53 protein-coding genes and 1 other RNA gene (2 of these 54 only partly in view) are annotated in these 57,671 nt (G+C 34.9%); 22 read left to right on the forward strand and 32 right to left on the reverse strand.

The window, feature by feature from the left end; translation table 11 throughout:
* Nucleotides 1–4,859, reverse strand: a 4,859-nt coding sequence (locus tag J4050_RS13395; RefSeq protein ID WP_208155105.1) for an Ig-like domain-containing protein, incomplete at its 3' end; no start/stop codon positions are given.
* 321 nt (nucleotides 4,860–5,180) lie between these two features.
* Between J4050_RS13395 and J4050_RS13400 the strand changes: the two genes are divergently transcribed.
* The 4 genes from J4050_RS13400 to J4050_RS13415 all read left to right on the forward strand — a co-directional run bounded on the left by J4050_RS13400 (nucleotide 5,181) and on the right by J4050_RS13415 (nucleotide 9,246).
* Entirely contained in the window at nucleotides 5,181–5,666 is a 486-nt protein-coding gene (locus J4050_RS13400) for a SixA phosphatase family protein (RefSeq protein WP_208155106.1), read from the forward strand.
* Entirely contained in the window at nucleotides 5,666–7,714 is a 2,049-nt protein-coding gene (ppk1, locus tag J4050_RS13405) for a polyphosphate kinase 1 (RefSeq protein WP_208155107.1), read from the forward strand. Before J4050_RS13400 ends, ppk1 begins: the two co-directional genes overlap by 1 nt.
* 1 nt (nucleotide 7,715) lies before the next feature.
* Nucleotides 7,716–8,621 (forward strand): Ppx/GppA phosphatase family protein, encoded by a 906-nt coding sequence (locus J4050_RS13410; protein WP_208155108.1) that lies wholly within the window; start codon nucleotides 7,716–7,718, stop codon nucleotides 8,619–8,621.
* Between the two features lie 94 nt (nucleotides 8,622–8,715).
* On the forward strand, nucleotides 8,716–9,246 hold the full coding sequence (locus tag J4050_RS13415; protein WP_208155109.1) for a porin family protein: 531 nt from the start codon (nucleotides 8,716–8,718) through the stop codon (nucleotides 9,244–9,246).
* Nucleotides 9,247–9,308: 62 nt separating this feature from the next.
* Here the strand turns inward: J4050_RS13415 and J4050_RS13420 are convergent, their stop codons facing one another.
* From J4050_RS13420 to dnaX, 3 genes are read right to left on the reverse strand one after another with little or no spacing between them, the layout of a single operon-like run.
* Nucleotides 9,309–9,890, reverse strand: a complete 582-nt coding sequence (locus J4050_RS13420) for a MiaE family protein (protein WP_208155110.1) — start codon at nucleotides 9,888–9,890, stop codon at nucleotides 9,309–9,311.
* A 2-nt stretch (nucleotides 9,891–9,892) separates the two neighbouring features.
* On the reverse strand, nucleotides 9,893–10,471 hold the full coding sequence (locus J4050_RS13425; RefSeq protein WP_208155111.1) for a hypothetical protein: 579 nt from the start codon (nucleotides 10,469–10,471) through the stop codon (nucleotides 9,893–9,895).
* A complete protein-coding gene (gene dnaX / locus J4050_RS13430) occupies nucleotides 10,464–12,191 on the reverse strand; it encodes a DNA polymerase III subunit gamma/tau (protein ID WP_208155112.1) in 1,728 nt (575 codons plus the stop codon). The genes J4050_RS13425 and dnaX overlap by 8 nt, the downstream gene beginning before the upstream one ends.
* Before the next feature lie 139 nt (nucleotides 12,192–12,330).
* On the opposite strand from dnaX, the gene rnpB reads away from it, so the two are divergent.
* Nucleotides 12,331–12,665, forward strand: an RNA gene (rnpB, locus tag J4050_RS13435) — RNase P RNA component class A.
* A gap of 43 nt (nucleotides 12,666–12,708) precedes the next feature.
* Here the strand turns inward: rnpB and J4050_RS13440 are convergent.
* The 4 genes from J4050_RS13440 to J4050_RS13455 all read right to left on the reverse strand — a co-directional run bounded on the left by J4050_RS13440 (nucleotide 12,709) and on the right by J4050_RS13455 (nucleotide 15,450).
* Nucleotides 12,709–13,233 (reverse strand): nuclear transport factor 2-like protein, encoded by a 525-nt coding sequence (locus J4050_RS13440; RefSeq protein WP_208155113.1) that lies wholly within the window; start codon nucleotides 13,231–13,233, stop codon nucleotides 12,709–12,711.
* 136 nt (nucleotides 13,234–13,369) lie between these two features.
* Entirely contained in the window at nucleotides 13,370–13,909 is a 540-nt protein-coding gene (gene rsmD, locus J4050_RS13445; RefSeq protein ID WP_208155114.1) for a 16S rRNA (guanine(966)-N(2))-methyltransferase RsmD, read from the reverse strand.
* On the reverse strand, nucleotides 13,909–14,718 hold the full coding sequence (locus J4050_RS13450) for a DUF3822 family protein (RefSeq protein WP_208155115.1): 810 nt from the start codon (nucleotides 14,716–14,718) through the stop codon (nucleotides 13,909–13,911). Before J4050_RS13450 ends, rsmD begins: the two co-directional genes overlap by 1 nt.
* A gap of 3 nt (nucleotides 14,719–14,721) precedes the next feature.
* Complete coding sequence (locus J4050_RS13455; RefSeq protein ID WP_208155116.1) at nucleotides 14,722–15,450, reverse strand: hypothetical protein; 729 nt, start codon at nucleotides 15,448–15,450, stop codon at nucleotides 14,722–14,724.
* Nucleotides 15,451–15,604: 154 nt separating this feature from the next.
* Between J4050_RS13455 and J4050_RS13460 the strand changes: the two genes are divergently transcribed.
* From J4050_RS13460 to J4050_RS13480, 5 genes are all read left to right on the forward strand, one after another.
* A complete protein-coding gene (locus J4050_RS13460) occupies nucleotides 15,605–17,041 on the forward strand; it encodes an ATP-dependent DNA helicase (protein ID WP_208155117.1) in 1,437 nt (478 codons plus the stop codon).
* 124 nt (nucleotides 17,042–17,165) lie between these two features.
* Complete coding sequence (kdsB, locus tag J4050_RS13465; RefSeq protein ID WP_243878640.1) at nucleotides 17,166–17,894, forward strand: 3-deoxy-manno-octulosonate cytidylyltransferase; 729 nt, start codon at nucleotides 17,166–17,168, stop codon at nucleotides 17,892–17,894.
* Between the two features lie 21 nt (nucleotides 17,895–17,915).
* Complete coding sequence (locus J4050_RS13470; RefSeq protein ID WP_208155118.1) at nucleotides 17,916–18,620, forward strand: HAD family hydrolase; 705 nt, start codon at nucleotides 17,916–17,918, stop codon at nucleotides 18,618–18,620.
* Nucleotides 18,621–18,664: 44 nt separating this feature from the next.
* Complete coding sequence (locus tag J4050_RS13475; RefSeq protein WP_243878641.1) at nucleotides 18,665–19,747, forward strand: iron-containing alcohol dehydrogenase family protein; 1,083 nt, start codon at nucleotides 18,665–18,667, stop codon at nucleotides 19,745–19,747.
* 1 nt (nucleotide 19,748) lies between these two features.
* On the forward strand, nucleotides 19,749–20,297 hold the full coding sequence (locus J4050_RS13480) for a 1-acyl-sn-glycerol-3-phosphate acyltransferase (RefSeq protein ID WP_208155119.1): 549 nt from the start codon (nucleotides 19,749–19,751) through the stop codon (nucleotides 20,295–20,297).
* Nucleotides 20,298–20,402: 105 nt separating this feature from the next.
* Here the strand turns inward: J4050_RS13480 and J4050_RS13485 are convergent, their stop codons facing one another.
* Nucleotides 20,403–20,873 carry a nuclear transport factor 2 family protein gene (locus J4050_RS13485; protein ID WP_243878642.1) on the reverse strand — a complete coding sequence of 157 codons (471 nt, stop codon included), beginning with the start codon at nucleotides 20,871–20,873 and terminating at the stop codon, nucleotides 20,403–20,405.
* 64 nt (nucleotides 20,874–20,937) lie between these two features.
* On the reverse strand, nucleotides 20,938–21,900 hold the full coding sequence (locus J4050_RS13490; protein WP_208155120.1) for a sodium-dependent bicarbonate transport family permease: 963 nt from the start codon (nucleotides 21,898–21,900) through the stop codon (nucleotides 20,938–20,940).
* 83 nt (nucleotides 21,901–21,983) lie between these two features.
* Here J4050_RS13490 and J4050_RS13495 point away from each other — a divergent pair, with 83 nt between their 5' ends.
* A complete protein-coding gene (locus tag J4050_RS13495) occupies nucleotides 21,984–22,907 on the forward strand; it encodes a LysR family transcriptional regulator (protein ID WP_208155162.1) in 924 nt (307 codons plus the stop codon).
* Here J4050_RS13495 and J4050_RS13500 read toward each other — a convergent pair.
* From J4050_RS13500 to J4050_RS13545, 10 genes are all read right to left on the reverse strand, one after another.
* Nucleotides 22,904–23,992 carry a heparan-alpha-glucosaminide N-acetyltransferase domain-containing protein gene (locus J4050_RS13500; protein ID WP_208155121.1) on the reverse strand — a complete coding sequence of 363 codons (1,089 nt, stop codon included), beginning with the start codon at nucleotides 23,990–23,992 and terminating at the stop codon, nucleotides 22,904–22,906. The two genes, J4050_RS13495 and J4050_RS13500, sit on opposite strands and share 4 nt — an antisense overlap.
* An 89-nt stretch (nucleotides 23,993–24,081) precedes the next feature.
* Nucleotides 24,082–24,444 carry a DUF2200 domain-containing protein gene (locus J4050_RS13505; protein WP_208155122.1) on the reverse strand — a complete coding sequence of 121 codons (363 nt, stop codon included), beginning with the start codon at nucleotides 24,442–24,444 and terminating at the stop codon, nucleotides 24,082–24,084.
* 14 nt (nucleotides 24,445–24,458) lie between these two features.
* Complete coding sequence (locus J4050_RS13510) at nucleotides 24,459–24,821, reverse strand: VOC family protein (protein ID WP_208155123.1); 363 nt, start codon at nucleotides 24,819–24,821, stop codon at nucleotides 24,459–24,461.
* A gap of 85 nt (nucleotides 24,822–24,906) precedes the next feature.
* Nucleotides 24,907–25,590 (reverse strand): hypothetical protein, encoded by a 684-nt coding sequence (locus J4050_RS13515; protein ID WP_208155124.1) that lies wholly within the window; start codon nucleotides 25,588–25,590, stop codon nucleotides 24,907–24,909.
* Nucleotides 25,591–25,771: 181 nt separating this feature from the next.
* Nucleotides 25,772–26,347: a hypothetical protein gene (locus J4050_RS13520; protein ID WP_208155125.1), complete on the reverse strand. Its 576-nt coding sequence runs from the start codon at nucleotides 26,345–26,347 to the stop codon at nucleotides 25,772–25,774.
* A gap of 101 nt (nucleotides 26,348–26,448) precedes the next feature.
* A complete protein-coding gene (locus J4050_RS13525) occupies nucleotides 26,449–27,195 on the reverse strand; it encodes a YebC/PmpR family DNA-binding transcriptional regulator (protein ID WP_208155126.1) in 747 nt (248 codons plus the stop codon).
* 98 nt (nucleotides 27,196–27,293) lie between these two features.
* Entirely contained in the window at nucleotides 27,294–27,581 is a 288-nt protein-coding gene (locus J4050_RS13530) for a 4a-hydroxytetrahydrobiopterin dehydratase (protein ID WP_208155127.1), read from the reverse strand.
* Between the two features lie 54 nt (nucleotides 27,582–27,635).
* Complete coding sequence (locus J4050_RS13535; RefSeq protein WP_208155128.1) at nucleotides 27,636–28,466, reverse strand: sugar nucleotide-binding protein; 831 nt, start codon at nucleotides 28,464–28,466, stop codon at nucleotides 27,636–27,638.
* Nucleotides 28,467–28,493: 27 nt separating this feature from the next.
* The gene (gene gcvT / locus J4050_RS13540) at nucleotides 28,494–29,579 is read right to left on the reverse strand and encodes a glycine cleavage system aminomethyltransferase GcvT (protein WP_208155129.1); all 1,086 of its coding nucleotides are present in this window, start codon (nucleotides 29,577–29,579) and stop codon (nucleotides 28,494–28,496) included.
* 125 nt (nucleotides 29,580–29,704) lie between these two features.
* Entirely contained in the window at nucleotides 29,705–30,181 is a 477-nt protein-coding gene (locus tag J4050_RS13545; RefSeq protein WP_208155130.1) for a hypothetical protein, read from the reverse strand.
* A gap of 104 nt (nucleotides 30,182–30,285) precedes the next feature.
* Here J4050_RS13545 and J4050_RS13550 point away from each other — a divergent pair, with 104 nt between their 5' ends.
* A complete protein-coding gene (locus tag J4050_RS13550; RefSeq protein ID WP_208155131.1) occupies nucleotides 30,286–33,213 on the forward strand; it encodes an FAD-binding and (Fe-S)-binding domain-containing protein in 2,928 nt (975 codons plus the stop codon).
* On the opposite strand, the gene J4050_RS13555 is transcribed toward J4050_RS13550, so the two are convergent.
* Nucleotides 33,214–34,065 carry a metallophosphoesterase family protein gene (locus J4050_RS13555; RefSeq protein ID WP_208155132.1) on the reverse strand — a complete coding sequence of 284 codons (852 nt, stop codon included), beginning with the start codon at nucleotides 34,063–34,065 and terminating at the stop codon, nucleotides 33,214–33,216. It lies immediately after the preceding gene.
* Nucleotides 34,066–34,271: 206 nt separating this feature from the next.
* Here J4050_RS13555 and aroC point away from each other — a divergent pair, with 206 nt between their 5' ends.
* The 6 genes from aroC to J4050_RS13585 all read left to right on the forward strand — a co-directional run bounded on the left by aroC (nucleotide 34,272) and on the right by J4050_RS13585 (nucleotide 40,178).
* Entirely contained in the window at nucleotides 34,272–35,342 is a 1,071-nt protein-coding gene (gene aroC, locus J4050_RS13560) for a chorismate synthase (RefSeq protein WP_208155133.1), read from the forward strand.
* A 48-nt stretch (nucleotides 35,343–35,390) separates the two neighbouring features.
* Nucleotides 35,391–36,713 (forward strand): dicarboxylate/amino acid:cation symporter, encoded by a 1,323-nt coding sequence (locus J4050_RS13565; RefSeq protein WP_208155134.1) that lies wholly within the window; start codon nucleotides 35,391–35,393, stop codon nucleotides 36,711–36,713.
* A gap of 62 nt (nucleotides 36,714–36,775) precedes the next feature.
* Complete coding sequence (gshB, locus tag J4050_RS13570; RefSeq protein ID WP_208155135.1) at nucleotides 36,776–37,813, forward strand: glutathione synthase; 1,038 nt, start codon at nucleotides 36,776–36,778, stop codon at nucleotides 37,811–37,813.
* Between the two features lie 39 nt (nucleotides 37,814–37,852).
* Entirely contained in the window at nucleotides 37,853–38,188 is a 336-nt protein-coding gene (locus tag J4050_RS13575; protein WP_208155136.1) for a hypothetical protein, read from the forward strand.
* The gene (locus J4050_RS13580; protein WP_208155137.1) at nucleotides 38,188–39,018 is read left to right on the forward strand and encodes an N-formylglutamate amidohydrolase; all 831 of its coding nucleotides are present in this window, start codon (nucleotides 38,188–38,190) and stop codon (nucleotides 39,016–39,018) included. Before J4050_RS13575 ends, J4050_RS13580 begins: the two co-directional genes overlap by 1 nt.
* Complete coding sequence (locus J4050_RS13585; protein WP_208155138.1) at nucleotides 39,018–40,178, forward strand: peptidase MATCAP family protein; 1,161 nt, start codon at nucleotides 39,018–39,020, stop codon at nucleotides 40,176–40,178. The genes J4050_RS13580 and J4050_RS13585 overlap by 1 nt, the downstream gene beginning before the upstream one ends.
* A gap of 509 nt (nucleotides 40,179–40,687) precedes the next feature.
* Here J4050_RS13585 and J4050_RS13590 read toward each other — a convergent pair.
* The 3 genes from J4050_RS13590 to J4050_RS13600 form a co-directional block, all read right to left on the reverse strand.
* The gene (locus J4050_RS13590) at nucleotides 40,688–41,110 is read right to left on the reverse strand and encodes a DCC1-like thiol-disulfide oxidoreductase family protein (protein ID WP_208155139.1); all 423 of its coding nucleotides are present in this window, start codon (nucleotides 41,108–41,110) and stop codon (nucleotides 40,688–40,690) included.
* Nucleotides 41,111–41,132: 22 nt separating this feature from the next.
* Entirely contained in the window at nucleotides 41,133–43,025 is a 1,893-nt protein-coding gene (locus J4050_RS13595; protein WP_208155140.1) for a tetratricopeptide repeat protein, read from the reverse strand.
* A gap of 346 nt (nucleotides 43,026–43,371) precedes the next feature.
* A complete protein-coding gene (locus J4050_RS13600; protein WP_208155141.1) occupies nucleotides 43,372–45,543 on the reverse strand; it encodes an endonuclease MutS2 in 2,172 nt (723 codons plus the stop codon).
* Between the two features lie 126 nt (nucleotides 45,544–45,669).
* On the opposite strand from J4050_RS13600, the gene ung reads away from it, so the two are divergent.
* Nucleotides 45,670–46,344 (forward strand): uracil-DNA glycosylase, encoded by a 675-nt coding sequence (ung, locus tag J4050_RS13605; RefSeq protein WP_208155142.1) that lies wholly within the window; start codon nucleotides 45,670–45,672, stop codon nucleotides 46,342–46,344.
* Nucleotides 46,345–46,676: 332 nt separating this feature from the next.
* On the opposite strand, the gene J4050_RS13610 is transcribed toward ung, so the two are convergent.
* The 5 genes from J4050_RS13610 to J4050_RS13630 are packed head-to-tail and all read right to left on the reverse strand — an operon-like array spanning nucleotide 46,677 to nucleotide 50,660.
* On the reverse strand, nucleotides 46,677–47,531 hold the full coding sequence (locus J4050_RS13610; protein WP_208155143.1) for a substrate-binding domain-containing protein: 855 nt from the start codon (nucleotides 47,529–47,531) through the stop codon (nucleotides 46,677–46,679).
* Between the two features lie 24 nt (nucleotides 47,532–47,555).
* A complete protein-coding gene (locus J4050_RS13615; RefSeq protein ID WP_208155144.1) occupies nucleotides 47,556–48,428 on the reverse strand; it encodes a nucleoside phosphorylase in 873 nt (290 codons plus the stop codon).
* Nucleotides 48,418–49,359, reverse strand: a complete 942-nt coding sequence (locus tag J4050_RS13620) for a DUF1835 domain-containing protein (protein ID WP_208155145.1) — start codon at nucleotides 49,357–49,359, stop codon at nucleotides 48,418–48,420. The genes J4050_RS13615 and J4050_RS13620 overlap by 11 nt, the downstream gene beginning before the upstream one ends.
* 3 nt (nucleotides 49,360–49,362) lie before the next feature.
* On the reverse strand, nucleotides 49,363–49,692 hold the full coding sequence (locus J4050_RS13625; RefSeq protein WP_208155146.1) for a translation initiation factor: 330 nt from the start codon (nucleotides 49,690–49,692) through the stop codon (nucleotides 49,363–49,365).
* Nucleotides 49,693–49,709: 17 nt separating this feature from the next.
* A complete protein-coding gene (locus J4050_RS13630) occupies nucleotides 49,710–50,660 on the reverse strand; it encodes an isopenicillin N synthase family dioxygenase (protein ID WP_208155147.1) in 951 nt (316 codons plus the stop codon).
* A 143-nt stretch (nucleotides 50,661–50,803) separates the two neighbouring features.
* On the opposite strand from J4050_RS13630, the gene J4050_RS13635 reads away from it, so the two are divergent.
* Nucleotides 50,804–52,804, forward strand: coding sequence for an alpha-ketoacid dehydrogenase subunit alpha/beta (locus J4050_RS13635; RefSeq protein WP_208155148.1), 2,001 nt, complete (start codon nucleotides 50,804–50,806; stop codon nucleotides 52,802–52,804).
* Here J4050_RS13635 and J4050_RS13640 read toward each other — a convergent pair.
* Nucleotides 52,794–54,110, reverse strand: coding sequence for a dipeptidase (locus J4050_RS13640; protein ID WP_208155149.1), 1,317 nt, complete (start codon nucleotides 54,108–54,110; stop codon nucleotides 52,794–52,796). The two genes, J4050_RS13635 and J4050_RS13640, sit on opposite strands and share 11 nt — an antisense overlap.
* A 522-nt stretch (nucleotides 54,111–54,632) precedes the next feature.
* Nucleotides 54,633–55,202, reverse strand: a complete 570-nt coding sequence (locus tag J4050_RS13645) for an ExbD/TolR family protein (protein ID WP_208155150.1) — start codon at nucleotides 55,200–55,202, stop codon at nucleotides 54,633–54,635.
* Between the two features lie 133 nt (nucleotides 55,203–55,335).
* On the opposite strand from J4050_RS13645, the gene J4050_RS13650 reads away from it, so the two are divergent.
* Together J4050_RS13650 and J4050_RS13655 are read left to right on the forward strand one after the other, a co-directional pair.
* Nucleotides 55,336–56,844: a DEAD/DEAH box helicase gene (locus tag J4050_RS13650; protein ID WP_438874717.1), complete on the forward strand. Its 1,509-nt coding sequence runs from the start codon at nucleotides 55,336–55,338 to the stop codon at nucleotides 56,842–56,844.
* 90 nt (nucleotides 56,845–56,934) lie between these two features.
* Nucleotides 56,935–57,671: the 5' portion of a hypothetical protein gene (locus tag J4050_RS13655; protein ID WP_208155152.1), read on the forward strand. It continues 1 nt past the right edge of the window; only the first 737 of its 738 coding nucleotides appear in the window; it begins with the start codon at nucleotides 56,935–56,937; its stop codon straddles the right edge of the window (only 2 of its three bases are visible, at nucleotides 57,670–57,671).
* Nucleotides 57,659–57,671: the final stretch of a pseudouridine synthase gene (locus tag J4050_RS13660; RefSeq protein ID WP_347879121.1), read on the reverse strand. It continues 527 nt past the right edge of the window; the window shows 13 of its 540 coding nt (coding positions 528–540); its start codon lies off the right edge, out of view; its stop codon occupies nucleotides 57,659–57,661. The two genes, J4050_RS13655 and J4050_RS13660, sit on opposite strands and share 14 nt — an antisense overlap.

A 57,671-nucleotide genomic window follows, 5' to 3' on the forward strand; every position in this document is an offset into this window, starting at 1 on the left:
CAGACAACACCGCTACAGGTATCGGAAGCGATAGCGCCACCGTTATTGGCCAACCAGGCGTTGAGCTCTGCAGTGTTCCCTGCACCGTCACATTCTACGGTGCTATCGCTAGCTGCCGTGTCTATGGTAGGTATTGTATTATCTTGAACTGTAATAGTCTGTGTCGCAGTAGCTGTATTAGAACAATTATCTGTAATTGTAAATGTTCTTTGCACTATTATAGGACAGTTATCAGTTGATGTTACAATATCTATATAAGTAATGCTTTGAATATTAAAATCGTCAGAAGCATTATAGTTTGGATTAGTTGCAAATTCAGATTGTACATCACTAGATGTCGTTGTGCTAAAAGCAAAAACAGCATCGGCACTGGTTATGTCTGATGTTGAGCAACCTTCAATAGTTATTGTTGAAGGAACTGATATTATAGGAGATTCAATATCATCAGTATCGATTGTATCTGAAACATTAACTGTACATCCATTTGCGTCCGTTATAAGAATTGTATAAGTACCAGACGAAAGATTTTCGAACAATCCGCTAGTTTGAGTTGTTGCACCATTGTCAATAGAGTAGGTGTATGGTGGTATACCACCAGTAGCTTCTGCTGTAATACTACCTATATTTTCACCTAAACATTCAACATTCGTAATTTGTGTAATTGAACCAGAAACTTCGGTTGCAGGTTCAAGTACGTCTGAGGAGTTTGTAGCTATACAACCGTTTGCATCTGTTACCGTAACAGAATAGGTTCCTGCAATTACATTGATTAAATCCTCAGTTGTTGCTCCTGTATTCCATGCATATGTATACGGAGGTGTTCCTCCATTAACAGTTAAGTCAACGGAACCTGTTGCATCGCCTTTACATAATATGTTTGTTACCGCAATACCAGTACTTAAGGCGGTTGGTTCATTAACCGTTATGGTAGTACTTTGCGTACATAATGTCGTTTGATCAGTTACAGTAACTGTATAATTTCCTGCAGGTAATCCAGAAACACTTGGTGTTGTATCCGGAAGTGTGTTCCAACTATATGTAAATGGACCTGTACCATTTGAGACTACAGCAGTCACACTACCATTACTTTCACCATTACAGACAACGGGTGTGGAAGTTCCTGATATCGATAAATTATTACACGTTCCTGGATTTACCATGACCGTAGAACTTTCAGTACAACCGTTTGCATCTGTTACAGTTACTGTGTAAGTTCCAGCGGATAAACCGTTTATATTTTGAGTAGTTTCTCCACCAGGACTCCAAGAATAGGTGTAAGGTGATACACCACCAGAAGCAGAGGCATTAGCAGTACCATCTCCAGTACTTGGACCTAATTCGTCTGTTGCAGAAGCTGATAGGTTTAATGCATTTGTTGGTTCAGTTATAGAAATAGTTTCTTCAACTGGCTGACATACAGTGCCATCAATTGTAACACTAACATCATATACGCCAGCAGTCACGTTATTGATTGTACTAGAGGTAACACCAGAATCAACTTGGCCGTTTGTCCAAGTAAAAGTGAAAGTTGCACTTGGGTTTGCATTTGAACTTGCAGTTACTGTTCCAGAACCTGTAGCATCACCAACACAAAGTACATTTGTAATTGTTCCTATGGTTATTTCGGTATCACATGTATTTACACAGACAATAATAACACTTTGAGTTAATTCACAACCATTAGCATCTGTTACGGTTACTGAATGATTCCCTACAGGTAAATTAGTTGCGGTTGCCGTTGTTTGGTTACTCGCTGAAGCGCTCCATTGATAGCTGTAAGGTGCAGTACCACCAGAAACATCAGCAGTTGCCTCACCATTAGTACATCCTTGAGCCGTATTGGCATCAGTTTTACTAATGTTAAGACTTAACGGACTAGATGGTTCTGATATTGTTGTACTTGTTGAAGCAGTACACCCATTTGCATCTGTTACTGTAACAGTATATGAACCTGCGGTAACGTCTGTTAAATTTTGTGTTGTTTCTCCATTACTCCATGAGAACGTGTAAGGCAATGTACCTCCAGCAATTGTTGTTGTAATATCTCCAGTTGCTTCACCTGTACAATCTACATCAGATACACTAGCAATTGAGATATCAAGTATATCTGGTTCAGAAATTGTTATTTCTAAAGAATCTGAACAATTGTTGGCATCTCTTATAAATACCGTGTAAACGCCAGCTGCTAAGTTTTCAAATAAACCGGTTGTATTACTAAAGTCAACGTTATCTAAACTATATGAATATGGCTCGACACCAGAGCTTCCTGTAACTGTTAATGAACCATCACTAAGTCCATTACAACTTGCATCTTCATGACTAGCGGTATCTTCAGAAATACCTGTATTAATTACTGTAACATCAAAACTACATGTAAGAGTTTCTGTATCACCATTAGGGCCAGTATATAATGCCGTATAAATAACAGTAGTATCTCCATCAGGAAAATCATCTCCTGGAATATAGTTAGAAGTAACAACAAAGTTAATTCCTCCAGTACAACCAATATCTACTAATGTGGCATTATAATAAATTCTATCTATTTCAATCTGGTCACCACCATTGGCATCTGAACTGTCAAAGTTGAATTTAACCTTATATGCACCACTTGGTACAGAGTTAGGGATTATAATAGTTTGCATTCCATCAGAAGTAATTCCTGATACAGAATCGGAATAAACCACGGCGTCGTTATCTGGATTTAATAACTGAAGTGTCCAATTTACTGTCGCCGTAACATTAATTAACTCTATATTTATATCAACACCTCCAGAGGTATCAATATATGCTGTAGGGGCAATCAGATAAGAATCATCATATCTTGAGCCTACACCCGTTGACTGAAATAATCTCAGATTATCAACTCCGACTCTTTGAGCATAATTAAAATCCCAACAATCAGACCCAAAGGCACTTTCTGGCAGGTCGAATTCCATATTAAATGAATAATCGTCTCCGGGCACTGAAGTACAACATTGATAAGCAAATGTTGGAGGAGTCCAGTTTACAGGTGTTCCACCATCTTCTTCGCTACAAACAGCATCGACACTTGTTGGACAATTAGCTACATTTATTTGACAAGAAACCTCTACTGGTTGGGTTAAAGTAATTGAATCTGTCGTTGTACAACCATTTGCATCGGTTATCGTTACATTATAAGTTCCTGCAGGTAGGTTCGAAATATCTTCATCCGTAGAACCATTACTCCATGAATATGTATAAGGTGCTGTGCCACCTGAAACTGATAAATCAATCGTTCCTGAATTATCACCAAAACATAACAAGTCTGTACCACTAATAGAGGATGCTAGTTCCTCAGTAGGTTCTGTAATAGTATAGGACCCAGAAACAGAACAACCATTAGAATCAGTAACAATAACAGTGTAAGTACCAGCTGCAATATCCGTTAAATCTTCTGTTGTGGCACCATTACTCCATACATAACTGAAGGGAGCTGAGCCACTACTAACATCTAAATCAATGGATCCTGTGCTTTCGCCAAAGCAGCCAACATTAGTGGTGTCTGCGTCAATATTTAAAGTTGTAAGTACGACTGGATTACTTGTGTAACTTGTAACACAGCCCACAAATTTATTTCTTACAAGTAGAGTATAACTACCAGCTAAAAGGTTATCAAACACTGGAGAATCTTGATAGGTCGTTCCACCATCTATGGAGTAGTCATATATATTACCTAATGGACTTGTTACCGTAACCGTAAACTCATTTACTGTGCCGTTACAGCTTATTGTAAATGTTGGGTCATCTGGTGGGGCAACAAAACTAATTGTGGTTTGTGCAGTATCGCAAACAGAAGTATTCGGTGCTGGTAGGCACACTTCATATTCAAACGTTACATCACCAATAAAACCAGTTGGTGGAACATAGGTATAAGTTCCATCTGTATTAAATGTAAAAGACTGTCCAGCAGGACTAGGTGGAGTAATTATTGAATATGTTGATCCTACAGGTACATTATTAGCAATATTAAGATTTCCATTAAATGTACCGTCAATACAATTATTTTCTTGCTGATCAACAGCATACTTTTGTAAAATAAAAAATTTACCATCCCCATGATCTCGGGTGGCAGCGTTAAATTCAATTCTCGATATTTGGGAACCTGTGGTAACAATATCGCTTAAATAGAATAAAGCGATACCAATGGTACCGTTATTTTCTACAACTCTATTTGTTTTCCAATAATCTGTGCCCGGATTTGGCGGCCCAAATTGTGGACCTGATAAAGCACTTGAATTTGGTCTGACAAAGGTTTGACCCAGAAATTGTTCAGGTCCGCCACCTGGTGGAATACCATATACCGCTACGTGATAACAGTTATTGATATTTCTTTCCGTAACAGCTAAAACACCGCCTTCATTAGAGGGAATTGCTGGATTATAAAAAATACTTTGTTTTTGAGCATCAGTTGTTTCAACAGCATTGAAGTCTAAACAAATATCTCTTCCATTAGGGTTGGCCGTAAAATAATGATTTAAGTTTTTACTTTGAAATGCGGTTAAAGCTATAGCGTCCCAATTTGGATCATTACTTCCATTAGCCAACGTAGCTCCATTTTGCAAAATTCTATTGGGTGCATGTCCATCAGGACCAAGTCTAGTCATTTCGTAGCTTGATGGTACAACAAAAGTGTTATACACCTGCCCATCTATAGTAATGGATTCTATGTTAGCAGGACTATTTCTGCTTGGTTGTGGTCCTGCCCACTGAAAAGTCACTCCCGTTTGAATGGAAGGGGATTGTTGAGCAACCACCAAGTTAAAGCTACATAAGATGACTGCAAGGCAAGACATCATTAGGCTTTTTACGATAGAAATACCAGCGTATTTTTTTCTCATATTGTACATAACATATACTATCTACGATGTTGTTGGGGCAAAGACAATTCTATAATAAGAAAATCTATTATATAGTTACCGTTATAAGCAACAACAGAGTTATTTATTATTTGTTAAAATAGAGGGAAGTATTCTTAACGTAAATGAAATATAGAATGGATTAATATATTTTTGATTTGGGGTCATTTACATTAATTTTACATAACAAATGAAATTATAACTAACATCATACACAAACATTAAAGTTAAAGCGGCAAAATACTCGTTAAAACGGAAATATGCAACATTTTGTCGAAAAAAATTGCATTTAATCGATAATTAATGAAGAAATTAACACTAATGAGACACGGAAAATCCTCATGGGAATTTAGCGTGTCAGACAAAGAAAGACCTTTAAAACCAAGAGGTAAGCGAGATGCGTTATTAGTGGCCAATGAGTTTGTTAAATTTTCAGAAATACCTCACAAATTTTATTCGAGTCCTGCGAAAAGAGCGCAAAATACTGCTAAAATATTTGCAAATACGATTGGTTTTTCCATTCAAAACTTACAAATTATTGACGAACTATATGATTTTGGTGGTAATAATGTCATTTCTTTCGTAAAAAAGTTACCGAACTCAATAAACTCTGTAATGATTTTTGGGCATAATCATGCCTTTACTAATATTACTAATATTTTTGGTGATCAGTCTATAGATAATCTTCCTACAAGTGGTCTTGTATCTATTGAGTTTGAGATAGAATGCTGGAGTGATTTAAAAAAAGGAAGAACTAAACGAATTATTATTCCAAAGAATTTACGTTAATGATTAAAAATACTTATATAAATAGAGAACTCAGTTGGTTGCAGTTTAATGCACGTGTTTTACAAGAAGCGGCCGATGAAAATGTTCCCTTAATTGAACGTTTACGATTTTTAGGAATTTTTTCTAATAATCTTGATGAGTTTTTTAAGGTACGTTATGCCACGGTTAAACGTATTTACGAAGCAGGTAAAGGTGGTAAAAGTGAATTGGGTGGTATAAAGGCAGGTGAATTATTAGAACAAATCACCCAGATAGTAATTGAACAGCAGGCAGAAAGCTTAGAGATTCTAGATGATATTGACCATAAATTAAGAGAAGAGAATATTTATAGGATTAATGAGTCTCAGATTAGTGAGAGTCAGCAAGATTTTATAAAGTCTTATTTCTATCAAGAACTCAGTCAAGCTTTGGTAGTAATCATGCTACATGATGAAATTAATGTCCCAGAGCTTAAAGATAGTGCAGCTTACTTGGTGGTGAGAATGGAGAAAGCAAGTTCGAAATCTCAATTTGCACTCATAGAAATTTCCAAGGCTATGGATCGCTTTATTGTATTACCAAGTAAAAATGGTTCTGAATATATTATAATGGTAGATGATGTTTTACGCTATTGTTTAGATGATATTTTTAACATTTTTACCTATGATGCTATTTCTGCACATATGATTAAGATTACCAGGGATGGCGAATTAGATTTTGATAGTGATTTGAGCAAAAGTTTTATCCATAAAATCTCTGAAAGTGTTAAGGATAGAGAGATTGGTGACCCTGTACGCTTTGTTTATGATAAGAAAATTGACGAAAGTACATTGAATTTTTTGTTAGAGCGGATGCATATAGATGACAAAGATAGTATTATACCAGGAGGCCGATATCATAATAGAAGAGATTACATGAATTTTCCAAGTCTTGGAAGAACCGATTTGCTTTACGAAAAGATAAAACCCCTTCCTGTAAAAGGGTTAAGTCTTAATGATAGCATATTTGCATCTATTGCCCAAAAAGACTATTTGGTTTATACGCCTTACCATACCTTTTCGTATGTTGTTAAATTTTTAAGGGAGGCGGCCCTCGATCCACAGGTAAAAACCATTAAAATCACTATTTACAGATTAGCTCAAATTTCTCATGTAGCGAGTTCTTTGATAAATGCAGCCAAAAATGGAAAGAATGTCACAGTATCAATTGAGTTGCGCGCTCGCTTTGATGAAGAAGCCAATATCAATTATGCAGAACAAATGCAAGATGTAGGTATTAATTTATTGTTTGGTGTTACGGGTTTAAAGGTACATTGTAAAATGTGCGTTATAGAACGACAAGAAAAAGATAAAATGGTGAGATATGGATTTATCAGTACCGGCAACTTTAATGAGTCTACTGCTAAAATTTACACTGATTTTACTTTACTTACAGCTAATAACAAGATTTTAAAAGACCTTAATAAGGTCTTTAACTTTTTTGAAGTGAATTACAGGATTCACAGATATAAGCATATCATTACATCTCCGCACTACACTATGTCAAAGCTATTTGCGCTAATAGACAGCGAAATTGAAAATGCTAAATCAGGTAAATCAGCTTATATTAAACTGAAGATGAATAGTATAAGCAGTTATAAAATGATAGATAAGCTTTATGAGGCAAGTAGGGCAGGTGTAAAAATAAGAATGATTATTCGAGGCTTATGCTGCTTAGTTCCGGGTGTTCCTGGAATGAGCGAGAATATTGAAATAATTAGTATAGTCGATAAGTTTTTAGAACACACGCGCTTGTTCATTTTTTGCAATAATGATTCACCTAGATTTTTTATTTCCTCAGCGGATTGGATGACAAGGAATATAGACAATAGAGTAGAGGTGACCTGTCCGATTTACGACAACGATATTAAAAATGAATTATCTGATTTATTTGATATTTGTTGGAACGATAATGTTAAAGCAAGGATTATTAATACAACTCAAGATAATACTTATAAAAATGGTAGCTTGCCATTATTGCGTGCTCAATTTGAAACCTATAATTATTATTTAAAGAAATTAGAAGGATAAAATGCTGAAGATTCAAAAATATGCGGCTATAGATATAGGGTCTAATGCCGTTAGACTATTGATATCAAATATCATTGAACAAGATAACGAAGTTCCTGTTTTTAAAAAGAACTCTTTGGTGAGAGTACCAATTAGATTGGGAGCTGATGTATTTTTGACTGGTGAGATTTCTGATTATAACCAACTACGCATGTTGGATACGATGAAAGCCTTTGGTCTACTAATGAAATCTCATGGTGTAGTAAGATATAAGGCCTGTGCGACTTCTGCAATGCGAGAGGCTAAAAATAGGGGCACACTTACACAAAAGATAAAAAAGAATTCGGGTATTTCTATTGATATTATTGATGGAGAAGAAGAGGCGGCCATAATTGCAGCCACTGATTTGCACACTTTTATTGATTCTAATAAAACCTATTTATATGTCGATGTTGGAGGCGGTAGTACCGAATTCTCAATACTTCATTGCGGTGAGAAAATTGATTCTAAATCCTTTAGAATAGGAACGGTAAGGCTTCTTAATGATATTGTTAAAAACGAAACCTGGATAGAATTAGAAAAATGGATTAAGGAAAAAACCAAAACTTATGATAAAATAGAGCTTATAGGTTCTGGTGGGAATATTAATAAAATCTTTAAAATATCAGGAAAGGAGTTAGGTAAACCGTTGACTTATTTTTATTTATCAAGTTATTACCAAATGCTTCAGAATTACTCCTATGAAGAGCGTATAACAAAGCTTAATTTAAACCAAGATAGAGCAGATGTTATAATCCCAGCAACGAGAATCTACTTATCTGCTATGAAGTGGAGTGGTGCTAAAGACATGTATGTGCCAAAAATCGGGTTGTCAGATGGTATTATAAAGAGCATTTATTATGAAACAGTATCTAGTATTTCTGTTTAAATGGTTCATTCATCTACATTTTTTGGCTTAAAATCTAATTATTGTTACCGATTCTATTTTTTACAGTTATATTGTCAATCTCAAATTTAATATTATGAAAAAATATTTCATTCTTTTAGTTTTAACCTGCTTTACATTAGTTGGTACGTCACAGGATATACGTTATGGTATTAGAGGCGCATTAAATGTCTCTAATTTAGATTTTACTCCAGACGCTGATTTTGAAAATAAACATCGTAATGGTTTTGCGTTTGCTGGCTTTGTAGATTTTGGCCTATCTGAAACAGTTTCTTTGAGAACTGAATTGCAATGGTCAGCCGAAGGTGGTAAAGAAGAAGATCTAAGGGCTGATTATATTCAGCTACCTATTCTCCTGAGATTATCCGTATCTGACCGTTTGTCTTTTGGAGTAGGACCTCAAGTCAATTTAAAGACATGGCAAAATCAAGATGCTTTTTCAACATTTACTTTTTCTGGTGTCGTAGGAGCAGAATATATGATTACTGATGAACTTTTTGTAGATGCAAGATACTCTTATGGCTTTACCAATATCCTTGATGAGGATTTAACTACAACAGAAGCGAAAAATCATGTGATGCAATTTGGTTTTGGAATTAAGATTTAACAACTGTTTTTAGTGTGAATTATACAAGCCCATTGAGATAAATCAATGGGTTTTTTTTAGTGCTAGCCATGCACTGTTTCTTTTTTCCCTAAATCTTTCATTATTTCGGCTTCATAAATCAATAAATCTTGCCACTTTTTATCTACTTCTTTTCTCTCTCCGTATTTACGGGCAAAATTTAAAAACATCGTATAATGCCCCGCTTCACTAATCATTAGTTTCTTGTAGAACTTTGCTAGTTTTTTATCCTCTAATTCTTCAGATAACAATTTAAATCGTTCACAACTTCTAGCTTCAATTAAAGCGGCGATTAATAATCTATGTACTAATTGTGTTGTTCGGCTTCCCCCTTTTGGAAAAAATTTTCTTAAAGCAAGGACATATTCATCCTTTCTATCTCCTCCTAGTGTCCAACCGCGTTCGGTAATTTTATCATGGACCATTCTAAAGTGGCTCATTTCTTCTTGCACCAAATCCGACATTTCTTGTACTAATTCCGTGTATTCTGGAAAACCTATTATAAGTGATATTGCTGTGCTTGCAGCTTTTTGCTCACAATAGGCATGGTCGGAGAGAATCTCCTCTATATTTTTCTCTACAATATTTACCCACCTTGGGTCCGTTGGTAATTTTAATCCGAGCATAATCAGTAGTTGTTTTCGCTTAATTCAGTAATATAGGGCTGGCCTGCTTTGTTGATTAGAAGATTGAACTTCTTGCATTCATCTGATTCTATGGAGCAAAATTCTATTTGGATGCTTAATAAATTTTTTTCTATTGACAAAGCCTGATCAATCCAGATATCTCTAAGGTTGAATTTTGACCAATTTTTATGTTCAATTTGTAAATTTTCCTCAATAAAGTCGCGTCCAATGATATCTCTGAAAATCACATTTTCTGCATATTTAACCTCTAATTTACTTTCTACAATTCTGTAAAAATGATTTTGGGTTATTTCATTAATTGTAGAGCTATTGAGAATTGAACTATTCATATCTGTAAAGGTTTTAAGTTTTATCTCATAACCGTTGCTTAATATAGTATCAGTAGCAATCTCATTATACTCTAAAGGATGATAGGCAATTTTAGTTATTACTTGATTACTCTTAAAATTAGCTATGCTTTTTTTTAGGGCTTCATTTTTAGAAATTCTACCCTCGCAACCCATGCTGCAAATACCTAAAAACAATAGCAACGGTAAAATGTTAAAAATCTTTCTATACATCTAATCCAAAGGTTTTCTTTAAGAGTTCTATGTTTCTGTTTTTCTCTTTAAGCTTTTCGTATTTTTCTTGAGGTGTAAAGGCATATTTTTTAGCAATTTCCTCATTTACACTTATCTGAAGATGAAGGTCGTAATTTTTAAGCGTTTTCTTTAAAAACATCATTAACGGATACTGGGAACGCTCTAATTCTATTTTATTTGTGTTGTTAGAATAGGTTAGGCATATTGCTGTGTCTCGCAATTCTGGTTTTTCCATCTCCAATATTGAAGCCATTATTTTTTCACCTTTTCTATGTAAAGATTTGGTGTATGTTTCCCAAGCTTCTAATAAATCTTCTTGTTTAACAGGTTCTTTGGGCAGTTGCTCCTCGTCAACAATAACATCTAACTGCCTAATTTGGTGCTCTTTTTTCTCTCTTATACTCTTAAGAGATAGTCCTGAGGTAACATTTTTACCCTTATTAATTGATATTTTTGGCAGTTCCTTAGGCTCAGCAATTTGAGCGGACTGGTCAATATCTTCCTTATGAGAAGGGGAGACCTTATCTTCTGCTTTGCTAGCCTCGATTGTGGCTTTCGCTTTACTGACTTTTACGGGTTCTATACCTTTAGCCTCAAAGTAAGACGGCGGAATTATGTAGTGTTTATTGTTTTTTTTTTCTCCGTCAAAAGTGATGGAGGCCATTTGCATTAAAGTCAATTCAACGAGAAGACGTTGATTGCTGCTCATTTTATATTTGAGATCACATGCATTAGAGAGCTCAATATATTTGAATAAAATAGTATCGGAGATTTTTTGAGCCTGTTTAATATACTTCTGTTTGGTGTCGTCTCCAATTTCTAATAAACCTAAGGTAGACTCATTTTTACAAACCAACAAGTCTCTAAAATGCGATGCTAGTCCGGCTATATATTGATGACCATCAAACCCTTTAGCCAAAATTTCATTGAACTGAATAAGTAATTCAGGAATTTTATTCTCTACGATTAAATCTGTACTCTTAAAAAAGGTTTCATAATCGAGTACATTTAAGTTTTCGGCAACGGCTTGTCGTGTTAAGTTTTTTCCAGAAAAACTCACTACACGGTCAAAAATAGACAATGCGTCCCTCATAGCACCATCAGCCTTTTGGGCTATAATATGTAAAGCGTCTTCTTCGGCAGATATACCTTGCTCTTCGGCAATATATTTTAAATAGTCTTTGGCGTCAGTTACGGTAATACGTTTAAAATCGAATATTTGACATCTCGATAGGATGGTTGGAATAATCTTGTGTTTTTCGGTTGTTGCCAGAATAAAAATACAATGTTTAGGAGGCTCTTCTAGAGTTTTTAGAAAGGCATTAAAGGCTGATGCCGATAGCATGTGAACCTCATCTATAATGTATACCTTATACTTTCCTACTTGAGGCGGAATACGTACTTGATCTGTAAGGTTCCTAATATCGTCAACGGAGTTATTGGAAGCCGCATCTAGTTCAAAGATATTAAAAGAGAAATCCTCGTCTTTACTAGTGTTATCATCACTATTTATCATTTTTGCCAATATTCTGGCACAGGTTGTTTTTCCTACACCTCTTGGGCCTGTAAAAAGTAGGGCCTGAGCTAAATGATTATTTTCTATGGCATTAGTTAGAGTATTGGTTATAGCCTGCTGCCCTACAACATCCTTAAAGGATTGTGGTCTATACTTTCTTGCAGAAACTACAAAATGTTCCAATCTAACTTATTTTTTTGCTTTTGGCAGAAAAAGATAATGCCAAAAATATTGCTATACAAATTTAATAATAAGCGTCTAATTGACTTTGATTACACTTTAAAAATAGTATGAGTTATTAACAATTTACTTACTTTTGACCCAAGTAAATCGCCTTATCGATTCTAAATTTTTTTAGGGTAGGAAAGTCCGAACACCATAGTGCGGTATAGTGGCTAACGGCCATCCATCGTGAGATGAGGAAAAGTGCAACAGAAAGGATGTACAGGTTATGCTGTAGTGAAATCAGGTAAACTCTATGCGGTGCAATGTCATGTAAACCAATGCTTGAGAGCGGCACGTTCAATGTTGGAGGGTAGACAGCTAAAGTTTAACGGTAACGTTAAACGTAGATAAATGATAAGGACTTTTCTTTTTTGGAATTCACTTTCTAAGGAAGAAAATGTACAGAATTCGGCTTATAGATTTGCTTAGACATAAAAAACCCTTTACCATTACGTAAAGGGTTTTTATTATTTAACTATTTTTTGGGAGGCGTAATAGTATAACCTTGCTTTTCCATGATATTCATCATATCATAGAAGTATCTGATCATTGCAATTTTACCGTCTTGCACTAAGGATACCGTATGGTATGGAACAACCATAGTTGAACCAGATTTTTTGTCCGTAATAGTGTTAGTTCCCCATGAGAGCAACCACTCACCAGCATTCCAATTATTTTCAACTTTGACAGGTAAATATAAATCATCGCTAATGGAATGCTTATACTGATTGGTACTGTTTGTAAAATAGTCTTTATGTTGCTTTACATTAAGGGAGTCTAAACCGCCACCAAGACCATATATCATGGCATTTTTATGGAGTTGAGCGTTCATTTTGACCACGTCGCCCTTTTGTAAGGCAGCTGTGTAATTTCGCACCAGATTTTGTGCCATTTCTGAATTTTTAAATTCTAACGTCACCATTGGTTCGTCTTGAGCGCGCACAGTGCTACTCACTAGCACAATCAGCGCTAATAGGATAGTTTTTTTAAAAGTTTTCATAATTAATTGTTTTGGTTAATAGTTTGTTTAACCATAACAAAAAAAGTTGTGCGCAAAGTAGAAATGTAGCAGAATCTTTCTGCTCAGGTTTTATAAAAATAGCTAAAAATAAATTACTAGACTATATGCTTGATAATTAGTTGCTTTCAAAAAAACTAAACGCATTACCACCATAATGCTTTGTCTGTGTGTACTTCTCTAATTGGCTTAGGTCTGTATGTTTTGAGTGCTCTATAATAAGTAAGCCATTATCTTCTAATAATTTATTTTCAAATACTAATTCAGGGATTCTTGAAAATTGGTCGACTTCAAAATTGTAAGGTGGATCTGCAAAAATGATTGTGTGTTTTTGCTTAGAATTCTCTAAATATTTATAAACGTCACTTTTAATAGTGCTTATAGGCATTTCAAATAAATCGGCGGTTTCGTTTATAAATTTAATGCAGCCATAATTATTATCTACTGCTACAATTTGCTGAGTTCCTCTAGAGGCGAATTCGTAACTGATATTGCCAGTGCCAGCGAAGAGGTCTAATACAGAAAGCTCATCAAAATAGTAGCGGTTGTTAAGAATATTAAATAAGGCCTCCTTAGCCATATCTGTTGTTGGTCTTACCGGTAATTTTTTGGGAGCTGTAATTCGTCGCCCTTTGAACTGTCCAGATATGATTCGCACTAAAAAGAGTTTAAAATTAAAAAATGTTCGAGACGCTGATTTGCATTAATAACTTCTGGAAAATTAAATCCATAGTCATCATCAACAAAGTCAACATGCCTAACATATTTGTAAATAATACTATATAACTCATCATTTTTAGCGATGGTACCGCTTAATTTAATTGGTATGGTTTCTGTGTCTAAATTGAGCTGCTCAAAAATGAAGAGGATGTAGTAAATAAAATCTTCTTTAGTTTGATATTCAAAATAATTATAGAGATGAAGCTGTGATTTATCAACAACTGCACATTCAATAGCATTGGGATTGACATTGATGTAAACGCTATTAGAGTTTAGATTAGAGACTTCTTTTTGTAAAACATAATCAATGAGCACGCTAGAAGCATGTTTATAAACAAATTCTCCAAAAGTGTCAAATATATAATTGTTGATATTTACATAAGGAACGTAAATATTAACCGATTTGTTAATAGCAATAGTATCGTGAGTAATAAAATCTGACCTTAAAATTTTTGAATTGAATTTTAAATAATCCGCCTTATACGCTTCATTATAAAGGTCTGCTGGCACCAAGGTTGCTAATTCGTTTTGATGGATAACAAGGATGTCATCAAAATCATCCGAAAATACGGTATTGCTGCTTAACTCTGTTTTAAGTCTATTTAATACATCCAAGGGACTGAGTTTTCGCTCAAAACTTAAACTGTTTAAATACTCAATACTATTTTGGCTTCTGTTTAATATGCAAAAAGAAAGTCCATTCAAATTTACTTGAATGGACAATTCTTTAATATTTGTTTTGGCCAAAATTTACTCTTTTGTGGACAAGTCTTTACCCCAATTACCACTTGTGCTAACTTCTTCCATAGAACCTATTTTTATCGTAGGCCCTTTAACACCGGCAATTGAGAAGGCTTGCTTTTCTTTTTCGATTAAGTACTTTTCTTCGCCATCTAAAACAATAGCTTTATCAACACTTGCTTCAAAAACAGGAATTTCATCTAATTTACCTGCTTTAAGATCGAAAATTGCACCAGGCTTTCCAACACCAACATTCATCATAGTCTTATATCTATCTGTTCCCTTGAATAAGGAATCTTTAACAGAGTAATAACTTAAAGTATCTATCAACGTAATAGTTTTCATAGTCTCTACACCACCAAAGGCACGTGTACGCTCTTCATCTAAAACAAGTGTATCTCTTCTTTGTGTAATAGGTACTTGGGCCGTATCTACGAATTTTATGAGGTTTTCAAATTTATCAGTGTATTCTCCATTTACTTCTTTATAAACTAATTGCGCATCTCTAATATCAATTAAACGCTCAATAACAGCCTGATAACGCTTTACTTTTAGTTGGTTGAATTGAATCTCTTTGTAAACAGACATAAACGTCATGTAAGCTAAGTATATAATTAATGCCCAAAGTAAAATATTGATAACGGGTTTAATTTTTTTTGGAACAAATTTGTCAATTAACCATACAATACCAATGGTTAATAGTATAATAACTACAATTGCTATAATAACGTTTAACATAGTCTAGTTTATTAATTAGGTCTACGGCAAATCTACAATTTTTTTTTGTTCGTAAAAACTATCTAAATAAAAATCATTGTTTTTGAAAGAGACGCTTTGGTAAGCCTTTATAAACCAAAGATTAATACTATCTTGCCATTTAAACAAATTGTTTATGATTGCCCATGCATCAGCCTTTTACACGCTGTTAAAATCAAAATTTCCGTTTAATCCTACTTCAAAACAAGATATGGTGTTGATGCAATTATCTGAATTTATTTTTGATAAATCCCCAAATTCAATTTACCTCCTCAAAGGTTATGCTGGTACAGGTAAAACCAGTATAGTAGGTACATTGGTCTCTAACCTTTGGCATGCTAAAAAAAGCGCAGTGCTCATGGCACCAACCGGAAGAGCAGCTAAAGTAATATCTAACTACTCTAAAAAGGAGGCATTTACCATCCACAAAAAGATTTATTTTCCAAAAAAGGAAAAATCAGGTGGTATAAAATTTGTAATGCAGCCCAACAAACACAGAAACACTGTTTTTATTGTAGATGAGGCGTCAATGATACCAGATGTGCCTTCAGATTCAAAACTTTTTGAGAATGGCTCTTTGTTAGACGATTTAATGCAATACGTTTATTCTGGGCATAATTGCAAATTGTTGCTCATCGGTGATATGGCTCAATTACCACCCGTTAAATCAGATTTAAGTCCTGCTCTCGATCAAAACCGTTTAGAATTAAATTACAATAAAAGTGTATTGGGTATTGAATTAGATGAAGTTGTAAGACAAGATCAAGACTCAGGGATTTTAGAAAATGCAACAGAATTACGCTCTGTGCTTGAAACAGGTATTTACGATAGCTTTAAATTTAATTTAAGTGGGTTTAAGGATATTGTACGCCTTGTAGATGGCTATGAGATTATGGATGCTATTAACGACGCTTACAGTGACCTCGGCTATGAAGAAACTGCGATTATCGTTCGCAGCAATAAGAGAGCTAATCTGTATAACAAGCAAATTAGGGAGCGAATACTCTTCAAGGAAAATGAGCTTTCAACAGGAGATTATTTAATGGTGGTGAAGAATAATTACTTTTGGATAAAGCCTACCACAGAGGCTGGTTTTATTGCCAACGGTGATATCATTGAGGTCCTAGAAATATACCATTTAAAAGAGCTCTATGGATTTCGTTTTGCAGAAGTAAAGGTAAGGATGGTAGACTATCCTAGAATGCGACCTTTTGAAACTGTATTAATGCTAGACACACTTAGCGTTGAATCTGCATCGTTAAGTTATGAGGAATCTAATCGCCTTTATAATGAAGTTGCTAAGGATTACGCTAATGAAAAATCAAATTACAAAAGATTTTTAGGTGTTAAGAACAATAAGTATTTTAATGCATTACAAGTAAAGTTCTCGTATGCTATAACCTGTCATAAATCTCAAGGTGGTCAGTGGAACACTATTTTTGTAGAACAGCCTTATTTGCCAAATGGTATGGATAGGGAATATGTGAGATGGTTATATACCGCTGTAACCAGGGCAAAAGACAAACTATACCTTATAGGATTTAAAGATGATTTATTCGTTGAGGTTTCTTAAACTAACAAACTATTCAATATGAAATGAGTTTTATAATTTACAAATATGGTACCAAAAAAAAACAGCATTAAGACGTCAAATACTGATTGAATATCTTAATTTTAGCACATATGAATTCTGATTTATGAAAGTTATTTCCATGATTCCTGCGCGGTATGCGGCATCCCGTTTTCCTGGCAAATTAATGCAAAACCTAGCTGGTAAGTCCGTGATATTACGCACTTATGAGGCAACAGTTGAAACAGGATTGTTCAGTGAAGTATATGTGGTCACGGATAGCAGTATTATTTTTGATGAAATAACCAATCATGGTGGAAAAGCTATAATGAGTAAACACGAGCATCAATCGGGCAGTGACCGAATTGCCGAAGCTGTAGCTGATATAGATTGTGATATAGTAATTAATGTTCAGGGTGATGAACCTTTTACTGAAAAAGAAAGCCTTTCTAAATTGCTACAAGTCTTTACTAATGACAGCAAACAAGAAATTGATTTGGCGTCTCTTATGGTAGAAATAGATGACTGGGAAGAAATAAATAATCCAAACACCGTAAAGGTTATTACTGACCAAAACAGTTTCGCATTGTACTTTTCCCGAAGTCCAATTCCGTTTCCTAGGGATAAGGAGACAGGGATTAGATATTTTAAGCATAAAGGTGTTTATGCCTTCAGAAAACAGGCTCTGTTAGATTTCACTGTGTTGCCTATGCGTACCATAGAAGCTACAGAAAAGATTGAATGTATTCGTTTTCTAGAATATGGAAAAAAAATAAAAATGGTAGAAACCGCTATTCAAGGTGTAGAAATTGATACTCCAGAGGATTTAGAAAAAGCTAAGCGTTTGTGGAGGTAATAGATAAAAAAAGATAACGCCATGGTTCGGGACTACGAGAACATAAAAGTAATTGGTTTTGATGCAGATGATACCCTATGGGTTAATGAAACATATTTCAGGGAAGCAGAGGAGAAGGTAGGACATTTACTGTCCCACTACGAAACTCCAAATAAAATAGATCAAGAGCTTTTTAGGATAGAAATTCAAAATTTACCAACATATGGCTATGGTGTAAAGGGATTTGTGCTTTCAATGATAGAATTAGCCTTAGATTTATCTAACGGAAAGGTATCTAACACTATTATTGGAGAAATTGTTAATATAGGTAAGGACATGATCAATAAACCTATTGAACTTCTTGAAGGTGTTGACGAAGTATTGAGAAAATTATCAACGAATTATAGATTAATTTTGGCGACTAAAGGAGATTTGTTAGACCAAGAGCGAAAGTTAGAGAAGTCTGGTCTAATTGATTATTTTCATCATATTGAGGTGTTAAGTGAAAAACAAGAGAGCAACTACAAGAAACTGTTAAAACATTTGGATATAAAGCCTCAGGAGTTTTTAATGGTTGGTAATAGTTTAAAGTCCGATATATTACCATTAGTCAATATTGGTGCAAAAGCAATTCATGTTCCATTTCATACAACCTGGCAACACGAAAAAGTTAGTGAAGAAGATACAAATGGGTTTAATTATAAAACGGTTGGAAGTTTAACTCAAATTTTAAACTTTTTCCCTTAACGGAACCATAACTAAATTTTATTTTTGACAAAGAAATTGAATACATGATATATAAGAACCATCCAATGGTGTCCAAAGTGGTTTTTGGGCGAGGTAGTTTTAATCAATTAGAAGATATACTTGCCCCAAACCGAAAGGGAAGAAATGCACCTTTTATTTATTATGTTGATGATGTTTTTAAAGGAAATCATTGGTTGACTTCCAGGATTCGTCTATCTTATAAAGACAAAATTATTTATGTTCCAACAAAGGAGGAGCCTAAAACCTCACAGATAGACAAATATGTGGAGGATATTATTCTTGAGTTTAGCGAACTACCATCTGGGATTATAGGAGTTGGCGGAGGCATAGTAATGGATATTGCAAAGGCTGTTTCGTTAATGCTTACAAATAAGGGAGAATCTAAAGACTATCAGGGATGGGATAAAATTAAACATCCTGGTATTTATCATGTTGGAATTCCGACTATTTCAGGGACCGGAGCAGAAGTTTCTAGAACTACTATACTTACAGGACCAGAACGAAAGCTAGGTATTAATAGTGATTATACACCATTTGATCAGGTTGTTCTAGACCCAGAATTAACAAAAGGTGTTCCAAAAAATCAATGGTTTTATACAGGAATGGATTGCTATGTGCATTGTATTGAGTCCCTTAACGGTACTTATCTAAATGCTTTTAGCCAAAGTTATGGTGAAAAAGCTTTATCTCTATGCAAAGAGATTTTCTTGGAGGATAACTTAACCAAAGAGGAGGCACAAGATAAATTAATGATGGCATCTTGGCATGGAGGTATGAGTATTGCCTATTCACAAGTAGGAGTGGCACATGCGATGAGCTATGGGTTAGGTTATCTCTTGGGTGTTAAACATGGCATAGGTAACTGTATTGTATTTGACCATTTAGAGGAGTATTATCCAAAAGGTGTAGCCCTATTTAAGGAGATGAAACAAAAGCACAATATAGAGCTGCCGCAAGGCATTTGCGCAAATCTGTCCCAGCAAGAGTTTGATAAGATGATTGATGTTGCCTTAAGTCTTGAGCCCTTATGGGAGAATGCAATTGGTAAACATTGGCAAACAGAAATTACTAGGGAAAAACTAACGGACCTATACAAAAAAATGTAATATGGGTTGGTTGGCCAGGTTCATTTATTTTAAAGTATTGGGTTGGAAAATTTCAGGTAATAAAAATTTCTCAAAAGACAGCATCAAAAAAGCTGTTATTATTGCTGCTCCGCATACCAGTTGGCATGATTTCTATATTGGTTTACTCTTACGAAAAATAACAGGAGTTAAAACTAACTTTATTGGTAAAAAAGAGTTGTTCAGATGGCCGTTTGGTTTATATTTCAGAGCTATTGGAGGGCGCCCTGTTAACCGAACAACAAAAGAAAATAAGGTAGAACAAATTGCTAAGCTTTTTGAAGGTGAGGAGGAGTTTAGGCTAACATTAGCTCCAGAAGGTACCAGAAAAAAGGTAGAACAATGGAGGACAGGCTTTTATTATATAGCTAAAGCTGCAAGTGTTCCTATTATAATGTTTACCCTTGATTTTGGTAATAAACAAAACAAAGTATCCGAACCTTTTTATCCAACGGACGATAGCGAAGCTGATTTTATTACTATTCGGGAATTTTTTAATGGAGTTGAGGGTAAAGTAAAAGCTTACAGTTAAACAAAATTTGGCATGAGATTTGCACTTTGCATAATGCAATGAAACATAAAGTAAACTCTTAAGTCCCTAAAAAGAAACATTGATAAATAAAAGCGCATTAATGAGTTAATGCGCTTTTTTATTGATATAATTTCTGAGAGCTTTATTGGTTTGCATTTGAAGCTGTTTTTTAAAAAACCCTGTAGAGCCTATAAGAAGTCCTTTAAATCCTAAGGCTTGCTTAGCCCAAGTATGTAGATTAAAATTGTCTTGATGATTAATAATTAAGCCATCTTTGAACTTAAATTGGGCGTTGATTTTATTATGCACCTTACGGTGGGTTTTACTAAATGTATAATGGGCTTCCCATTGAGCTTCTCCATCATTAAGATTAGCTTTTATATTAGAATATGTAATTCTAAAGTTTTTTCCTTTTTGCGAATCACAGAGCATTTGCCACATGGATTTAGCATTTTCTCCAATTAGTACGCCAAAAGCAGGGTCTTCAAAAGTAATATTGGGATGATAACAAGATATCATAGTATCAGCATCTAACCTAGCAAATCCACTATAGAATTTTTCAATTAATACTTCCAAAAATTTAAGTTTTGTATTACTCTTTAAATTTAGCAATAATTTACTCTTATTGAGGTGTTAAAAACTAAAATCCTTGGATTATACCTAGATATAAAGGCATACCTAAAGTAATATTAAAAGGGAAGGTTATGGCTAAAGCCATAGGTAAGTATAAACTAGGGTTGGCTTTTGGTGCTGCAAGGCGCATGGCAGCCGGCACAGCAATATATGAAGCACTTGCCGCTAAAATGGCAAACAACAATCTATTTCCAATACTTTCGGTAAAACTACCGCTGATAAATGCTACGGTAACTCCATTAATAATAGGTATTACAATGGCAAAAATTAATGCGAACCAGCCATGCTTTAAAAATGACGATAATTTTTTACCACTTGTTATACCCATATCTAACAAGAATACGGCTAAAAAGCCTTTAAAAATATCTGTGGTAAATGGTTTAATTCCTTCAGCTTGGGCGTCACTTGCCAAAAATCCAACAACAAGACTACCTAAAATAAGGAGCACACTTCCATTTGTAAGGGCATGCTGAATGATTTTACCAATATTAATTTTTTCGGGATTATCTTTGTCAAAAATGGAGATAAGTAAAACACCAATAATTATGGAAGGTGCTTCCATCAATGCCATGACAGCCACCATGTGACCACCAAAAGTGATATTTTCTATATCTAAAAATGATATTGCAGTAATAAATGTAACTGCACTCACCGATCCGTAAGAAGCAGCAATAGCTCCCGAATTGGCAACAGTAAATTTACGTCTTAGAATAAAATAAGTGTAAACAGGTACTAATAACGCTAATAGAATACCAAATAGTAGTGAGTACAAAATCTCCATGTTTAAATCACTGTGAGCCAATTCTTGGCCACCTTTAAAGCCAATAGAAAGTAAAAGATAGAGTGAAATGAACTTAGATGAATTTGAAGGGATCTCCAAATCACTTTTTAGTTGTACTGCAAGAATACCGAGAAAGAAAAATAATAAAGCCGGATTAGTAAGGTTGTCTACTAATAAATGTAAATCCATTTCTTTCGTTTAAATGTGCAAAAATGAAACATTTTTTTATTTATTTTTATAAATATTATAAATGCTTCCCATTACAATTTGTTATGAACTATACCTTGCATCAACTGCAAATATTTTTAAAGATAACAGAATTAAAAAGTATTACAAAAGCATCTAAGGCTTTATTCCTTAGTCAGCCAGCAGTATCCATTCAACTCAAAAAATTTCAGAATCAATTTTCTATACCTCTGACCGAAGTTATTGGCAGACAACTGTATGTTACCGAATTTGGTAAAGAAATAGCTGAAGCTGCCGAGAAAATCCTCAATGAAGTTGAAATGATTAACTATAAATCATTAGCCTTTAAAGGTGAGGTTGCCGGCCGATTAAAAATTTCTGTTGTGTCAACGGGCAAGTACGTGATGCCATATTTTTTGTCAGACTTTATGAAGGACAACAAAGGCGTAGATTTAGTCATGGATGTGACAAACAAGGAGAGCGTTATTAAAAGTTTGTCTGAAAACAAGGTGGATTTTTCTTTGGTCTCTGTAGTACCAGAACAGTTAAAATTAAACTGTTTAGAACTTATGGAAAACAAGTTGTTTTTAATAGGTAATGGCGATACTAACATATCTATATCGGCAAGTAATGACGAGATATTTGAACAATATCCGTTGCTCTATCGCGAAGAAGGATCTGCAACTCGAAACGCTATGGAGGATTTTATTGCAAGCAAGGACTTGCCAACGAGAAAAAAAATGGAACTCACCTCTAATGAAGCTTTAAAGCAAGCTGTTATTGCTGGTTTGGGAGTAACTATAATGCCACTTATCGGTTTAAAAAATGAACTAAAAAATGGCGATCTTAAAATTATTCCTTTCAAAGGGCTGCCATTGATTACAAATTGGAATTTAATTTGGTTAAAAAACAAAAAGCTTTCACCAACAGCTGAGGCGTATCTAGATTTTATTTCTTCGGAAAAAGATAGAATTACAGCAAAAAATTTTGAATGGCATGAGTCTTATTAGCTCCTGAGTTTCGCCACTAACTTCCTTATAATTGAATAAACAAAAGCATTATTTCTCACATAATAGAATGAGATAAAGCATACCGTGGTTAAAAAAACCAAAGCGCCAAAAATGGCCTGAGTAGGCTCTAATGATTTTCCAATAAGTTGATAAAGACCATAGCCTGTAAAACTCCCATAAATTATGATAAAGTGAATAACATATATAGAAAGTGTTTTTTGTCCTATCTTAAGAATTAGAGGTTGTTTTACTAAAGTTTCAAACCAATAAAAAACCGCAAACAATATAAGAACATTGCCAAGGCGTGTGTAGAGGTAATTGTAATAGGCAACATCATAAAAAAGTACCACATCTGTCTTGCCATATAACCACATAAAAATGTAGGAAGACCAATGTATCAATATAAGGCCAACTAAAATAAAGGATACTATTGTTATATGTTTAAAACGATGATGCTCTAAGTAACGATAAAATAAGGTTGCTATAAATGCCCCAAAACAAATATATCCAAACCAAGGAATTATGGTGAAGATTGATCCATTGCTCTTGCTGAGATAATTAGAAAAGAATAGTGGCGCATTAGTTAATTCTAACGACCTGTAAAGCGGTTCGGTTGTAAAAACAATTATCCCTAAGACTAGCATTAAAATTGAGAAAACAAGTGTTTTTCTCATAGTTATAAGGTAAATGAGAATTACAAGGATTAATGATAAGCCGATACATTGTAAGACATCCACAACCATAAAATAGGTTCTGAATTCCCCTAGAAACCATTCGAAAATTGGAATTCTGAGCGCATATCCGATCCCTATGAGCATCAGGCCTCTAATAAATCCTTTTCGTATTCTTAAGGCTGAGGTTCCTTTGTGTTTTGCTTTGATTAATAGATAAGAAAATATTAATCCAGATATAGTAAAAAAAGTAGGAGCTGTTATTCCTCTAAAATACTCCCAAGTACTATATACAATATTATTAGAATCTCTGTAAATAGGATTTAAAAGGGAATCTATGAAATGTCCTTGTAACATCATAAGGATGGCAAAGGCTCTTACGGCGTCAATAAAATAGAGACGTTGTGTCTTCACAGATTAGCTAGCTAGGCTACAAATGTAATATTTGTTACTTAATGGAAAAGACTGATGTGAAAAATTAAAATATATCTGCTTGATGCATATTACTGCCTAAGAATTTTTTCCATCTTTCTTCCTTTAGCCAATTCGTCAACCAATTTATCTAAGTACCTAGTCTTTTGGGTGAGTGGATTGTCGATGTCTTCAATGCGATAACCACAGATGACACCCTTTATAAGTTTAGCATTTTGGTTTATGGTTGCTTTTTCAAAAAAAGTTTTAAAGGTAACTCTGTCTTCAACTAATTTTAAAATGGTAGAATCGTCAAATCCCGTTAGCCATTCTATAACTGAATGTAATTCTTCTTTTGTGCGTCCTTTCTTTTCAATTTTTGCAATATAATGTGGATATACAGACGCGAAAATCATATTTGCGATACGCTGGTTATGTTCTTCAGTTACTTTCATAATAGTTAAATCTTTTAGATGTCCTCAACGAAAAAAATAGCATTATTATTTAAATCATGGAATCCAATTTCATTGGTATTCCATTGTGTATGCAGTCTGAGTCTATCTTCTTTTATGGTACCTCTTTCAATGAGTTCATTAAAAATTGGCATGAGGTTTTGTACAAAAATTTTAATAACCGACCCTCCTAATAATGGATCTTCTTTAGAACCAGCGTGCCATTGCAAATGAATACATAGATTATCTCTTCGCAACACGGCGTACATATCATCACTGTGTAATTTATCAAAGCCAACATATTTATTGTACCAGGATATATCTCTTTGAATATTTAAGCTTGGAAGTACAGGTGATATTTCTACGAATTTAGTGGTCATTAGTTAGGTGCTTCGTTTGACTAGTTGCTTGTAACACTAATTTCCATCTTCAAAGCTAGTTGAATACATGGGTTTGCTTATTTTTTTAGTTATTATCTTCAGGTAATGGTGAAATCATTATATGAGCTCTGTGTGTTCCGGGGTTCATAATCCAGGGATGATTTGCGCTTATTGGTTTTTCTGGAAGTCCAGTAGATTCAGCCGTAGCAAAAGGCAAGTAGACCACATAGCGGTATTTTGCTCCTTCTACCATAGAGGTTTTGGGATTATACGTTTCATTTTTACCATAGTAAATATGAAGTGTAGAGCCAGGTTTTCCCATGTCTAATTTACCAGACTTGGCTTCTTCCTCTCTGATATTAAAGATTTCCATTGCGCTCTTACCTTGGGCTCTTAATTCTCTTCCTCTTGCCATAAAAGGTTCTAAATCTTTGTGGTAGCAGGCAGCATTAAATCCAGGTTTCTTAGGGTCATCTGCAAGTACAATGAATTCGTTGTTGCCTTCGCGAAGCGTAATAAATTCACCTGCCATATTATAGCCAATAACTTTACATTTATCGCGGCTTTCTTTTGGTGCGGCCATTAACGCTGTAGCGATTAAAGCTTCATCAGTATTAATGGCAACCAATTCTTTTTGGTTATTTTCCGATGTGCTATTTGTTTCAATGGTCTTTGTATTTGGCTCCTCTGTTTTAGGTTGTTTTTTGTCTGATGAATTGCAGGACATTAAAACACCAAAAAGCGTTAATACAATTAATAGTTGTTTCATTTTTAGATATAATTTTATAATGATTAAGTTATTGATTAGTGTGAAGGACAAGATTCTTTTGTATTGCCTCGTTGTAGAAAATTAATTTGAATTTTCTGTTGAAGCCTAAATATAACAAATTACACTGATACTAGAGAGGATTATAATTCGAAAACTAATTGATTTGTAGAGAATTATAGCCTTATGTCTTAACTTTTGCACACAAAGGAAACGTAATTCCAAGGGCAAATGCTCCTGTAAATTGTTTGACAGATGGCTGAAAGTAATAGGCAAATCCTAAATCAACACTATTATTTTTTCCTAATTCCAGTCCTATTGAAAAAGGGATGTGATAAACAAATCCACTGCTATTAATAATATCGAATGCTGTAATGGTTTCAAATTTCCCGATTGAAGTCCCTAGACCAATTTCAATATATGGCGCTACCCAGGGAATCGGTGCGCGCAATCTCGCTTTTCCACCAAGTAAAAAAGCTTTGGTTTCTACACTTTCATTTGTTGGGTTGTCATTGATATCCTTTCCATTAGAATTTGTTAAAACGATTCCTGCATAGGGTCTTAGCTCAATCCAAGAAGCGACTTTGAGAACTAGTTCGCTTTGTGCAAATAAACCATCTGAAAAAATTTCATCTACGCTATTGTATGGGGCGCTTAGTCCATAACCAATTTGAGCATTTATTGATCTTTCTTTTATAAATTGAGCTCCAGCTAGATTTGAGATTAGAAAAATTATGAGTAAAATCTGGAGTTTGTTCACGGTTTATTTGGGTTGCTGTTTATTTTGGTTAACCTATCAGAAAGCCTTTGAGGAAAAAAGGCAACAGATTTTAAGCATTAGGTAAAATTGAAAGTTTATAGCTAAACTGAGGTTTCTTCCATGGTATGGTAAACGTTTTGCACGTCGTCATCCTCTTCAATCTTTTCTAATAGTTTTTCAACGTCTTCAATTTGCTCCGCAGTTAACGTTTTGGTCACTTGTGGAATACGCTCAAATCCAGAGGATAAGATTTCGATACTGTTTTCCTCTAGATAGGACTGGATACTACCAAAACTTTCAAAAGGGGCATATATCATAACACTGGTAATCTCTTTGCCATCCTCGTCCTCATCGGTATCTTCAAAAATTTCTTCGACCCCAAAATCTATGAGTTCTAGTTCTAATTCTTCTAAATCCAAATCATCACCTTTAATTTTAAAATTGCATGTGTGATCAAACATAAACACTACAGAGCCTGAAGTACCAAGACTTCCATCACATTTATTAAAATAGCTCCTGATATTGGCTACAGTGCGGGTATTGTTATCCGTAGCAGTTTCAACTAAAATGGCTATTCCGTGTGGTGCATAACCCTCAAAAACTACTTCTTTATAATCGCCTTGGTTTTTATCACTTGCACGTTTAATTGCCCGCTCAATATTGTCTTTGGGCATATTAACGGATTTAGCGTTTTGTATTACGGCACGTAGTCGCGAATTGCTATCGGGATCCGGTCCACCCTCTTTGACAGCCATAACAATGTCTTTTCCAATTCTGGTAAAGGCCTTGCTCATCGCTGCCCAACGTTTCATTTTTCTTGCTTTTCTAAATTCAAAAGCTCTTCCCATAATGAGTAATAGTATTTATGTTATTTTCTTATTCAAATATAAGGGTTTTGCCTGAGTGGACTATCGGTTTACCTTTGGGTTTAAAATAATGTCTAGGATTAATCCTCAACCTCTACAATAGCTTCAATAGCCTCGGCTAAATCAAAATCTTTTTGGGTAACACCTCCTGCATCATGTGTAGATAAAGAAATACGCAATACATTATAAACGTTGCTCCAATCTGGGTGATGGTTTAGACCTTCGCACTCAAAAGCAATGCGGCTCATAGCACTGAAGCAGTCTTTGAAATTTTCAAATTCAAATTCGGCATGAATGGCATTGTCAAAATAATCCCAATCAGGAAAGTGGAGCAGTTTTTTTTCTATAGTAGCTTTATCTAATTTCATAGTACATATTTTAGTTACTTTCGAAAGTAGGAAAATTAAGGTCAAATTACAAGCCTATTTACTAAGTTCTTCTATAACCGACTGACTTGTAATTTGAAGGTGTTTAGGGAGTCTGTTATATTTAGGTAAAACCGCAAGATAACGGTCTTCATTGGTAGTGTATACCAATTTTAAAGGTGTATTTTTATTGGTCAAAGAAGTTATGATATCCTTTATAAATTCGTCATGGTGAACTAGATCTGTACTTCCTAGATGATAAATGCCATATTTGTTTCTATTAACAATGTAGTGCACCTGCTGCGTAACCTTCTTGTCTAAAGTTACGTTCATAATAAGGTTAGGAAATATTTCAACAGGTTGTTTTTCTTTGATTTGACTTTTAATTTCTTTTACCCGTGGAGAGTTTGCCCCAAAGACCATAGGTAACCTTAATATGGCGACTTGTTTCTTTGGAAGCCGTAAAAGCATATTTTCAATTTTTATCTTAAAATGACCATAGATGCTGTTACTCAATGTTTTGTCTAGCTCATAACTTGGGTATTTGCTGTAGGCGTCAAAGGCATTGGCTGACGACAAGAACAGAATTTTAGTAGCGTTTTCTTTGGCATACTCGGTGAGATGCTGATGAGCTATTGTCTGACCATTAAAATTTCCTCTTAATGCAGAAATTACAATATCTGGGCTGCAAGCTTCTAGAATTTCGTAGATATCGTCTTCTTCTACGGAATATTGAAAGAACTGGTGGTTTCGTTCAAATTCGCGTGTCGATGTTCTGTAGGTTCCATAGGTTCTAAAATACGGCCCTAACTCTTTGTATAAGGCTTGCCCTAAGTAACCACTAGCACCTAGAATAAGTATAGTGTATTTTTTTCTCACCTTCTTCATTAATCACACAGCAGCCAGCAAATAAACTTATTTTGCCTTGTAAAATGGTAGTTTTACAACAGTTGCAGGAATATCATTTTTACGCACTTTAATAAAAATTTGGCTCCCAAACTCGGAATATTCTGGAGATACGTAACCTAGCCCAATTCCTTTTTTAAGTGATGGTGACATCGTCCCTGAGGTTACTTTGCCAATGGCCTTTCCATTAGCATCTACGATATCATAACCGCGTCTTGGAATCCCTTTGTCATTTATTTCAAAAGCGACTAACTTTCGTTTTAAAATATTTTTTTTCTGCTCCGATAAGTTGTCTGAGTTAGTAAAGGATTTAGTAAACTTCACAATCCAACCTAGACCTGCTTCAAAAGGTGATGTCGTATCATCTATATCATTTCCATATAAACTGTAGCCCATTTCTAAACGCAAGGTGTCTCTGGCAGCTAAACCTATAGGCTTAATGCCATATGGCTTTCCGGCTTCCATGACTTTATCCCAAATTTGTTTGACTTCAGAATTTTTGCAATAGATTTCAAATCCTCCACTGCCAGTATATCCAGTTGCAGAGATAATAACATGTTCAACACCTGCAAAGTCGCCTATAATAAAATTATAGAAACCGATTTGAAACAAATCTTGAGTTGATAAGGTTTGCATGGCTTCAACTGCTTTTGGGCCTTGTATTGCTAGAAGGGCGTAATCGTCGCTAAGGTTGCGCATTTCTGCACCAACATCATTTTTAGAAGATATAAAATCCCAGTCTTTTTCAATATTAGCAGCATTAACCACAAGGAGAAAAGTCTCTTCCTTAATACGATACACGATTAAATCGTCTACAATGCCACCGCTATCGTTTGGAATGCAACTATATTGTGCTTTACCGATACTTAATTTAGAGGCATCATTACTTGTAACTTTCTGCACAAGTTGTAGGGCATTAGAGCCCTCAATTAAAAACTCACCCATGTGAGATACGTCAAAAACACCAACGGAGCTCCTCACAGTTTCATGCTCAATGTTTACACCCTCGTATTGTACAGGCATATTGTACCCTGCAAAAGGTACCATTTTAGCTCCTAACGCAATGTGGGTTTCAGTTAAAGGAGTTGTCTTCATGAGTAAATTTTTAGAATTAGTGTGCAAAATTAAGCATTTTTTGTGGCTTTAATTCAAAACAAATGCGGATAAAACTGAATAAAAAAACCACCTCTAAAAGTGGTTTTTCTATGCTTCTGTTTTAATTAGAATTGGTATCTAACACCCAAGGCAATATCAAAATCTAAATCATTGTTTATACTGCCAAAACCAATTTCCGGTCTAAAATCGAGGGACAATAATAGTGGGAAATCAAAACTATACTCAAGACCAATATTTCCAGCGGCAAAAACAAAAGTTTCGTCATTGACAAAAGGATTATCAAAATCATACGATGCAACGCCTCCGCCACCACCAGCATACCAATTAAAATCACCATCTAATACCCAAACCCATTGGTAGAGTCCGGCAAGTTTAAAACCATCAAAATCGTTACCACTACGCCAACCTAAGTCAACCTCTAATCGGTTATTGCTGCCAAGTGCTCTTTGATAAGATACCTCAGCCCCAAAACCATCACTGTCTCCAAGTCTAAGACCAACCGCATTATTGGCTATTTCTTGAGCAGAAAGTGAAACTATTCCAAAAACAAGTGCAAGGGACGCTAAAATTAATTTGTTCATTGTATAATATTTTAAAACTGAAAAAATGATATCAAAAATAACGGTATAATCCATTTATTATTGGAATTCTTCATAGTTTTATAAACAGATTTATCAATGATTTTATGAACAGCAGAGAAAGTCTTCAAGACCTGAAGTTAAAGCTTCAAGGCGATTTGTATTTTGATGATTTAATGCGAAGGCTTTATGCCACAGACGCCTCTGTTTACAGAAAATTGCCATTGGCGGTAGCCATTCCAAAAAACGCAACTGATCTTAAACTAATTATCCAATATGCAATCACCTATAATACATCTTTAATTCCAAGAACTGCTGGGACATCTCTTGCCGGGCAATGCGTAGGAGAGGGTATTATAGTAGATGTGTCTAAATACTTCACGAAAATTCTGTCTATTGATCGTGAAGGTAAAACTGTTACAGTCCAGCCTGGAGTAGTAAGAGACGAGCTCAATGCTGTGTTGCAGCCTTATGGGCTTTTCTTTGGACCAAACACATCGACTTCTAACCGTTGTATGATAGGTGGTATGGTTGGTAATAACTCTTCAGGAACAACTTCTATAAGGTATGGCGTAACTAGAGATAAGGTTATTTGTCTTAAAACGCTATTGAGTGACGGCTCTGAAGCTACTTTTGAATCTTTGGATGAAGCTGATTTTTTCAAAAAAACCGAGCTAAATAATTTAGAAGGCAGAATTTATAAATCTCTTTATGATGCTTTATCTCCAAAATCAACCCAAGAGGAAATAAAAACCAATTTCCCAAAAGATTCCATACACAGACGTAATACAGGATATGCAGTAGATGAATTGATTAAGTCTATTCCCTTCAGTAAAGAAAATTTTGGTAAAAAATTTAACATGTGCCAACTTTTGGCTGGTAGCGAAGGAACCTTAGCCTTTACAACAGAGATTACGTTAGCTCTAGATAGCTTACCACCTCGGCAAAGTGCAATGGTGGCCATGCATTTTAGAAGCGTTGAAAGTTGTTTGAAAGCGGTTAAAACGGCAATGAGCCATGATTTGTATACATGTGAGATGATGGACGCCACCATATTAAATCTTACCAAGTACAATAAAACTCAACAAGAAAATCGAAAATTTATTGTTGATAACCCGGCAGCCATTTTAATGTGTGAGTTGAAATCGGACAGCGTAGAAGTTCTCAATATTAAGATTGAACGTTTTTTGACCTCCTTTGCTAAAACCGATTTAAGTTACGCGCAACCAGTGTTAAGGGGAGTTGATATTACCAAGGCTCTTGAGTTGAGAAAAGCTGGATTAGGGCTATTAGGTAACATGATTGGTGATAAAAAAGCTGTTGCGTGCATTGAAGATACAGCTGTTGCTTTGGAAGATTTAGAAGCCTTTATTTCTGAATTCACAGCGCTTATGGCCAAATACAATCAAAAAGCGGTGTATTACGCTCACGCAGGTGCAGGTGAGTTACACTTAAGGCCCATTCTAGATTTAAAACAGAAAAAGGATGTAGTCTTATTTAGAAAAATCACTACAGACGTCGCTAAGCTGGTTAAAAAATACAAAGGCTCCATGTCAGGAGAACACGGTGACGGCATCGTTAGGGCAGAGTTTATACCAATGATAATTGGATCATCTAACTATGAGCTACTCAAAGAAATAAAAACAGCTTTTGATCCTAATTCTATTTTTAATCCTGGAAAAATTGTAAACGCCTATCCTATGGATAAGAATCTGCGTTACAAGCCAGAGCGACTCGAACCTAATATCGCTACAATGCTAGATTTCTCTGAATCCTTAGGCATTCTTAGAGAGGCTGAGAAGTGCAATGGTTCTGGTGACTGTAGAAAGTTACCGCAATTTGGAGGAACTATGTGCCCTAGCTATAGAGCTACTAGGAATGAAAAAGATACGACTAGAGCAAGGGCTAATGCCTTACGAGAATTTTTAACACACTCAGAAAAACAAAATCGATTTGACCATGAGGAGCTAAAAGCTGTTTTTGATTTGTGCCTTAGCTGCAAGGCATGCTCTGTTGAGTGCCCTAGTAGCGTTGATGTGGCTGCTTTAAAGGCTGAATTTCAGTACCAACATCAACGAGCAAACGGTATTTCCTTAAGAACAAAATTATTTGCATATAATAACAGAATCAATAAGGTTTTAAGTTATATCCCAAAACTATCCAATTTTATTTTCACTAATAAACTGACACAAAATATTATTAAAGGTGTTAATGGAATAGCACAAGAAAGAAGCTTACCGTTGTTGTCAACAAAAAGTTTATATAAAAATTTCCAACGTATTGAAAAACAATTAAATAAAAATAATTTTATTAAGGAAGTCTATCTGTTTAATGATGAATTTACCAATCATTTAGAATCGCAAATCGGATTAGATGCCATAAAGCTTTTAACACGTTTAAATTACAAGGTCAATCTTTTGAATCATAAGGAATCTGGAAGAGCAATGATATCAAAAGGTTTATTAAAACAAGCTAAAAACGTTTGTAATATAAATGTCGAAATATTTAAAGACATTATCTCTGAAAAAACACCTTTGCTGGGAATTGAACCCTCTGCTATTTTAACCTTTAAAGATGAATATTTGAAGTTGGCTGATAATAAAGAAGCTGCAAAGAAGATTGCTGCGAATACTTTTTTAATCGAAGAATTCATTTCTAGTGAAATTAGTTTAGGGCACATAAAGGCTAATCAATTTACCCAGGAGGAGAAAGTGATTAAATTCCATGGTCACTGTCATCAAAAAGCTTTAGCTAACCAAAAATCGAGTTTTGATATTCTTAATTTGCCTAAACATTACAGGGTCACCATTATTCCTAGTGGTTGTTGTGGTATGGCTGGAAGTTTTGGGTATGAAAAAGAGCATTATAAAGTAAGTATAGCCATAGGAGAACAAACGTTGTTTCCAGCAGTAAGAAAATCAAATAAATCTACTGTAATCGTTGCTAATGGCACGAGCTGTAGGCATCAGATAAAAGATGGAACAGGGCGCATCGCTAAGCATCCCGTAACCATATTGTACGAAGCCTTGAACTAATTATATGTGCTTGTTCTTTTTAGGTTGGTCAACAATGGTAATTGCGGCAATTAAATCCTTAACATCCATCTCTTTCAAATCCTCATCGGCGAAAAAAGGTGTAAGTTTATCTTTGTTGTAGTTGTATAATTTCCAACGTTTAAATTGATATTCAAGAGCAGTAAAATTTTCAACCCAATCACCAGAATTCAGATAGGTGGTTTTTCCTATTTTATTAGTCATAAATAACATTTTTGGCTGGTGGATGTGTCCACAGATTACAAAATCGTAGCCATTTTCAATTGCTAAATCGGCAGCAACTTTTTCGAAGTTATTAATATATTTTACGGCCCCTTTTACACTATTTTTAATTCGTTTGGATAAAGAGTATCTCTCTTTGCCTAATTTTTCCAAACACCAATTCACTGTACGGTTGAGCAATGTTAATAGATCATAACCCCAACCGCCTAGTTTTGCTAGCCACTTCGCATTTTGAATGGATATATCGAAAACATCACCATGAAAAAACCAAGCTTTTCTTCCGTCGAGATCTAAGACAAGTTTATTTACTATTGAGATGTTGCCAATTGAGGTATCGGCAAATTTTCTTAACATTTCGTCGTGATTACCGGTGATATAGATAACTTCAGTACCATCAGCAGCAAAATCCATAATCTTTTTAATAACCCTTAAGTGTGATTTGGGAAAGTATCGTTTCTTAAATTGCCATATGTCAACGATGTCTCCATTAAGAATTAATTTCTTGGGTTCAATACTGTTAAGGTAGGTCAATAGCTGTTTGGCATGGCAACCATAAGTACCTAAATGCACGTCTGAGATAACAGCTATTTCAACTTTTCGTTTGAGATTCACGGGCTAAGCTTATACAGTGCAAATTACCGCAACAGTAGTTAACTTAATATCACCGCATAATTAATATTACATGAGAAAATTGTTATCTAATTGTTATGTGTTTTGGGCTTTTTAACTTTTATGATAAATAGGCCTTTTCCGTAAAACCGATATTTGAATTTTTGATTCTGTGATAATAGATTTACTTTAGCGTAAAAATTTAGCGGATGGCAGGGAATTCCTTCGGAAAATTATTTAAGCTCACCACTTTTGGTGAGTCTCACGGTACTGCAATAGGCGGAATTATAGATGGTTGTCCAGCCGGAATAAAACTAGACTTTGACGCCATTAAAAATGACATGAATCGTCGCAAACCTGGGCAATCAAAAATTGTAACCCAGCGTAAAGAACCAGACTCAGTAGATTTTTTTTCAGGAATATTTGAAGGTATTACTACCGGAACTCCAATAGGCTTTGTTATAAATAACACAAACCAAAAGTCTAAGGACTATTCTCATATCAAGGATGTTTACAGACCAAGTCATGCAGACTATACTTACGATAAGAAGTATGGTGTAAGGGATTATAGAGGAGGAGGTAGAAGCTCTGCTAGAGAAACGGCCTGTCGTGTAGTTGCAGGTGCTATAGCAAAACAAATGCTAAATCATATTAAGATAAATGCCTATACATCTGCTGTTGGTGCAATACAACTAGAAACATCATATGAAGATTTAGATTTCAATTTAATAGAATCTAACCCTGTGCGTTGTCCTGATTCAGCAGCGGCCAAAGCAATGATAGAACGTATCGCTGAAGTGAAGAAAAAAGGTGATACCATTGGTGGTGTTGTAACTTGTGTAATACAAAATGTACCTCCAGGACTGGGCGAACCTGTTTTTGATAAACTTCACGCTGAATTAGGAAAAGCCATGTTGTCCATTAATGCTGTAAAAGGTTTTGAATATGGCAGTGGCTTTAAGGGGGCTCAAATGCTTGGAAGTGATCATAATGACAGGTTTAATAAAGATGGAAGTACGCAAACTAATTTGTCTGGTGGCGTCCAAGGAGGTATTTCTAATGGTATGGATATTTATTTTAATGTAGCTTTTAAACCCGTAGCTACAACGCTTCAAAAGCAAGAAACCATTAATGCTTCTGGAGAGGTGGTCGAAATGCAAGGTAAAGGTCGTCACGATCCTTGTGTGGTGCCAAGAGCAGTGCCAATAGTAGAAGCTATGGCGGCATTAGTCATGGCAGATTTTACATTATTAAGACGCCAAGAAACCAAGGATTGGTAATCAAAAACTTTTAATTAAAAAGGTCCTATTTGTAAGGATATTTATGATATGAAAAAAATCCCGTTGCACTGGAAAATTATAATTGGAATGACGATTGGAATCATTTTTGGCTTCATTATGAATGCTGTTAGTGGTCAAAAATTTGTCACGGATTGGATTGCGCCATTCGGTACCATTTTTATAAATCTCTTAAAACTTATTGCGGTACCGCTGATTCTTGCTTCCCTAATAAAGGGTATTTCAGATTTAAAGGACATCTCCAAAATTAGGGATATGGGACTTAGAACTATTTCTATTTATATCGGTACAACACTCGTTGCAATAATAATTGGCCTGTCTATTGTTAATTTGGTTAAACCTGGTACAGGAATGCCAATAGAAACGATAGAAAAAATTAAATTAAAATACGAAAATGATGCTGGTGTTGTAGATAAAATAACCAAAGCCACAGCGACTAAAGATGCAGGACCATTGCAGCCATTGGTAGATATTTTTCCGAGTAATATTATTCAATCTATGGGCGAGACCAAAATGCTTCAGGTGATATTCTTTGCACTCTTTGTTGGTATTTGTCTGCTACTCATTCCAGAGGAGAAAGCCAAACCCATGATTAATATTTTTGATTCTCTCAACGAAGTTGTTATGAAAATGGTGGACCTTATAATGCTATTTGCGCCATATGCTGTTTTTGCTCTAATGGCCAATGTGATTATCGCCTTCGATGACACCGAAATTTTATTAAAATTGTTACAATATGCGCTTTGTGTAGTTGCTGGTTTGTCACTGATGATTGGGTTTTATCTCATACTTATTAAAACTTATACCAAAAAATCGCCCTTATGGTTTTTAAATCGAATTAGTCCAGCGCAATTATTAGCATTTTCTACAAGCAGTAGTGCGGCAACTTTACCTGTTACTATGGAACGTGTAGAAGAACACATAGGTGTGGATAAAGAAGTTTCTGGCTTTGTATTGCCTGTTGGGGCAACGGTAAATATGGACGGGACAAGTCTTTATCAAGGTATTGCTGCCGTATTTATTATGCAAGTGATATGGCCAGAAGGTTTATCGTTTACCAATCAACTGGTTATTGTTTTAACAGCTTTATTGGCTTCTATAGGGAGTGCCGCCGTACCAAGTGCCGGAATGGTAATGTTGGTTATTGTCTTAGAATCCATAAACTTTCCTTCAGAATTATTACCTATTGGCTTAGCGCTTATTTTTGCTGTTGATCGGCCACTAGATATGTGCAGAACTGTGGTTAATGTAACTGGAGATGCCACTGTGTCGATGCTTGTGGCCAAATCGCTGGATAAACTTCACGACCCCAAACCAAAACAATGGGACGATAATTACGAAGCCGTAAAATAATTTATTTTGGATTAAAAATAATTACCTTTAACTCTATAAAAACTAACCAAACATAACACGGAATGAATATTTGTTTCATTATGTATCCTTGGGAAAAGATAGACCCGGAGAACGATACCAGTTTAGCCCTAATTAAAGAATGTGTAAAACGAGGCCATGGTGTTGCGATGTGCACTCCTGCTAACTTAACCATACGAGACAGTGTAACTAATGCATTTTGTACGGTTATTGGCCGTATGGACAAGGTCCCAACTACACTAAAGTCATTCTATAATAAAGCAAAATTACGTGAAGAAATGCTGCCTTTAGCAGGTTTCGATGCTATCTTTTTTAGGGCAAACCCACCTTTGGATCCTTTAATGCTTAACTTCTTAGATTCGGTTAAAGACGATGTATTTATTGTTAATTCTTTACAGGGTATGCGTGAGGCTAATAATAAATTATATACGGCAGCTTTTGGTGATGCACACAGTAATATCATACCAAACACCCATGTCTCTAAGAATAAGAAATATCTGATTCAACAGATTAAAGAATCCAAATCAGATAAAATGATACTAAAACCGTTAAATGGTTTTGGAGGATCTGGGGTTATATTAATTGAGAAATCAGCAATGAGTAATATTACCTCTTTACTAGATTTTTATGTTACCAACTCAGACGGATCTTCGAATTATGTGATTCTTCAAGATTATATTGAAGGTGCGGAGCAAGGAGATGTTCGGATACTTTTGCTAAATGGTGAGCCTGTTGGAGCCATGAAACGTGTTCCGGGATCAGACGACCACAGGTCTAACGTTTCCGCAGGTGGTTCTGTTCAAAAACATACGCTTACAAAAGCAGAAAAGGCTTTGTGTAAACAGATTGGACCAAAATTAGTTAAAGATGGACTTTATTTTGTGGGTATCGATGTTATCGGTGGTAAATTAGTTGAAGTTAATGTTATGTCCCCAGGCGGAATCACCTATATCAACAAGGTGTATAAGTCCAAAACCAAAGTAGAGGAGAAGGTAATAGATTTTCTTGAAAGTAAGGTGATGGACAAGCTTCAGGCGTTCGATAGAAGAACAAGACTCAGAAAAACAGTAGATGAAGCATAATTTACAGTTGTCTAATATTTAAATTTCCAATAAGTATAAATGAAAACGGTTGAATGGACTCGCGATGAACTGGTAGCTTACATTTTGTTGTTTGCTGCCAATTCTGATTTTAAAGAGAACAATAAAGAGCGTAATATTATTCTATCTAAAGTAGATATTTACACGTTTCAAGAAATACACGATGAGTTTAAAAACGATAATGACTATCGAGGTATACAAAAAATATTAACGAGCCTTAAGCAACATAATTATGATAAGGATGATGTTGAGTTACTAATGGCAGATATTAAAACTTTGTTTTTTTCAGATGGAGAATTTAATATCAAGGAACGGAATATGCTTAAATGTCTAAATCGCTTATTCAAAGCAATGTAATGGAAAGACTTTCAGTTGATGCCATATGCGAAAAAATTCAATCGGAAGAAACGTTCCATGCGGTATCCAACGATTATGGGTTTACTATAAAAATAGATAGTTACGTACATTATGTATGCGGTGCCATACATGATGGTCATCAATTTAGGAAAGACTTATGGGATAACTGCTTGCATTCTGAATACGATAGGTGGTATGAAGAAGATCCGGAAACCAAGAATATGATTCAATCACATCCTATTGTGATTTCAGGTAGAGATTCTCGCTTTGAATATGATTTAAATAGATTCCCTGAAGAAGCCGTCTTTGAAACCGCTTGGGGGAAACAACTATGGAGAGAACCATTGTCAGAATCTGAGAAGTCTTTTAGCTTAACAAAACATGCCAATTTTTATAAAGTTGTATCGACTTTAATTTCTAAACTAGAGGAGAAGTTTGGTATTTGTGTTGTTTATGATATGCATAGCTATAATTGGAAACGTTGGGATAGAGAAGTACCAACTTGGAATTTAGGAACTTCCAACATAGATAATGAACGCTTTGGAGGCCTTATTGAGATTTGGCGTAAAGATTTAGAGGCTATAAATTTACCGCATTCAATTAAACAGACTGCAAAAATCAATGATACATTTTACGGCAATGGCTATTTTCTGAGGTTTATAACCAATAATTTTAGCAATACTCTTGTTTTAGCAACGGAAATAGCAAAAGTGTATTGTGATGAGTATAACCAAATCATTTTTCCAGAGGTTGTGGAGGCAGTAGAAGACCAACTTAAAGAATTAATTCCAAAGCACGCTCAACTTTTTTTCAATACGTTTAAGACTTAATGGCACAGATTAAAACAACTAAAGAATTTCAGGATCTTTTTGAAATAGATGCCAATATTAATCGGTTGGTAAAGAATATAGAATTACTTAATTATATCAATCCACAAAATATCGCGGCTGAGAAAAAGAAGTTCTATTCGTCCAAGTATAACTATGAGCCTCAATTTAAATATCCTAAAATTAGGTTTAATGGTTATAAACTACATCGTTTGTTTTTCTCCCAACGTCTCGAGCGCATTGAAGACGACGCAATAAGGCAATTATATGAGGATATCATCTACGAGTATTCTGGTCTAATAGAATGTATTGAAACCATTGGGCAAGGACGTAAATTCTATTACAATAGTTTAAAAAGTTTCGGTACACCAACGGAGCGTTCAATAGAGAATGCCAAGTTTATTCTTCGTTTTGATGATTCTGAATTTAATGAAGAGCTGTTGCCACTTTACAATGCGCAAGAAGCTCGCGAATATTTTGATGAGTTCTCTAAGCGATACGACTTTAAATACAATATTAGGATTTCAAACAATCTTTCTGCAGCTGCAATGGTCCTAAACAATACGCAGACACTTGTTTTACGAAAGAGCCATAAATTTAGCCTAAACCAGTTAAAGGTACTAACCAACCATGAAATTGGAGTACATATGGTAACGACATTCAATGGTCTTGAGCAGCCTTTAAAAATATTCTCAAATGGATTCCCAAATAATGTAGAGTCCCAAGAGGGATTGGCCGTTTACTCAGAGTTTATGAGCGGTTGTTTAACTATAGAACGCTTAAAAGAATTGGCATTTAGGGTAATTGCGGTAGATAGTTTGCATAAAGGTTATGATTTTTCAGACACCTTCCATTTATTACATAATCAGCATAAGCTAAATAGGGACAAGGCATTTGCCATAACCTTACGAGTTCATAGAGGTGGGGGTTTCACTAAGGACCATTTATATTTAAAAGGTATACGTAATATCTATAAATATGCCAAAGAAGGTAAAGATTTGGGATTACTACTTACAGGTAAGGTTAGTGAAGAATATATTCCCACAATTAAAAAGCTCAAGAAATTTGGTTTGGCAATAGATGCTAAATATTTTACAGATGCATACGTATCTAATGATAACAAAGATTCTAATCTTGATTTTATCCTACGAAGCTTAAAATAGTTTTATTCAAATTAGAAAACCCCAAAGCTAGTCTTTCATTTACCAATTTCTGATACTACTAAAAGGTTAGACATATCTTTTAATAGAATCTCACTCATTCCTTATTAACAGAAATAAGGGTCAAATTAACACTATCTAGCTTTGAGGATTAGATCAACCCTTAACTATAAACTAGTTTAACTTCTATAAAACGAATGTAAGAACTTAAAGCTTAGGTTAAAACCAGTAATGAGTAAAAAGGCCTAAATCTAATGTTAGAACCACTTTATAATGAGCCTTTAGTTTTAATTTAAACAGTTTATAGATGTTTTTTGCATTAGTTATAACTTAGGCTTAGATAAGGGCTACATATCGATTTTTTAATTATAGAACTTTATTATACCGTATTTTTAATTCGCAAAATGTGCTATTAATCAATGGTTGTTCCCTCAACAAAACCGTTGGATTAAGTTTTGTAGAATTAAGTTGTTAATGAAAAAGCCTTATGGAACCTGTTCTGTAAGGTTTTTTTAATTGATAAATTTGGCCTGAAGCTCGGGCGTGGGAATCATGCAAGCTTCTTTTTTTCCAAACCAATTGTACCTATGCTTAGCAACGATATCATACACCCAATTTCTTATAAAATTAGGAACAATTAAAAAAATTGTGGCTAGATTAGTAGGGAAGCCAAGTTTTTTGGCAATATTTAGAGCAGCCGAGGATTTAATCTTAAGGGTATGGTTTGCTGGTGAGTAGAGCAAAATAGAATCTGTTTTATCTGTATCGATATTAAACGTTTCTATTATAGAATTTCCCACTTTACTCTGTAAAGGGGCAAATAAAAAATGGTTCTCGTTGTCGTGTTTAATAACAAATAAAACACTGCTGTTACAGAGATTACATACGCCGTCAAAAACGATGAGTTCCTTATCTTTAGGTATACTATCAATCACAATACAAAGATAGGTATTACACTTATAGCGAATTTAAAAATTGGGTTAAATCTATATCCCTATCCAAAGCGAGTTTACTTTTAAGCCTGTATTTAGATTTTTTGACACTATCCGGCTGTACGTTGAGCATAGAGGCAATTTCCTTGGTTGTTAAATTCATCCTCAAAAATGAGGCTAAACGGATATCTTTCTCAGTTATTTCCTTAGATATTGACTTAAGTTTTTCATCAAAATTATTGTGTACTTCAGAAAAGTAAGATTTAAAGACCTCCCAATCTCTATCCTCTGCACTTTCTTTTTTAAGCAACATAACAAGCCGTCTAAATTCTACCTTAAATAATTCAGGAGATTGTTTAATTTTTTCCAGATTGTCTTTCAATTCTTGAATAAAGGTGTTTTTTTGCACCAGATGAAGGGTTTGTGAGGCTAATTCCTTCTTTTTAAACTCTATTTCTTGCTTGAAAATTGCTTCTTGTTTCTCTCGTTCGATTTTATTTTTCTTAATGCGCTGTTTGAATCCAAAAAAGAGCAATCCAGAAATGACTATGAATGAAAACATTCCAATGCCATAAAGTGTTTTGGTAAGCTTATCATTTTCAGATTTAGCATTCAACGTCTTTATTTCTTCTTTCTGCAATGCAATTTCAGCCTTATTCTTTTCTGTTTCATAAATGGTTTTAAGTTCTTCGATTTGTTGTGCTTTTTTAATATCAAACAAACTATCATTAATCTTTTGGGATTCCTTTAAATAATAAATAGCAGGTTTGGCCTTTTTTGATTTCAACAAGATGTCAGACTGGAGTTTGTAATAATCTGCTAAATATGGTAAGGCACCCATGGACTTGGTTATTGATATGGCCTTATTGTTATTGCTTAAGGCATTCGACAAGTTGTTAAGTTCGTAATCAATTTTAGATAATCCATTATATGCGTTGGCTAAACCCAATTGAAGGTTTTCAGATTCGGTAATGGTCTTTGCTTCAAGAAATAGCCTTTTGGCTTCGCTGAAATTTTTATTGATTAATTCTAATTCTGCAAGGTTGTGCATGCTATTTGTGAGCGACATTTTATTTTCAACCGCCTTAGAGTTTTCGATGGCTAGGTCAAATTGTACTTTAGCTTGGCTATAATTATTTAGATTTTGATAAGAAATACCTAGAGAGTTATGGGCATATGCGGCATACATTTTATCATCAAGCTTTTCGTATATGTCAATGGCTTGTTTAAAATACTTAATCGAAGATTTGTGGTTTTTTAGAGCAGATTCAATGTCGCCAACCTGTTTTAATGCATCCGCAGTTCTTGATTCGTGATTAATGGACTCAAAACACTTTAAGCCCTCCAGGGCTTCTTGTAGTGCCAATTTGTAATTGCCTTTTTCAATATATATGTTGGCTAATGAATTATGCTGTGCACCAATAAACTTCGTCTTTAAATCACCTTCTGCCTCATTTTCCCTTATAGACTGTAAGGTTTCTTTTGTAAGTGTAATGGCCTCATTTAAATCTCCATTTATTCTTTTAATATCTGCAATAGAATGATTAACGAAAATGATGCCTCTAGTGCTTTTTATATCTTTGAAATATTGTTTTCCGATGTTGTAATAATATAAGGCCGAGTCATTCTCGCCTCTGTTAGAATAGTAATTGCCCAAGTGCATATGGCCTACACCAAGTCCTTTGATATAATTAATTCTTTTTGATATTTCGAGTTCTTGCAAGGCGTACTGTTTGGCTTCCTCTGGTTGAGAAAACATGAGCTTTTCATGAAGTAAGGTTAAAATTGAGACTTTGATAGAATCATTTTCACTTCTGTTTTTCAATTCAAGTTTTAGACTATCGATGAGTTGTTTTTGTTGTGAAAAACTAAATTGGGTAAGTGTTGTAGCAATTAAAATGAAAATGATTTTTCTCATAATCTCAATTAATACGGATGTTGTACCGTGTTCTGTGTAAGTACTTTAATTATCCACTGGGATATCAACCTCAAAACGTAAAAAAGTACCTGTAATTCTTTGCTCTAAGATAGCGATAATACCGAAATTTTTAACCGAAAAATATAATTGCCTTAAAATGAGTTAATTTAAAATAGACACGGGATCCTATTACCTAACAAAACACGATGGACTTAAAAGTCTCTAGGTGTTCTGTACGTTCCAAATTTGGTTTAATACTGATTAAGGATTCCAAATATTAAGGAGTAAACCTATTGGGAACTAGTGTAGTGGTTCAAAATGGCTAAATCTTAAATTACAGTTGGTCTTACTTCTTTTTAGATTCAACTAATTCCAACAAATCAACGCTTACGTTGGTTGTAAACATACCATAATTAACAATGGCTTTATTTTTTTCCAAGCCATCAATACTACCAACCGCTTTACCATCGTGCATGCGAACTCTATCACCAATTTTGAGTACGGGTTTAGGAGGTGCGGGCTTTTCTTTTTCTAGTTGTTTGGCTTGTTTTTTCTTCTTACGAATTATTTCTACTTTTTTCTCGGCCTCTTTCTGTATTTGCTTTTCTTTGGCCTTTTCAGCGCGTTTTTGTTTGGCTGATGTTTTTTTACGTTTGGCATTTTCTATTTGCACCAATCTAAAAAGTTCGCTCATAAGTTCGCGCTTACGCTTATTATTAAAAAACTTTTCTGCCAAATCATTTACCTTTTGTCCTAGGTAAATAAGGCGTTGGTTGCTATCATATAACTCCTGATAACTTTCTAATTTCTTTTGGATTTTGAGATTAGTTTCCTCTAATTTTTCTGCCTCAGACAATTTCTTTTTCTCATTTTCCTTTAGTGAGCGCTCTGTACGTTCTAATTTACTACGCTCTTTTTGTAGTTTGGCAATGGTTGCATCAAAGCGTACTTTGCCACGTTCAATTTTCTTTTTTGATTTATTGATTAAATTGTATGGAATGCCATTTTTCTGAGCAACTTCAAAGGTAAAGGAGCTCCCTGCTTGTCCAATTACCAACCTGTACATGGGTTCTAAACTTCGCTCATTAAAAAGCATGTTGGCATTCTTCATATAGGGCAATTCGTTTGCCAATAGCTTAAGGTTAGAATAGTGTGTTGTAATTATACCGTAGGCACCACGATCATAAAATACCTCTAAAAAGGTTTCGGCTAGGGCGCCACCTAATTCAGGATCGCTACCTGTACCAAATTCATCAATTAAAAACAAGGTGTTTTTATTAACTTTTTTAAGAAAGTAATTCATTTGCTTGAGGCGATAGCTATAGGTGCTCAAATGATTTTCTATTGACTGATTGTCTCCAATATCACTTAAAATTCTATCAAATAAGCACACCGTACTACGTTCATGTACAGGAATTAGCATGCCACTTTGTAACATCACTTGTAATAAACCAACAGTTTTTAGGGTAATACTTTTTCCGCCGGCATTAGGTCCAGAAATGACAATAATTCTACCGTCATCTGTTAATTTTATAGTTTGCGGAAATGTAGTTTTACCAGTTTCTTTATTAGTTAAGTAGAGTAGAGGATGATAGGCATCACGAATATAAAATTCTCGTTTTTCGTTAATCTCTGGCAAAATAGCATTCATGCTCTGCGCATATTTTGCTTTTGCAGAAATAAGATCAATTTTAGTTAAAAACGATTGGTACTTTTCAAGCAGAGGTAAAAATAAACGGATATAATCTGTTAATTCCTTGAGAATTTTTATGACTTCTTCTTTTTCTTCATACTCAAGGTTATTAAGTTCTCTCGAGTATTGAAGTGTTGTTTCGGGCTCGATATAAACGATACTACCTGTTTTACTTCCACCCATAATGGCGCCGTGTACCTTTTTACGGTACATAGCTTTAACCGCGAGGACACGCTTATTTTCTACAACGGATTCTCTTATATCGTCTAAATAATCTAGGTTGTGATAACGATTTAAGGCTGAAGTAAAACTACTATTTATTTTCCCTTTTACGCTGTTTAACGATTTCCTAAGGCTATTAAGTTGTGGTGAGGCGTTGTCTTTGATATCTCCAAAGCGGTCAACAACAGCATCTACTTGCTCAATAATAGAAGTGGTGTGCTCAATCGGTTGACTTAAGTTATGAAGTTGAGAATAATACTCTTTGAACTTTTTGAGAAATTTTAAAATTGTATTTACCGTTAGCGACATACTCACTAAGCGCTGAAAGCTTTTAACTTCTAGATATGTGTTTTCAATGGTTAATAACTTGAGTTCTTTGGTAATAGCATCAAAGCCATGATTTGGTATGCGGTTATCATTGTCAAAAGAAGATAAGTATTCGTTGGTATATGCAAGTTCAGTTTTGAGCTGTTCGGTATCTTCAAATGGTAAAATATCAAGTGCTTCAGCTTTACCTAGATGAGAAACACAGTACTCGCTGACTTGTTCTAATACCCTAGAAAGCTCTAAATCTTCTAATGTTTTTTTATGTATACTGATCATGGTAATTTTAAGATACCAGATTATCACTGGTAATACTCAATTTTAAAGTTGCAAATTTAACTTAAATAAGGTGATGTGCCTAATGGCTTATGACGGTTTTAAGACAACTAGTTTTATATTTGCTAGATGAAATTAAGCATAGACGATAGTTGGAAAACCATATTGCAGTTAGAGTTTGAAAAGCCCTATTTTCAATCTTTGGTAGAATTTGTCAAACAGGAATATTTAACCCACAGCTGCTACCCAAAAGGTGGAGATATTTTTAACGCTTTCAATCACTGTACATTCAATGATGTAAAAGTGGTAATCATTGGTCAAGACCCATATCATGGAGTTGGGCAGGCTAATGGGCTCTGTTTTTCTGTGAATGAAGGAGTTGTGCATCCACCATCGTTAGTAAATATATTTAAAGAACTGGGAGAAGACTTAAAAGTCCCCTATCCTAAAAGTGGTAATTTGATGCCGTGGGCAGATCAAGGAGTCTTTCTATTAAATGCAACATTGACCGTAAGAGCACACCAAGCAGGCAGCCATCAAGGAAAGGGCTGGGAGCAATTCACAGATGCAGTAATAAGTAAAATTAGCGAACATAGAAAAGGTGTTGTGTTTTTGCTATGGGGTGGATTCGCCAAGAAAAAAATAAAACTGATAGACAGGCGTAAGCATCATATCTTGCAGACAGGCCATCCTTCACCATTAAGCGCAAATAGAGGCTACTGGTTTGGAAATAGACATTTCAGCTCTACTAACTCCCTGTTGCAGCAAGTCGGCGAGAAGGCAATTGATTGGAAAATACCTTAGACTTCTCTTCCTTAATAATCCTTGGTTGTTGCACCGAGGATTTCTTAGTGGTTTTGTTACAACTGAAAAAAAGCAGGACAAAGTTTATTGCGACTAAAAATGCTAAAACTAGCGTAATTGTAAGAATCATATTAGTCTAATCGTTTGGTTAATAGCTTCGATTTGGTTAAACAAATGTAATTAAAAAATTGAATTATAGAAAGTTATGAACAAAAAGTGTAAGAAACCATGCCAAAACCATTAACACTATTTAACGCTTTTTATCGATTATTACTGATGTTAAGCGGTTTTTGATTAGCTAGAATAAAATAAAGAAAATACTAAAAAAAGAGTTAGATAGTGTAAGTTAAACTCTCGTAATCAGCTGTTTTATTGATAATTTTTAAATCAAAAAGTTCGTTTTGAACCATTTGTAATGTTGGTCTATCAATAATCTCTTGCGACCATTCGGTAAGCGACAACCACTCTCTAACATCTTGTATATCCTGTTCGTATCTATTGGAAATTGTTCTGTCAATACTTGGAATATTTTTAAAGTCGTTTGTGGTATTGTTTATAATGTCTAGAATAGTTTCTAATTCTTTCTTATTGTTTTTGATAAACTCATTTCGCACCGCGATAACAAAGCAAGGCCATGGTGTAGGACAATTACCAATATGTCTAAAAATACCATCATCAACTATAGGTTTTGTTGTAAAGCGTTCCCACATAAAATAATCTGCTCTCTGTTCTGTTAGGGCTCTAATAGCACCATCTAAGTTTTGAACAACTTCAAAGTTTAAATCTTGATTTAAGTCCCAACCGTTATTTTTGGCATTTATATAAGCCATAAGGTGTGAGCCAGAGCCATATCTGCTTATGGCCGCCTTTTGGCCAGGAAGATCTTCTACTACTTCATACTTAGAATCAGCTGCTACATGGATGCCCCAAATTAAAGGAGAGCTCACAAAGGTTTGAACAATCTTAGATGGGTTGCCCTCAATAATGTCCTTTACAATACCTTCTGTGAGTATCACCGCCATATCAATATCGCCATTTCTTAAAGCCTTGCACATAGCACCTGTACCACCAAAATAATCGTACCATCTTAGGTTGATGTCTTTAGATTTATATTCTCCATTTTTTAAGGTGAGATACCACGCTAAATTGAAATGTTCTGGCACGCCACCAATAGAAACTTTTTTCATGTTTAATTGTCCGAAGTAATTATTTTAAATATTAACAATGCGCTCCAAGGTATATAAAATGAGTTTTTCGACTGTTTTTTTAGGGTCTTTACTAAAGTCTCCATTAGCCCGATTGGCTATTATCGCATTAAGGGAGAGTGCCTCATGACCTAGCAACTTTGAAAGGCCATAAATAACGGAGGTTTCCATTTCAAAATTAGTTATTCTGAAACCATTATGCTCAAAGCTATCTAGTTTAGAATTGAGCTCTGGGTCAAATAAGGGTAGTCTTAGAACTCTACCCTGAGGTCCATAAAAACCACCAGCAGTTCCCGTCATTCCATGAAAAACTTTATCACTATCAAAATACTTTTCAAGGTATGTACTGTTTTCAATGATTATTGGTCTTGCCTTGTTTTTATCCCAGTCTGTATGTGCAATAAAGGCATCTTCAATTTCTGGATTACTAATTCCTTTAATCTGATAGAAATGAAGCATTCCATTGACATCAAGCCCATGAGTACTCATCACAAAAGAATCTATTGGAATGTCAGCTTGTAAAGAGCCAGAAGTACCAACCCTTATGATATTTAGACTTGTTAAATAGGTTTTAGGTTGCCTTGTTTTTAAATCTATATTTACAAGTGCATCCAGCTCATTAAGTACAATATCAATATTGTCTGGTCCTATACCGGTTGAAATCACAGTTATCCTACGGTCTTTATAGTAGCCTGTTTGAGTTTTAAACTCGCGTTTTTGAGTGCTGAATTCTATACTCTCAAAATGCTTTGTGATCTTCTCTACACGGTCTTGGTCCCCTACAAAAATAATGGTGTCAGAAATGTGCTCTGGCCTAAGATTTAGATGATAAACACTACCATCTGGGTTAAGTATTAATTCTGAATCTTTAATCTGCATGAGACACGGTTTTTATGAGTTTATTTTCGTCTACACTGAACTGGTAGTCCAACCGATTAACACCACCAAAGACCATATCATTCTTTATTTCACTGGCATAGTTGTAGTTTCTTAGGATTGCTTCATGGCCTTTCCTATTTAGAGTAATTCGGTTTTCATCTTCTTCAAAAAAGATGTTCAAGTGATTTATAATACGCTGCAGTTGTAAATCACCATACCCATAATATCCTTGATAGTTGAGACTGTAACCTAACAGGTGATTTATGGATTTTATGTCATTATTCTTAACTAATTTTAAAATGTTGTATTCTATTGCGCTTAAACCACTTTGTTGGTCGGGAAATCGTTTTAGATGTGCTTTAAGGCAGTTGCTTAAATACTTAAAACTAGATTTAGTAACGATATAAGGCTTAAGGATATTGTGGTCTTTGCCGCAGTAGGTTCGCCATAAAGCTACGGCTAATTCTTTATCCGAATCTGTTATCCTTATTTTATTACGATAATGATTTTCTAGCTGCTCCGCTGTAAGCTCTGATAGTCCTTTAAGATTTTTTTCTCCTTTTACACGTCCGCTACAAATGTGATATATAGGTAAATGAATTTCCTTCTGGTGCAAAAGATTAAGAACTCCTAAAAGATTGATATGGCAGAATAAATCATACTCAAACCACAGATTTATTTCATCATAATTTTCTATATCATCTAATTTTGATAACTCACTTTTTAGGGCTTTAAAATCATATTCTATATCATAATATGCCTTTAGAAATGACGCTCTTATCTGAAAAAACTCTTCTGAATCTATTTTTGGAATAGTAGGTCCTTCACATAACATTTCTTGCCAAGTAAGAATCTCATCCTTGAAACCAAGCTCTCTTAAATAATTTGTGAGACTATCTCCATTGGTAATATGTAAGATTTTATTTGCCATTATTTAACCACCTACACGCTTAACCTTAAATCCCTTTTCTTTTAGCATTGTCATAATCCGGTCCCTGTAATCACCTTGTATGATAATTTTATCATCTTTAAAACTACCACCAACACTAAGTTTGGTTTTTAATTCTTTTGCTAGTTGCTTAAAATCGCTTATAGCTCCGTTGTAACCCTCTATTATTGTTGTGGGCTTCCCTTTTCTTTTTTCGTATGTACAAATCAATGGTTCCTCTTGAATCCATAAATCTTTTTCTTGGGATGGAGCATCATCAGATTCCTTAGGAACATGCTCCGGAAATAGTTGGCTCAACTGATCTTTTAAATCCATTAATTATTAGATAAAAATTACTTTTTAATTAAACCAAGTTCAATAAGTCTTTCGTTAAGAAATTCTCCCGCTGTGATATCGTCAAATTGTTTTGGATGGTTTTTATCTACACAGCTATCTAAGACATCTAATTTCATTTCGCTGATTGGGTGCATAAAAAAAGGAATCGAATATCGAGATGTACCCCAAAGTTCTCTTGGTGGATTAACCACGCGGTGTATGGTAGATTTTAATTTATTGTTGGTGTGTCTAGACAACATATCTCCAACATTGATCATTAATTCATCAGGCTCTGCAATAGCATCAATCCATTGGCCGTCATGCCGTTGGACTTGAAGCCCTCTTCCTTGGGCACCCATAAGTAAAGTAATGAGATTAATGTCGCCATGTGCTGCCGCTCTGACGGCATCTTTAGGCTCTTCTAGTATTGGTGGATAATGAATAGGCCTCAAAATAGAATTGCCATTGTGTATATAGGCATCAAAGTAAGTTTCTTCAAGTCCTAAATGTAGCGCTAGTGCACGCAAAACGTATTTAGCAGTTCTCTCAAGCATTTTGTAAGCTTCCTTACCTACCTCATTAAATTGAGGCAACTCTTTAACAACGATATTTTCTGGATACTCTTTTTTGCGCTCTGCATCATCCTCTACATATTGCCCAAAGTGCCAGAATTCTTTTAAATCACCTTCTTTTTTTCCTTTGGCGCTTTCTTTGCCAAATGAGACATAGCCCCTTTGACCCCCAATTCCTTCGATTTCATAACCTTGTTTTGTGCTAACTGGTAAATCGAAGAAATTTTTTACTTCAGAATAGAGTTTGTCAACAAGGGCGTCATCCAAAAAATGTCCCTTTAGAGCCACAAATCCAATATCCTCATAAGCTTTACCTATGTTATTGATGAAGTTTTGCTTTCTAGTAGGGTCGTTAGAAATGAAATCGGCTAAATCTACACTAGGTATTCTCTCCATGGAATGTCATTATTATTAATTGTAATATACAAATCTAACCAAAAAATGTACTAAATAATAATGTTTAGGACGATGATAAATTATCAACAATTGATAAGATTATACCATTTTTGTTACTTTTGGAAAGACTCAATAATCTGTGTATGCCAACAATAACGAAAAGTAATATTGATTACGATAAACGGAATCTAAGCGACAAGTCGCTTTTGCAATTGTATTATAACATGCTTAAGCCTAGGTTGATTGAGGAAAAGATGCTCATTTTGCTAAGGCAAGGAAAGATTTCTAAATGGTTTTCTGGTATTGGGCAAGAAGCTATATCCGTTGGAGTTACCATGGCGCTTAAACCTAACGAGTATATTTTACCTATGCACAGGAATCTCGGCGTGTTTACCACAAGGGATATCCCTTTGCACCGTTTATTCTGCCAATGGCAAGGAAAAGCAAGCGGATTCACAAAGGGGAGGGACAGGTCTTTTCATTTTGGGACCCAAGATTATAATATCGTTGGTATGATTTCTCATTTAGGTCCTCAACTTGGAGTTGCAGATGGGATAGCACTGGCTAACCTTTTGAAAAAAAATGGTAAAGTTACAGCGGTATTCACAGGAGAAGGAGCGACTAGTGAAGGAGATTTTCATGAGGCACTAAACGTAGCTGCAGTATGGCAGCTACCTGTGATTTTTTGCATCGAAAATAATGGTTATGGCCTTTCAACCCCAACAAATGAGCAATACCGTTGCAAGCATCTTGCAGATAAAGGTAAGGGTTATGGCATAGAATCTTTTATTTTAGACGGTAACAACATCATAGAAACATATACCAAAGTAAAAAAGCTTGCCGAAAGCATAAGAAAGCGACCTAGGCCAATTTTAATTGAATTCAAGACCTTTAGAAGGCGAGGGCATGAAGAAGCCAGTGGTACCAAATATGTACCAAAAGAATTAATGGCATTCTGGGAGGCAAAAGATCCCATAGAAAATTTTAGAAGTTACCTCTACAGCAAGCAAATATTAACTGCCGAAATTGATGACTCTTACCACAATACTCTTAAGGCTGAAATAGAGGATGGTCTTAGTTCGGCCTATGCCGAGTCACCAATAGTGTCATCTGAAAGTGAAGAATTAAGTGATGTTTATAAATCGTATGATTATCAAGATTATACACCAAATAAAGATAAAAAAGAATTACGACTTATTGATGCTATTTCAGAAGGTTTGAAACAGTCTTTAGAGAAGCATGAAAATTTAGTGATTATGGGTCAAGATATTGCCGAATATGGTGGTGTCTTTAAAATAACCGAGGGTTTTGTTGATGTATTTGGTAAAGATCGCATACGCAATACACCTATCTGCGAATCGGCCATAGTGGAGGCAGGTATGGGATTATCCATCGCAGGCATGAAGGCGGTTGTAGAAATGCAATTTTCGGATTTTGTAACTTCAGGCTTTAATCCTATTGTAAATTATTTAGCTAAAGTTCACTACCGATGGGGACAAAATGCAGATGTTGTTGTGAGAATGCCTTGTGGAGCAGGTGTCGCAGCAGGGCCATTTCACTCCCAAACTAATGAGGCCTGGTTCACAAAAACACCTGGTCTAAAAGTGGTTTACCCTGCATTTCCTTTTGATGCTAAAGGATTGTTGGCAACAGCCGTAAATGACCCTAATCCTGTAATGTTTTTTGAGCATAAGGCCCTTTATAGAAGTATTAGACAAAATGTACCTATCAATTACTACACCTTGCCTTTTGGAAAAGGAGCTTTATTAAAAGAAGGTGAAACCATTAGTATTATAACTTATGGAGCAGGTGTGCATTGGGCTTTAGAAACTTTAGAGAAACATCCAGATATCGATGCAGATCTTTTGGATTTGAGGACCTTGCAACCTTTGGACAAGGAATCCATATTAAATTCGGTTAAAAAAACAGGGAAGGTCATTATTTTGCAAGAAGATTCCTTGTTTGGTGGTATAGCCAGTGATATTTCGGCTATGATAATGGAGGAGTGTTTTGAATTTTTAGACGCACCGGTAAGGCGAGTTGCAAGTATAGAAACACCAATTCCTTTTGCTTCTCAATTGGAAGACCAGTATCTGTCAAGACAGAAATTTGAAAAAGCTCTACTTGAATTATTTAACTATTAGAATTTATCAAGTCGTAATTTTTCGCCACATTTTGTACTTCATCCAAAACACGTAATAGATTACCAGACCATAACTTTTCAATCTGTTCTTCAGTGTATCCTCGGCGCACAAGTTCCAGCGTAACATTAAGCGTCTCTGAAGCATCCGACCACCCTTCGATTCCGCCACCGCCGTCAAAGTCACTACTTATACCAACATGGTCAATACCTATTGTTTTTACTAAATAATCAATATGGTCTACAAAGTCTGAAACATTTACTTCTGGAGGGAAACCCTCCATATTGCTAATTTTAGTTCTTGCCAACGTATTTATTTTTTGCAGATAACCACTGTCTATTATTGAATCGCGTTTTTGCTTGTCAATATTCCGTAGTTCACGTCTTGAATAATAGGTTACACCCATGGAATCTGCTATGCTTTTACTAATTTCCTTGGTCTTTTTAGAACGGGCTATACTTTTTTCCTCACTAACATAAGATTTAAATGCCACAGTCTGGATTACACCACGATTATCTTTTAACCACTGCAACTGTTCATCGTCTAAATTACGACTGTGGTTGCATAAGGCACGAGCAGAAGAATGCGATGCTATGATAGGCGCTTTAGTTAATTCAATCATTTGGCGCATAGCTTCTTTTGATGGGTGTGATACGTCTATCATCATACCAACACGGTTCATTTCCTTGATGACTTCTTTACCAAAATCACTTAAACCATTGTGCAGCCATACCCCGTCTGATTCACCTGTATTACTATCGCAAAGTTGACTGTGACCATTATGGGATAAAGACATATAGCGCGCTCCCTTATCATAGAATTTTTTAACATTGCTAAGATTTAATCCTATGGGGTAACCATTTTCAATACCTATCATCGCTACTTTTTTGCCTTTGGCTTGTAGGCGCCTCACATCTTCTGACGTGGTTGCTAATTCAATTTTACCTGGTGCGTACTCATTTACTAATCTGTGAATTGCATCGAACTTGGATATAGCATTATCATATGCTTTTTCAAAACCTTCAACCGTTAAAGAATCCTGACCGGTATATACTATGAACCAAACCACATCTAGGCCGCCCTCTATCATTTTAGGCAAGTTTACCTGAGTATCTAGTCGTTGTGTGTAATTTATAGAGTCTGTAAAGTTCTTTACATTAATATCGCAATGGGTATCCAATGTAATGACACGTTTGTGAATGTTCTTAGCGTAAGTAATAAGCTCTTCATCGGTTTTGGGTTTATCTGGTTTACAGCTAGATAAAAGTATAGTTAATACAAAAAGAGGTATTGTGATTTTTAGTGTCATCAGTTAATATTTATAGTTAGATGGCTAAGAAATAATTCTTTAAATATCATTCTTGTTAGAGAAGAATAACAGCAAATTACGAATACTAAAATATAAATTGTTCAAAAAAACAAAAAACCAATACGACTCCGTATTGGTTTTCTATTTTTCTGCAATTTTCATTACTTGATGTTTTCTAAGTCATCATCTAAACTATTAGATGTATTGACAATTCTAGACAAGGCTTTCATAACTGTTTGATTTAATGATTGATGTTAATTCGGATTGTTTACCTATAGCGTCTCTTTTTATTCCAAACGGAAGTTTTAGTATCCGCAAAATCGCTTGTTAATTGATTGTTGTTTAAAGTTCTCATGATTTTTCGTTTTTTAATTGATTACACTATATAGACGATAGAACTTTACAATTGTTACAGTACTTTGTATAACATAATAGTAATTTAACAGATTTTAACGCTCTTTATATTGCAAATAGGAGCATATCAATGAAATAGTTTAAAACCCTTATAACCGTTTAGTTGTTCTATTGAGATGTATTGGGGTTAACTTCATATACCCTTATAGGATAATTTTGTGTAATAACCTGCATTTCGGCCTTATCGAGTTGGCCTAATGATTTATTAAAACGATTTATGGCATAGGCCTGCCTAATAGCATTGTAGGCTTTTGCAATTTGGTCTTGGACTTCTATATAGGCTTTATAAGACGTAAGTGAATCAAAATTTAGAAATATTACCGCCTTTTTGGGATGCTCAGAATACTTAGGAAATTGTTTTCCTTGACAATAGTCGCATTGTGATAGCCCGTTATTGTCTATAAAACTTTTCACAATCTTAGGCACATCATTGAGTTTAACAGATGAATTAGAGATTAGGATTTCATCTTTATAATTTAACGAAATCTCTAATAAATTTCTGTCCTTGATATCTAATTCACAAGTTTTAGGGTCTTCACAATAGGGAGGAAGCTGTCTCAATATTCCTTTTTCTGCTGAAATTGTTGTACTCACTAAGAAGAAAATTAGCAAAAGAAAGGCAATGTCTGCCATCGAACCTGTATTGACCGACACAGGTTGCCTTCTAAATGTTTTCATAATAAAAATTCTTAAAATGTTAATATAATTACAGACGCAATAACAATACCAATGTTGTTAAAGGTTATTAACATTGTCTTAGATAAACCCTTACTATGTGTTATTTTTGCAAAATTAATGTTTTCAAATGCCAATGACTACAGAGACCTTAAATACCAAAGTTTCAGATAAACAACTTTATGACTATCAGCTAAAGGACCTCAATCGCATCTTTGATGTTATGGCTGAGGAACCAGATGATTTTAATCTTTTGTACCAACTTCCAACAGGAGGAGGTAAAACCGTTATTTTTTCTGAAATCGTTAGGCGTTATATTAAAGATCACAATAAAAAGGTAGTTATTCTTACACATAGAATAGAATTGTGCAAGCAAACGTCAAACGTATTAACTGGATTTAAGGTTAATAACAAAGTCATTAACAGTAAAGTAAAGCAACTCCCAGACCAAGACGAATACCAATGTTTTGTTGCTATGGTAGAAACATTGAACAATAGGCTTTCTGATAACGATTTTGAGCTAAAAAATATAGGTCTTGTGATTATTGATGAAGCGCACTACAATTCATTTAGAAAACTATTTAAATTCTTTGAATCTTGTTTTATCCTTGGAGTCACAGCTACGCCGCTTAGTAGCAATATAAAACTTCCAATGAAGGATAATTATAAAAAGTTAATCGTTGGTGATGATATTGCAACACTAATTAAAAATGGATTTTTGGCAAAAGCCGATTTATATCATTACGATGTGGGTTTAACCTCGTTAAAGATTGGAATTAACGGTGATTATACCGTAAAGTCCTCTGAGGCTCTATATACCAATATGTTGATGCAGTCTAAATTACTAACTGCTTATGAAGAGTTAGCAAAAGGTAAGAAGACCTTAATCTTTAATAATGGGATTTATACGTCAAAAGAGGTTTATTACACCTTTAAAAAGGCAGGATATGAAATTAAACATCTAGACAATACAGCGAGTAAAGAAGAGCGAAAAGACACGTTAAAGTGGTTTAAAAACACCCCAGATGCCATTTTAACGTCTGTAAGTATCCTTACTACAGGATTTGACGAGCCATCTGTAGAGGCAATAGTCTTAAATAGAGCAACAAGGTCTTTAACCCTTTACTTTCAAATGATAGGAAGAGGAAGTCGTACCTATAAGGATAGAAGAACTTTTCAGGTTATTGATTTGGGTAATAACATTGCACGTTTTGGGCCATGGGACCAGCCCGTTAATTGGCAACATATTTTCAAGTACCCAGATATGTATCTTGAGAATATTGTTGATGACGAATCCATTGAACGCGAATTTGTTTATCATATGCCAGAAGAGATTAAGGCAAAGTTCAGCAAATCAGAATCCATCGACTTTGATATAAAGGCAGAATATAAAGACGTTATAAATTCAGGAAAAAAATCCTTTACCGTCATTGAACGATCTATTGCCCAGCATTCTCAAATGTGTATTGAAAACAGTGAAGATGTATATGATGCAAGGGACCTGGTCAAATTATTACAAGATGACATCGCGTATCGTATAAAACAGTACAGTTATTGTATTATGAATAGTACCGACAACTACAAAGATTGGTTATTCGAAGAATATAATCGTAAACTGCGTATTAGTTTCAACGGTAAGTTTTAACTTTTTTTTGCACGGAAATACAATTTTAAACGTTTATTTTGATTAAGGTATAATTATTGCTATAATAAGTTAAAAAGTGACATTAAAATTGTGAGATACTTCACTTTAATACTATTCTTTCTGTTCTCAGGTTATTCAACCATGGCTGTGGCTCAGGTTACGGAAAAGGAAAAAAAGTCCATTAGAATACCTGCGGAGCCCTCTAAAAAGAAAAAAGATTCTAGTCTTATAAAAGCAAAGGTGGCACCAATTTTAAAAAAGGAGGATAGCAAGACTGGGGAATCCAAGAATCAACCAAAAAAGTTTATTTTAAAAGAAACTGAAAAGCCGTTCTCTATGATTGAGGATGACGGATTAAAGAGTCCAAGCGAGATTTTTGAAGAACGCTGGAAAAAGGAGGCTGTAAAAGGGGGGTACGTACGTGCCATGTCTGATCAGTTTCTAGGTGAGCACAGAGTTGATACCAAATTTGTAAATATAGTATGCAGGGACCATGAGTATCCAGACGGAGATAGGGTTATGGTTATTGTTAATGGAGAAGTTGTTAAACGAAGCTTACTTTTGACGAGTAGTTATCGACGTGTTGAAGTTAATCTTATTGAAGGCAGAAATATTGTGGATATCGTTGCGCTCAATCAAGGAGAATCTGGTCCAAATACAGCAGAGTTTGTTATTTATGACGATAAAGGTGGTGTGGTATCGTCAAAAGAATGGAACCTTTTAACAGGTGTGAAAGCGAGAATAATTTTTGTAAATGAAAAGATGACTATTAAGTCTAAAAATGAAACTACTGAAACAAGTAATGAACAAACCGCTAATAATAAATA

The sequence above is a fragment of the Winogradskyella pelagia genome (genome assembly GCF_017581965.1).
GTDB lineage: Bacteria > Bacteroidota > Bacteroidia > Flavobacteriales > Flavobacteriaceae > Winogradskyella > Winogradskyella pelagia.

What these genes read in the sequence shown, in the direction of transcription:
- J4050_RS13400 (WP_208155106.1), top strand. Translation starts at nt 5,181, where the DNA reads ATGAAGAAATTAACACTAATGAGACACGGAAAATCCTCATGGGAATTT.
- ppk1 (WP_208155107.1), top strand. Translation starts at nt 5,666, where the DNA reads ATGATTAAAAATACTTATATAAATAGAGAACTCAGTTGGTTGCAGTTT.
- J4050_RS13410 (WP_208155108.1), top strand. Translation starts at nt 7,716, where the DNA reads ATGCTGAAGATTCAAAAATATGCGGCTATAGATATAGGGTCTAATGCC.
- J4050_RS13415 (WP_208155109.1), top strand. Translation starts at nt 8,716, where the DNA reads ATGAAAAAATATTTCATTCTTTTAGTTTTAACCTGCTTTACATTAGTT.
- J4050_RS13420 (WP_208155110.1), bottom strand. Translation starts at nt 9,890, where the DNA reads ATGCTCGGATTAAAATTACCAACGGACCCAAGGTGGGTAAATATTGTA.
- J4050_RS13425 (WP_208155111.1), bottom strand. Translation starts at nt 10,471, where the DNA reads ATGTATAGAAAGATTTTTAACATTTTACCGTTGCTATTGTTTTTAGGT.
- J4050_RS13440 (WP_208155113.1), bottom strand. Translation starts at nt 13,233, where the DNA reads ATGAAAACTTTTAAAAAAACTATCCTATTAGCGCTGATTGTGCTAGTG.
- J4050_RS13455 (WP_208155116.1), bottom strand. Translation starts at nt 15,450, where the DNA reads ATGTTAAACGTTATTATAGCAATTGTAGTTATTATACTATTAACCATT.
- J4050_RS13460 (WP_208155117.1), top strand. Translation starts at nt 15,605, where the DNA reads ATGATTGCCCATGCATCAGCCTTTTACACGCTGTTAAAATCAAAATTT.
- kdsB (WP_243878640.1), top strand. Translation starts at nt 17,166, where the DNA reads ATGAAAGTTATTTCCATGATTCCTGCGCGGTATGCGGCATCCCGTTTT.
- J4050_RS13470 (WP_208155118.1), top strand. Translation starts at nt 17,916, where the DNA reads ATGGTTCGGGACTACGAGAACATAAAAGTAATTGGTTTTGATGCAGAT.
- J4050_RS13475 (WP_243878641.1), top strand. Translation starts at nt 18,665, where the DNA reads ATGATATATAAGAACCATCCAATGGTGTCCAAAGTGGTTTTTGGGCGA.
- J4050_RS13480 (WP_208155119.1), top strand. Translation starts at nt 19,749, where the DNA reads ATGGGTTGGTTGGCCAGGTTCATTTATTTTAAAGTATTGGGTTGGAAA.
- J4050_RS13490 (WP_208155120.1), bottom strand. Translation starts at nt 21,900, where the DNA reads ATGGATTTACATTTATTAGTAGACAACCTTACTAATCCGGCTTTATTA.
- J4050_RS13495 (WP_208155162.1), top strand. Translation starts at nt 21,984, where the DNA reads ATGAACTATACCTTGCATCAACTGCAAATATTTTTAAAGATAACAGAA.
- J4050_RS13505 (WP_208155122.1), bottom strand. Translation starts at nt 24,444, where the DNA reads ATGAAAGTAACTGAAGAACATAACCAGCGTATCGCAAATATGATTTTC.
- J4050_RS13510 (WP_208155123.1), bottom strand. Translation starts at nt 24,821, where the DNA reads ATGACCACTAAATTCGTAGAAATATCACCTGTACTTCCAAGCTTAAAT.
- J4050_RS13515 (WP_208155124.1), bottom strand. Translation starts at nt 25,590, where the DNA reads ATGAAACAACTATTAATTGTATTAACGCTTTTTGGTGTTTTAATGTCC.
- J4050_RS13525 (WP_208155126.1), bottom strand. Translation starts at nt 27,195, where the DNA reads ATGGGAAGAGCTTTTGAATTTAGAAAAGCAAGAAAAATGAAACGTTGG.
- J4050_RS13530 (WP_208155127.1), bottom strand. Translation starts at nt 27,581, where the DNA reads ATGAAATTAGATAAAGCTACTATAGAAAAAAAACTGCTCCACTTTCCT.
- J4050_RS13535 (WP_208155128.1), bottom strand. Translation starts at nt 28,466, where the DNA reads ATGAAGAAGGTGAGAAAAAAATACACTATACTTATTCTAGGTGCTAGT.
- gcvT (WP_208155129.1), bottom strand. Translation starts at nt 29,579, where the DNA reads ATGAAGACAACTCCTTTAACTGAAACCCACATTGCGTTAGGAGCTAAA.
- J4050_RS13545 (WP_208155130.1), bottom strand. Translation starts at nt 30,181, where the DNA reads ATGAACAAATTAATTTTAGCGTCCCTTGCACTTGTTTTTGGAATAGTT.
- J4050_RS13550 (WP_208155131.1), top strand. Translation starts at nt 30,286, where the DNA reads ATGAACAGCAGAGAAAGTCTTCAAGACCTGAAGTTAAAGCTTCAAGGC.
- aroC (WP_208155133.1), top strand. Translation starts at nt 34,272, where the DNA reads ATGGCAGGGAATTCCTTCGGAAAATTATTTAAGCTCACCACTTTTGGT.
- J4050_RS13565 (WP_208155134.1), top strand. Translation starts at nt 35,391, where the DNA reads ATGAAAAAAATCCCGTTGCACTGGAAAATTATAATTGGAATGACGATT.
- gshB (WP_208155135.1), top strand. Translation starts at nt 36,776, where the DNA reads ATGAATATTTGTTTCATTATGTATCCTTGGGAAAAGATAGACCCGGAG.
- J4050_RS13575 (WP_208155136.1), top strand. Translation starts at nt 37,853, where the DNA reads ATGAAAACGGTTGAATGGACTCGCGATGAACTGGTAGCTTACATTTTG.
- J4050_RS13580 (WP_208155137.1), top strand. Translation starts at nt 38,188, where the DNA reads ATGGAAAGACTTTCAGTTGATGCCATATGCGAAAAAATTCAATCGGAA.
- J4050_RS13585 (WP_208155138.1), top strand. Translation starts at nt 39,018, where the DNA reads ATGGCACAGATTAAAACAACTAAAGAATTTCAGGATCTTTTTGAAATA.
- J4050_RS13595 (WP_208155140.1), bottom strand. Translation starts at nt 43,025, where the DNA reads ATGAGAAAAATCATTTTCATTTTAATTGCTACAACACTTACCCAATTT.
- J4050_RS13600 (WP_208155141.1), bottom strand. Translation starts at nt 45,543, where the DNA reads ATGATCAGTATACATAAAAAAACATTAGAAGATTTAGAGCTTTCTAGG.
- ung (WP_208155142.1), top strand. Translation starts at nt 45,670, where the DNA reads ATGAAATTAAGCATAGACGATAGTTGGAAAACCATATTGCAGTTAGAG.
- J4050_RS13610 (WP_208155143.1), bottom strand. Translation starts at nt 47,531, where the DNA reads ATGAAAAAAGTTTCTATTGGTGGCGTGCCAGAACATTTCAATTTAGCG.
- J4050_RS13615 (WP_208155144.1), bottom strand. Translation starts at nt 48,428, where the DNA reads ATGCAGATTAAAGATTCAGAATTAATACTTAACCCAGATGGTAGTGTT.
- J4050_RS13620 (WP_208155145.1), bottom strand. Translation starts at nt 49,359, where the DNA reads ATGGCAAATAAAATCTTACATATTACCAATGGAGATAGTCTCACAAAT.
- J4050_RS13625 (WP_208155146.1), bottom strand. Translation starts at nt 49,692, where the DNA reads ATGGATTTAAAAGATCAGTTGAGCCAACTATTTCCGGAGCATGTTCCT.
- J4050_RS13630 (WP_208155147.1), bottom strand. Translation starts at nt 50,660, where the DNA reads ATGGAGAGAATACCTAGTGTAGATTTAGCCGATTTCATTTCTAACGAC.
- J4050_RS13635 (WP_208155148.1), top strand. Translation starts at nt 50,804, where the DNA reads ATGCCAACAATAACGAAAAGTAATATTGATTACGATAAACGGAATCTA.
- J4050_RS13640 (WP_208155149.1), bottom strand. Translation starts at nt 54,110, where the DNA reads ATGACACTAAAAATCACAATACCTCTTTTTGTATTAACTATACTTTTA.
- J4050_RS13645 (WP_208155150.1), bottom strand. Translation starts at nt 55,202, where the DNA reads ATGAAAACATTTAGAAGGCAACCTGTGTCGGTCAATACAGGTTCGATG.
- J4050_RS13650 (WP_438874717.1), top strand. Translation starts at nt 55,336, where the DNA reads ATGACTACAGAGACCTTAAATACCAAAGTTTCAGATAAACAACTTTAT.